We start from the raw sequence: 57,671 nt of genomic DNA on the forward strand, positions 1-57,671 counted from the left end.
TTATGGCCAAAATTACACAGGAACCGCTTCGTATCGCCTGGAAAAACCCAAAAAATAGAAGTTTGTTTTATGTTTACCACAATCCATTAGAAATAAAAAAGAAGAGGCCTTTTAAAAAGATCAAGGTGAATGAAAACAAAGCTTTAAAATAGCTTTGTTTTTCGATTGAACAATAATAGAAAGCTGTTCTAGGTAAGTGTTGACACGTTGAAACATACGTTAAAATTTAAAAAAAGTGTCTATTTATACTAAAAACCTCCGATTTTAGTATGAAAATAGGCGCTTTTTACTCTTTTATGGAATCTGCTAACCTATTTATTTCCATCAAATAAATAACCAGATGAAAATAGAAATGGAGGAGAAAAAAACTCATTTCTTCAGCTTAACTTTAAACAAACTTTGGCGAATTATTCTTTGTCGTCATCAGGAGAATTGGGAATTTTCCATTAAATACACAAGACAGTTAGAAAATTCTGGAGGACTGTTTTTGCTGAGATCTAAAGAAAAGCAATTGATTGACAAAGAGGTGCATATTTTCTGGTTTAAACGGGATCTTAGGCTGGAGGATAACGAAGGTTTTTATACGGCAGTAGCTTCTAAGAAGCCACTGATCCCCATCTATTTGTATGAAAAATCCATCTGGGAAAATCCGCATTACAGCACCAGGCATCTTTATTTTATAAAAGAATCGTTAAGGGAACTGGCTGCGCAATGCGCAAAATTTGGTTTAAAGCTTCAATGCATAGCAACAGAAGCTGTGCCTTTTTTCAAAAAGATTACGGGGCATTATAAAGTCGATGCCATTTATAGTACCCGGGAAACCGGGCTTGATATAACTTATAAGCGGGACCTTGCAGTGCAAAATTTTTTCCGAAGTAACCAAATCCCGTGGAACGAGTATCAAAACAACGGCGTACTTAGGGCCATAAACAACCGTGATGACTGGAAAAAAGCGTGGTATGCCTACATGCAATCCCCACTTTGCACGCTACCTGAAGGGATTACAATTGAAACTTCCGCAGAACTGATTGCTTTTATGGCAGATCAATTTATTGCGCTTGATTTGGAAACGCCAGAACATAATTTTCAAAAAGGGGGCAGGGCACATTTTGAACAATGGAGCAGCAGTTTTTTTGAATCGCGCCTTGAATATTACAACCAGTATATCTCAAAACCAGAACGTAGCCATTTTGGCTGTAGCAGGTTGTCCCCTTACATTTCCTGGGGCGTATGTTCTATTCGTGAAGTTTTTCAGTTAGCGGAATCCATGCGGGGTAAGTCAGCATTTAAAAGGGAACTGAGCGCTTTTACTTCCCGCTTGCGGTGGCAAAGCCATTTTATACAAAAGTTTGAAGCAGAACCGCGCATGGAATTTGAAGCGGTTAATAAGGGTTTTCTGGAGATGAGCCAACCTTTAAATGAGCGTTATATAGAAGCATGGAAAAGTGGAAAAACAGGCTATCCCCTCGTGGATGCCGCGCAGCGAAGTGTAGCTTCCTGCGGATATTTGAATTTCAGGATGCGGGCGATGGTAACCTCATTTCTTACCCATCATTTGTTTCAGCATTTTACCACGGGCAGCGCCTGGCTGGCACGCCAGTTTTTAGACTTTGAACCCGGTATTCATTACGGTCAGTTTCAAATGCAGGCCGGCTTGACGGGAACCAATACCGTGCGGGTCTACAATCCTACGAAAAACGCACAAGAGCATGATCCCGAAGCTATTTTCATTAAAAAATGGGTGCCAGAACTTCAGGAATTGCCCGTACAATTTGCCATTGAACCCTGGAAAATGACTGCGATGGAAGAGCAATTGTACAATTTTAAGCTTGGAATAGACTATCCAGAGCGTATTGTTTTGCTACAGGAAACACGCGCTTACGCCCTTGACAAATTATATTCACATAGAAAAAGCGACAAGGCCCAGTTGGAGCGCCTTCGCATTCTCAAAACACATACAATACGAAAACCTTCAGATAAAGACGATGCCAAACAAATCTAAAATTTCGCTGCTGTGGTTCAAGAACGACCTGCGCCTGCTTGATAATGAATCCCTTTGCAACTCCCTTGAAGCTTCAGAAAAAATACTGCCAGTTTATATTTTTGATCCCCGTCATTATAGGGAGACCGCTTATGATTTTCCCAAAGCTGGTTACAACAGGTTTGAATTCTTAAAGCAAACACTTACAGATCTCAGGGAAAACCTGAAAAAAGCGGATGCCAACTTGTTAATAAAAGTGGGTAAACCGGAAGAAATCATCCCTAAAATCATCGAAAAATACGGTATTTCAAGTGTTTTTGCCGAGCAGGAATATGCGCCGGAAGAAGAGGCTGTAGTACAGCAGGTGATTAAAAATTTACCCCAATCCTGTGAGTACAAAGCCATCTGGGGAAAAACCATGTATCATATCGATGACCTGCCGTATGCTATTGATGAGATTCCGTTAACAAGCAAAGCCTTCCGTATCAATACGGAAAAAAAAGCTTCGGTACGGGAAGTATTTGCGCAGCCAGAAAAGATTGAGGTATTCGATATTGAAGACTGGGGAGAACTACCGGAGGCATCTACATTTGATTTGGTTCCGGAGGAATCACAGGAAGCGGAAACATACCTAAAGGGAGGGGAAACCGAAGCTCTAAAACGGCTCGCTTATTATACGCATGAGAGTGAGCTGCTAACTTCCTATAAATGGACCCGAAACAGATCCCTTGGATTAGATTATAGCAGTAAATTTTCTCCGTATTTAGCACTTGGTGCCATCTCACCGCGTAAAATTCATAAAGAAGTGAAGCTTTATGAAAAGGAGATAAAGAAGAACATAAGTACGTGGTGGTTGATCTTTGAAGTGGTATGGAGGGATTATTTTACCTTTAAAGGGATGATGATGGGTGATGCGATCTTTAAAACCGAGGGTTTTAAAAATAAAGAGATCACGTTTGAAAACGATACCGAAAAATTTCAGCGCTGGTGTGATGGTACTACCGGCATTCCATTTATAGACGCTCACATGCGCCAGCTTAACCGAACCGGTTATATGAGCAACAGGGGGCGCGTAAACTGCGCAAGTTATATGGTGCACGATCTTAAGATCGACTGGACCTGGGGAGCGGCTTATTTTGAAAGTAAACTTATAGATTATGATGTAAGTTCCAACTGGATGAACTGGCATATGCAGGCCTACGAGATCTGGTACACAAACCCGGTGCATCAATCCTTGAAGTATAAAGCTATTGAATTTATTCAGAAATGGGTTTCTGAACTTGCTTCCGTAGAGGGTGCGCTAATCTACGCGCCCTGGCAAATGGGTAAGCAACCCACCGACTATCCCGCACCTATAGAAGTATATTCCAAGTGGTCGCGATCAATCAATAATATCCTTAAAGCCGCAGAAAAGGAATAGTTTTTGGTCTAATATAGATAGATATTACCTAAGTTTTTTCAAGATTATTATCTCTGCCATGGCTTCGGTTTGAACGAGTGTTTTGGCAATTTATGCCGTTATGTGTATAAGTTGTACATTCACGGTACATGGTTTAAATGACCATAATGATTTTGACTGTGGAATGCTTAAGGATAAACTTTCAATTTGACATCTATATATAGTTTTTTTAGAAAAAAGCAGGGCACTATAAAAGGGTATGTACTTAGAGCATTGGTGTTTTTTGCAGTATTCGCTTGCTCAGGTGTGTTGGGACAACCTTTGCAGTCAAAAGAACATTCAGAACAAACGTACCGGTTTGTACATTTAGGGGTTTCCAATGGTCTTTCTCCTGGCGTGGTCAATTCCTTTTACAAAGATAGTCAGGGTTTCATTTGGATTGGGACGCAAACAGGACTCAATAGATATGATGGTTATTCCATTGAGACCTTCAATGCAGATTTACCCTTTGCTTCTTCTAGCAATGCCAATGATTACAAAGCAATATTTGAAGGCCCACTGGGCAATATCTGGGTCAATACCCCGTCAGGGACTTTGATTTTTGATGCTGCAACGCAAACCTTTTCCACAGATATTTCCACGGTCTTAAAAGAGTTGAACATACCTAACAGGCAGGTACAGAACATCGTCAAGGATCGTAAGGGGAATTACTGGTTTGTGCAGGATCAGGGCCATATCTTAAAATACGTTCCGGGTCAAGAGGGAGGAACGGTGTATACTCTTAATTTAGATGAAAAATCAGCAGTAGAACAAGAGATTTCGGTATTTAAGGAAGATACTGATGGCAATTTCTGGATGCTTTACACCGATGGAACCTTACAAAAAATTGACGGAAACACCCTAAAAGTGCTCTTTATCAGTCATAAAATGACCGAGGTTTTCCCAAATGCTCTTGAGAATTATGATATGGTGGTTGATTATGAAGATAACCTTTGGATATATTTATATGGCAACCATGGTATTTTCTACTACGATAAGAAGCAGGACAACTTGCAAAATTTCACTGATACTTCATCAGTTGTAAAACTTACCAGTAGCTTAGTTTATGATATTGAAAAAAATGTAGATGGAAAAATCTGGGTGGGTACAGACCATGGCGGTATCAATATTATCGACCCTAAAGATCTATCCATTGAATATATAGAAAATCATGAAGAAGTAGAGAACAGCCTTTCGCACAATACAGTTACTTCCCTTTATAGCGACAGCGATGGGATTATGTGGATAGGAACCTTTAAAAATGGTATAGATTACTATCACCAAAACATTGTTCGGTTTCCCCTTTTTAAAAAACGTATTTCCCAGGAGAGTTTGCCGTTCAATGATGTCAATGTGTTTGAGGAGGACGATAAGGGCAACATCTATATAGGAACAAATGGCGGTGGGCTGCTTTATTTTAATCGGAAATCAGGAACCTACACACAATATGTACATGATCCTGAAAATCCCAGCAGTCTTTCCAGTAATGTAGTGGTGAGTTTACTGTACGACAGCAATGGAGATTTATGGGTGGGAACCTATCAGGGCGGACTGAACAAAAAAACAGCTACAGGTTTCAAAAACTATATTCATAAAGATACAGATTCAACAAGTATTGCCGATGACAATGTGTGGGAACTATTTGAAGATTCGCGTAAAAATTTATGGGTAGGCACACTGGGTGGTGGTTTAGACCTGCTCGACAGAGAAAAAGAAGTATTTAAGCACAATAATGAAAACGAAGGCGCATACCCGCTGCATGACACGTATGTCTCTGCGATTGAAGAAGACGCGTCTGGCAATATGTGGATAGGGGGTGTAGGTGGGATAGATGTGTTTAATCCTATAACCGGTGAACAATTTTTCTTTTCACACGATCCAGAAGATGCTGCCAGTTTGAGCAGCAATAACATTTTGTCCATCTATAAGGACAGTAGAAAAAACATATGGGTAGGTACGCATGAAGGACTGGATCTTTATGATAAAATAAACAATCGTTTTTACCATTATACCGTTGCCGATGGTCTGCCAGGCAAAAAAATCATTGCGGTTAGGGAAGATGATAAAGGTGATTTATGGATTACTTCTTCTTACGGTTTATCTCAATTTAATATAAGTTCAAAAAAATACGGTAGCGGGAGAATACCGCCAGCTTTTAGAAACTATAGTGAGCTGGATGGTTTGCAGGGTAATCTCTTTAATGAGAATGCAATTTTAAAAACAGAAGCCGGGGAAGTGATCATAGGTGGGATGCATGGCTTTAATCTTTTTAACCCACAACAATTTAAATACAATACCAAAAAGCCAAACGTGGTCTTTACATCCTTCAGTCTTTTTAATGAAGAGATCAAAGGAGGCCAGAAAATAAACGGTAGGGTACTGCTTGAAAAATCTATCCAGAAAACCGATAAAATCACCTTAAAATATAGCGAAAACGTGTTTTCTGTTGCATTTTCTGCACTGGATTTTTTCCAACCTTCAAAAAACAAGTACCGCTACAAATTGGTAGGTTTTGACACAAAGTGGCAAGAGACAAGCGCCAGCAAACGCCAGGTTACCTATACAAATCTTGATCCTGGGGAATATCATTTTCTGGTACGTGCTTCAAATAATGACCAGATATGGAACGACGAGGCAACCAGTTTAACAATTATTGTTTTACCTCCATTTTATGGGACGATCTATGCCTATTTGCTCTATATAATTGCCATCATCGCACTTTTATATTTTGCCCGAAAACGAATCATAGTGCACCAGCGAAAAAACTTTCGAGTAGAACAAATTCAGCGGGAAGCAGCACACCTTCATGAAATGGATGTGATGAAAATAAGATTTTTTACGAATATAAGCCACGAATTTAAAACACCTTTGTCCTTAATACTTGCACCCTTAGAAAAGCTGAAAAGCAGTGAAATTAGCTTTCAGGCTAAGGAGCAACTTGACATCATTAGTAAAAATGCGCAAAAACTTCTCACGCTTATCAATCAGCTATTGGATCTGGGAAACATTAAGAAAGAAACTTTATTAATTACTTCTACTAAAAATATTATTGAATTCATAGCAGAGGTCGTTAACTCTTTTGAGGGATTGGCTAGAAATGAGGGGATAACATTGAGTTTTAGCTCAAGTCAGGAAGTTTTTTATACCGCATTTGATTCAGACAAATTAGATAAGATTCTTTTTAACCTAATATCGAATGGAATAAAGTTTACAGCCAGGGGTGGGAATGTAGACGTTGCCCTGCGAATTGTTGATTCAGGAAACACCGCTTCCCATAAAAAACTTCTGGAGCTTAAGGTAAGTGATACGGGGATAGGTATTTCAAAAGAAGATCAGGATCAAATTTTTGAGCGCTTTTTTAAAGCCAGTCGGTCCGGAGAAATTCATGCGTCAGGCAGTGGCATAGGACTTTCTCTGGTTAAAGAATATGTGGAGCTTTTTAAAGGTAAGATCAGGGTAGAAAGTACACTGGGCGTAGGTTCAAGTTTTTATATGGAGATTCCATTAAAAGAATTAAATCCTGTAGGTACAGAAGTTCCTATAATTCATGGAAAAGCGTCTAAAAACACCAAAAAAAGCGCTAAAAATGGACTTCAGGAGGAGCTTTTCAATCTGGTTATAATTGATGACGATCAGGATTTTCTCAGTTATATGGCAAGAAGTCTTGCCAAGTTCTACAAAATATTTATAGCTCAAAATGCTGACGAAGGTTGGAAAAAGATATTATCAGTTCAACCTGACCTTATCCTTTGTGACTGGAACATGCCAGTTATGAACGGTACCGCCCTATGCAAAAAGGTACGGGGAGATGGCAGAACACAACATATACCGTTTGTAATGCTCACGGCTAACGCTCAGGAACATAATAAAGTGAAAGCCCTTCAAATAGGGGTAAGCGATTATGTTACAAAGCCCTTTAGCTTTGAAGAGCTGCATTCGCGTATGCAGAATCTCATAAAACAGCGTAAAGCCTTTCAAAAGGCATACAGCAAGAAAATAAAAATCCCCAAAACAGTTCATAAACTTCCGCTTGAAAGCGAGGATGAGAAATTTATGCGCAACGTTATTGCACAGATTGAAAAGAATGGTTTGAATGCTGAATTTTCGGTAAAGAAACTGGCAGGCCATCTTGGCGTCAGCCGTACATTTCTATATAATAAAACAGTCACGCTTTTTGAAAAGTCTCCTTTAGAACTTATAACAGATATCCGTTTGGAGCATGGTAAAAACCTTTTGGAAAATAGTCAGCTTACAATTTCAGAAATTGCTTTTAAGGTAGGTTTTAACAATCCAAAATACTTCACGAAAAACTTTAAGAAGAAATATCAGGTGCTCCCTTCTGAATTTAAAGCTGCTTTAGAACCTTAAAATTGATTGTTTTTCTAAAGTGAAAGTCTTCAATCAAATCCATTAGAGGAACATTTATCAGGTTTTTTGAATTTTTGACAGCATACAATTGTTAAACACTGGTATTTGAGGTGTTAGAGTTGGGTTTGTAAACATATTGTCCCTTCTAAAAACGATTTGATCCCTATCATCAGGGCCTGATTTCTATACTTTAGCACTCCATTTCAAAAAGCACTCAAACGTTTGAATTTTTGAATCAGCAATGGAATGCGTCCATAATTTTAGATTGATTAATAGAGTAAATCATTTTATTTAGAAATTCCACATTTTATATTAAACCAATACTTATGAAGAAAATAAACTTACCTAAAGCATCCTGCTCTCGGTATCTACTGAGTCTAATCTTTGGTATGATTGGTATTGCCAGCCTTTGGTCGCAAGAGACCCTCAGCGTATCTGGAACGGTAACCTCAGCAGATGACGGTATGCCTATTCCAGGAGTGAGTATAATTGTAAAAGGCTCTTCCCAGGGTACCACTACTGATTTTGATGGTAACTTCCAGATTGAAACAGCAACTGATGCCACGCTGGCTTTTAGTTATGTAGGATTTGATACACAGGAAGCGCCCGTAAATGGGCAAAGCACACTTAATGTAGCATTAAAAACAAATACTGCTGAACTTGATGAGGTGGTGGTTGTAGGATATGGTACACAACGCAAAGCCCTTGTTACCGGTGCGAATCTTCAGGTTGACGGCGATGCACTTCAAAATCAAAGCAGAACCAACCCACTTGAAGCATTACAGGGAAAAACACCAGGGGTTCAGATCACTTCTACTTCTGGACAGCCAGGGGCCGGTCTCAACGTAGTTATACGTGGTCTAGGATCTACCGGTGGAAATGCACCATTATATGTTGTAGATGGTGTATTAACAGGAGACATATCGTATTTAAACAATGCTGATATTGAATCTATTTCTGTACTTAAAGATGCTGCATCTGCCGCTATTTATGGTTCGCAGGCTTCAAATGGAGTTGTGCTGGTTACAACTAAAAGCGGTAAAAGGAACTCTTCACAAATCACATTTGATCAGTATTATGGTTTTCAAAGTGTACCCAGTAAAATTGATTTACTTGATGGTAGGGAATATGTTGTCATCATCAATGAAGCAGCTGTCAATTCTGGAAGAACACCTTTTTTCAATAATGAGGAAATTGATAATCTTCCTACGGAAACGGACTGGATGGATAAAATGTTTGTAGATAATGTGGTCACTCAAAACTATAGTCTTGGGTTTACCGGGGGTGGCGAAAATTCAACTTTTTCTTCTTCTTTGGCCTATACACAGCAAGGAGGTATCGTAGGGGGTGAGGATTTATCCAATTATGAGCGCTACAACGTTAGAATTAATTCTGAGCATGATATGTATGATGGCTTTGTAACCTTTGGCGAAAATTTAAGTTTCGCCTATGAGAAAAGTAATGGTGTTCGCGTGGGCAATCAGTACAATAACTCGCTTAGACCCGCTTTTGGAACTACGCCATTAATGCCATTTAGGGATGAAAATGGAGATTTCTTTAATACCGCAAATACTTCGACCCCTTACATCTCTGGACAATCAAACCCTTATGCAGAGATGGTTTATAATAATATGAATGAGAACGATAATCAGAAATTACTGGGTAACGTTTATGCAGAACTCAATTTTACAGATAATCTTAAATTTAGGACGAGTCTAGGTATTGATTATAACGCATCTAATAGTCATTCGTACGAGCCTATTTACCAGCTTTCTATATTTTCGTTTAGAAACAGGGACAGGGTGTACCAGTCACAGAGCAAAGGCTACTCTTTGATATGGGATAACTTGCTTACCTATAATTTTAACATAGCAAAAGATCATGAGTTTGAGGCTTTATTGGGAACATCATCATATAGCTATCAAGGTACATATCTTAATGCCACTAACGTTGACCTCACGTTTGATGAGCTTAAATACGGTTGGTTGGATAATGCCGTAAATTCTGAGGGCGGCGGACTTTTGAGCGCTGGCGGGGGGCCAAATTTTGTAAATAAGAGAATGTCTTATTTTGGACGTTTAAATTATAACTACAAAGACAAATATCTATTGAATACCACTTTTAGGGCAGATGGATCATCCAACTTTGATCAGAGTAATCGGTGGGGATATTTTCCATCCATATCAGGAGGTTGGGTCCTTTCTAAAGAAGATTTCCTAAGTGACTCTGATATATTCAATTTTCTTAAGTTGAGAGCAAGTTGGGGACAGGTTGGAAACCAGAACGCAGGGGCTTTTCAGTATTTAGCACCAATTACGTATTCCAACACCAACTATACTTATGGAAATGAAGAAGGCGTACTTGCGCCAGGTGCTTTTCCCAGCAGGTTGGCTAATCCTGGTTTGAAATGGGAAACCTCAGAACAAACAAATATAGGTCTTGATGCCCGTGTATTGAATAATACCTTAAATGTTGCATTAGATTTTTATGAGAAGGTTAATAAGGATTTTATTATAGTAGCACCAGTACCCTCTACAAGTGGTGCAGATGCACCTTTCTCAAACGGTGGTGATGTAACGAACCGTGGTGTAGAACTTGCGTTGACTTACGCCAATAACATAGGTGACTTTCAATACAATGTAGGTGTAAATGGAGCATATAATGATAACAAAGTAGGTAATATACCAACGCCTGACGGTATATTGCATGGAGAGATCAATCAGCTTTTTGACAATTCACCTGAATTTTATCGTGCCGAAAGTGGATTTCCTTTGGGCTATTTCTGGGGCTTGCAGACTAGTGGTCTCTTTCAAAATCAGGCTGAAGTGGATGCATACAATTTAAATGGAACCCTGGTGCAACCCAATGCCAGCCCAGGAGATGTGCGTTTTGTTGATCAGAACAATGATGGTACGATCAATGCTGATGATAAAATAAATATTGGTGACCCTAATCCAGATTTGACTTTTGGCTTCAATATTGGTTTTAATTATAAGGCACTGGACTTTATCCTTTCAGGAAATGGCGTAGCTGGGAATCAGATTGTTCAATCGTATAGAAACCAGTCTAATCAGTTTGCTAATTATACCACTGATATTCTTAATCGCTGGACGGGAGAAAATTCATCAAATTCAATTCCCAGGGTTACTTTAGATAATAGGAACCTATCAAATTTCTCTGATTTATATATTAAAAACGGAGATTTCCTTAGACTTAATAACCTAACTATAGGATATGATCTTGCAAAGGCCACAGATGATTTTGTGATTCAGAAATTACGTATCTATGCTTCTGCACTTAACCTTTACACTTTCACAAATTATGATGGGATGGATCCAGAAATAGGGTACGGTATTTCTACAGACACGTATTCTTTTTCATCCGGCGTTGATCTGGGATACTATCCGCGACCACGTACCTTTTTGCTTGGTCTTAATGTAATATTTTAAAAAAATGAAACCGATGAAATATATTAAACTTTATATGTTACTTGGCTTGAGCGCCTGTACGTTGCTCTCATGTTCAAAAGATTACCTGGATGCAGAACCTTTAACGCAGCTTACTGATTCTAATTTTTATCAGTCACCAGATGATGCATATGCTGCACTTGTGGGATGTTATGATGGTATGCAACGTGCCGTGGGCGGCATAGGTGGTTTAAGTTATCCTGTTGCCAGTATGGTTATGTCAGACAACTTTTATGGAGGTGGCGGTAGTGCAGATGGTTTTGGCTTTCAGGCAGTAGATGAATTTGATGTAACCCGTGCCCCGGCAGATCAGAATCTGTACGGAGGTTTGTGGGATGCCTATTACAAAGGTGTCTACAGGTGTAATGTGTTGATTCAAAAAATAGATCAGATTGATTGGTCAGAGAACCCGGCGTTGAGGGAACGATACTTATCAGAAGCACGTGTTATTCGTGGTTACTTATATTTTCAAATGGTGAAAATGTGGGGCAATATCCCATTACTTACAGAACCTTCACCAGACAATATTCCACAAGCTACTCCTGAAGAAGTTTATACGGTAATCGCTGAGGATCTTTCTTTTGCTGCTGAAAACCTACCCATGCAGGCCTATTCTGCAGTAGAACCTGGTAGAATTACCAAATGGGCGGCAAAATCATTGCTTGCACGTGTTTATTTATATTACACGGGTTATTATAATCAACCTGATCTTGTAGGAGTAGTAAGCAGGACAGAAGCCCTGGGACATGTAGAAGATGTGATCGCATCAAGTGGGCATGGTCTTCTTTCTGATTTTTCAACTTTATGGCCAGCTGCTTCGGTTAACAACTTTGCCGGTGAGAACAATGAAGAAATCGTTTTTTCTGTAAAACTTACCTATACAAGTGATTATAACGGAAATACAGATGGTAACTTATGGATGGTTATGTTAGGCATGCGTGAATATACCTACACTCCATATGGTAATGGCTGGGGGGTAACCGTGAATTCTGATATATACAACGCATTTAATACAAATGATACGCGAAGGGATGCTTCTATAATTGCCATAAATGAGCAGGAGGTGCCTTTTGATAAGTTGGCAAATCAACGAGAATATTCGGGATATTACACAAAGAAATATACTCCTATGGCAGATGACGCGGGCAACAGTCTGGCAGTAAAACTGGGAGGTGTGGATTTTCAGATTGGCCAATATCAGGATTTTTATGTAATTAGATACGCAGATGTATTGTTAATGGCAGCAGAATTGGGAAGCCCGAGCGCTCAGTCTTATTTTGATGAAGTAAGACAACGTGCGTATGGAGACAATTTTACCCAGATAGCCGTAACGCCAGCTTCAATTCAAAATGAAAGGCGATTAGAACTGGCTCTGGAGGGTGTGCGCTATTGGGATCTACTTCGCCAGGGAGTCGATGTAGCTGCAAATACCATCGCGACTTCCAGAACGCTTTTAAATGCGGGTGCAGAAGTTCAAAAGACAATTACCGCTGCAAATATTCAGAAGACACAGGGGTTACAACAAATACCGAACAATCAGATAACACTTTCTGATGGAGTATTGAAACAAAATCCAGGCTGGTAAAACTTTTTTTAAATTATAAAATACAACTATGAGAACTATTTTATTAAAACTATTAGTATTTGGCGCGGTCATACTTACTAGCTGTGATTCGCAGGATGATGAACTTCCACAGATCAATCTTCAAGCAGCAGATCTTAATTTTACAGTAATACAGGATCCTCAGCGGGATAATGATCTTAGCATGACCAGTAACGATAAATCCATGATACCCTATTGGAGTTATACTGACGCAAGCGGTAATGAATTAGGTCATTCCAATAAGTCTAACTTCAGCATAACCTTGCCTTTTGCCGGTTCCTATTTTGTAAATTATATTGTCTATACCCAGGGTGGAGCTGTGGAAGCGACGCCCGTAAAGGTGGATGTTTCTGAGAATGATGAGGAATTTTTTAGTGCAGAAGAATGGCAGATGCTCACCAATGGTGTAGAAGGTAAAACCTGGGTTCTGAATATGGTCAACCCCATAGGCTATGCTGGACTTGATTTTCCATACGGTCCAGAAAATGGTGATTACTGGAACTGGTATCCGGATTATGTAGGTAATGAATGGCTATTGGAGCAAAAGGATTGGGGCGAAATGACTTTTGACCTGGATGGAGGCTACAACGTATCTGTTATTCAAACAGCCTTAAATTCTTCTGAGCAAAAAACCACTTCAGGTTCTTTTGGTTACGCAATTGAAGATCATGCGATCAGTTTTAATGGTGGTGTAGAGCTTTTATATGGGGGTGATTATTATGCTGATGTAAGCAACTGGAAAAGTGTAAATGTGATAGAGTTGACAGAGAATTCTATGCGTTTAGCGGTAATTCGCGATCAAAGCAGATCTGGTGAGGGCCCGGCACAGATCGTTTTTCATTTTAAACCGAAAGATCAGTAATTAATCAGCATTTAAAGACCTGCGCAAATATTAAAATGTGCAGGTTTTTTATTAAATACCTTCACTATTTATGTTTCGTTTTTTTAGGCATAGTCTTACCTTAAGTATAATTTTTGCGGTATCTATTTCTTTTTCACAGACTAAAAAATCTGATTTTAGCCGTAGGACTAAAGATTTTAATGCAAACTGGCAATTTCATCTCAATGATGATTTGCAAAATCAGGATACGATAAGTGCAAACACGTCCTGGAATACCTTAAATCTACCCCATGACTGGAGTGTAGGACTTCCGTTTGAAGAAAATAGCCCTTCGGGAGCGGGTGGAGGTTCTTTAAGGGGCGGTCTGGGCTGGTATAAAAAAACGTTTCAGGTTCCCGCGGCAGATTCTTCGAAAATCACTAAAATTATATTTGACGGCGTGTATCACAACAGCAGCGTCTGGATCAACGGCAATTTTTTGGGAAAACGACCCAACGGTTATATTGGTTTTGAGTATGATTTAACTCCTTTTCTGAAGTATGGGGACACTAATAATGAAATCCTTATAAAAGTCGATAATGCGCAGCAGCCCAACTCCCGCTGGTATTCCGGAAGTGGTATTTACCGGAACGTTTGGCTTACCACGACTAATAAATTGCGCGTTCCGCAGTGGGGAACTTTCATCACCACGCCCCATATTTCAACGGATAGTGCTTCGGTTAAAATTGTTGTTCAGGTAGAAAATGGCTATAAAACGTCAAAAACGGCCCAAATTAGGACAAAAATTGTGTATAAACATACCAAAATAGCCTCTATTTCTTCGGAAAATACAACGATTTTAGCCCATAAATCTGACAGTTTAAGGCAGGAAATTAGTATTCCTGACCCAGAATTATGGTCAGTTGACAATCCCGCGATGTACACTGCGGTAACTGAAATTGTAGTGGATGGAAAAATCGTAGATCAATACAAAACACCTTTTGGTATCCGTAACTTCAAATTTGACCTTGACCGGGGTTTTATCCTGAATGGAAAACAGGTCAAAATCAAGGGTGTTTGTATGCACCACGATTTGGGTCCGCTGGGAGCTGCAGTTAATACAAGGGCAATTGAGCGCCAACTCGAGATTTTAAAGGATATGGGAGTGAATGGCATTCGTACCGCACATAACCCTCCCGCACCAGAATTATTAGAACTTTGCGATGCAATGGGATTTATCGTTATGGATGAATCCTTTGATATTTGGGAAAAGAACAAAACCGAATTTGATTATGCCAATAACTGGGGGAAATGGCATAAAACCGATCTAAAAGATCAGATTTTCCGGGATCGTAACCACCCCAGTGTGTTTATGTGGAGCATTGGCAATGAGATCCCAGAGCAGTGGAGCAATCGCGGTGCGGTAATTGGCAGGGAGCTGGCTGCAATCGTCAAAAGCCTAGATACCACACGTCTGGTTACTGCCGGTATGAACCCGCCCATTCATATAAAAGATAAAGAGGTGACCATCCAGTTTGAAGAAACCGCGGCAGAGCCCAATGCGCTCGCTGGTTCTGGGGCGCTGGATATCATAGGGTACAACTACGCGCACCAGACCTACGCACAGCATCAGAAAAATTTTCCCAATACGCCTTTTATAGCTACGGAAACGACCAGTTCCCTGGAAACTCGTGGATATTATGAATTCCCTTCAGATACCACAAAAATCTGGCCTGTACGCTGGGATATTCCATTTTCAGAAGGGAGTCCGGCAAATAGGATTTCGGCGTTTGATCAGGTACGCGCGCCGTGGGGATCGCTGCATGAAACAACCTGGAAAATCATTAAAAAATACGATTTCCTATCTGGTTTTTACATCTGGACCGGTTTTGATTATATAGGCGAGCCCACACCTTATACCTGGCCGTCGCGCAGCTCATACTTCGGGATTATAGACCTTGCAGGTTTTCCAAAGGATGTCTATTACATGTATAAAAGCGAGTGGGTAGAGGAAGATGTGCTTCATCTGTTGCCGCACTGGAACTGGGAAAAAGGGCAAACTGTTGATGTATGGGCATATTATAATCACGCTGATGAGGTTGAACTTTTCCTTAACGGAAAATCCATGGGAACGAAGAAAAAGCAAGGCGAAGACCTGCATGTGATGTGGCGCTTCCCATTTGAGGCTGGCACCCTGAAGGCGATTTCCAGAAAAGCCGGTAAAACAATAAAGGAAACTGAGGTTAAAACCGCGGGAAACTCAACAAAAATGGCACTCACAGCAGATCGTAATACGATCATTGCTGATGGTAAGGACCTTTCTTTTATCACCGTGACTATTACAGACGATGAAGGGATTTTATCACCAAGGGCAAATGATAACATTACCTTTTCAATAGAAGGGAACGGTGAAATCGTGGGGGTGGCCAGCGGCGACCCTACAAATCATCAGTCCTTTAAGGGAAAAGAACACCGCGCACTTAACGGAAAATGCCTGGTGATCCTACAATCTGCCAAAGATGCCGGCACAATAACCCTAACTGCTAAAGCTTCCGGTTTGAAAACCGCAACAATCAACATTATTTCAGAATAAAAACACCTAAAATGACCAAAAAACGCCAAAAAATGACCACTTTTCCGTTTCTATCGGAAATAAAAAAACTACCCGTACTTCTAGGCCTTCTGGCGGGAACGTCTGGCTTGTATGCGCAGATGCAAAATGCAAATATTCTCAACAGCGCCATAGATATAAGTGCAGATTTTGAAAATTACCAGAACACCTTTTATTTTGCTGATGAACTGGCTTCCTTTGATCCTAAAACCGGGAAGGGTACGGTAAAATATAAGCGGTATAACTATGAGACCGCGCAGGCTTTTGATAATATGCTCATGCGCCCCAATGAAGTGCAGGCCAATGAATTTCCTGCCACGGAATATGAAGCCGAACCCGAAATGCCTTTTGAGATCCAGTTTGTTTCTGATAGGTCCATCAGGATTAAAATGGCATCTGGCCCTCAATTTAATCAGCCAGAAGAATCGTTAATGCTGGTGGATGGTACAGCGCCAAATCATCCAGAACTATGGGAATCATCCACGATAGACGGAGGTTATAAATATACCAGCGCTCACGGTGCCGTGGAGATCCTGACCAAACCTTGGCACGTAAAAATTTACGATGAAAACGGAAAGTTGCTCACCAGCACCTTACACCTTACCGATACTAAAAATACGTACACGCCCGTAATGCCTTTTGCCTACGTGCGTCGTAGCAGTGATTATTCCCGCAGTATGGCACCTGTTTTTTCACTGGAGCCAGATGAAAAAATCTTTGGTTGTGGGGAGTCTTTTACCCAGTTTAATAAACGTGGTCAGAAGGTGGTGCTTTATACAGATGATGCCAATGGTGTGCAGAACGAGAGCATGTACAAACCTATCCCGTTCTATATGAGCAGCCGCGGTTATGGAGTTTTTATGCACACATCTTCTCCTATCAGTATTGATTTTGGAAAGTATTTTAGTGGTGCGAATAAAATGATGCTGGGTGATGATGTTGCAGACTTGTTCCTTTTTATAGGTGAGCCTAAAGATATCCTTGACGAGTATACAAACCTTACCGGAAAAACCCAGATGCCACCATTATGGTCTTTTGGTTTCTGGATGAGCCGCATCACGTATTTTTCTGAAAAGGAAGGGCGCGATGTTGCAGACAACTTACGTAAATATAAAATTCCCAGCGATGTCATTCACTTTGATACGGGTTGGTTTGATGTGGACTGGCGTAACAATTACGAATTTTCCGCAGATCGTTTTGATGATCCCGTAGACATGATGGCTGATATGAAAGATCAGGGTTTTCATGTTTCTCTGTGGCAATTACCTTATTTCACACCTAAAAACACCCTTTTTAAGGAGATAATTGACCAGAATCTGGCCGTTAAAGACCGAAAAGGAAATATTCCCTATGAAGATGCAGTACTTGATTTCTCAAACCCGGAAACGGTTACCTGGTATCAGGCAAAATTGAAACATTTGCTAGATCAGGGCGTAAGTGTTTTCAAGGTCGACTTTGGGGAAGCTGCCCCGGCAAATGGAATTTATCATTCTGGCCGCACAGGTTTTTACGAGCACAATTTATATCCTTTGCGTTATAACAAAGCAGTTGCGGAAATCACACAAAAAGAAAAGGGATATACCTTGATCTGGGCGCGCAGTACCTGGGCCGGTAGTCAGCGCTATCCCCTGCACTGGGGTGGTGATGCCGCAACAACTAACACAGCAATGTCTGCAACCCTACGAGCGGGACTTTCCCTTGGCTTGAGTGGTTTTAGCTTCTGGAGCCATGATGTGGGCGGTTTTGTCACAAAGTCGCCAGAAGACCTTTACCGCAGATGGACGCCCTTTGGGATGTTATCTTCGCACGTGAGAAGTCACGGGGAGCCACCTACAGAGCCCTGGGAATATAGTAAGGGCTTTTTAGAAGATTTCCGTAAAGCAGATAATATGCGTTATGAGCTTATGCCCTATATCTACGCACAGGCCAAGGAAAGTTCTGAAAAGGGACTTCCCATGATGCGCGCGCTATTTGTTGAATTTCCGGATGATGCAGGTTCCTGGCTTGTTGATAATGAGTATTTATTTGGTTCAAGTATGTTGGTCGCCCCATTATTTGAAGAGGAAACTGAACGGGATGTTTATCTTCCGGAAGGTACCTGGATTGATTACCAGAGCCATAAAGTTTACCAGGGCGGATGGCATAAAATCAAAGCTGGTGACATACCCATCATAGCTTTAGTTAAAAACGGTACCGTGATTCCACACATAAAATTGGCGCAATCCACTCAGGATATGGACTGGAGCAAAATTGACCTTAAGGTTTTTGCTGATCAAAACACGAATTCTGCCACGGGTAAAGTGTTTTTACCAGAAAGTGATGCGCTACAGTCTATTACATTGCGAAAAGAAGGGAAATCGTTTTCATTGAGAGATAATCCTTTAAAGGGAAAAACCGATTTTAAAATAGAATTACAGCAATAAAATCCCCATCTGGCCTCCCCGATAAGGGAGGAACCAGAACGTTGATAATATGAATGCAAAGGTCAATTTAGAGAATACTATGAAAAATTTTGGATTGGTTCTTGGATTTTTACTGCTGGTTTTAAACAGTTGTTCCGAAGGGAAAAAGACAGGGGCAAAAGCTGAAAAGCAGTCCCCTCGCTATACCGCAAATTGGGATTCCCTTGCGAAGTATGAAGAAACAGCGGAATGGTTTAAAGATGCGAAGTTCGGGATCTATGCCCACTGGGGCGTGCTTTCTGTACCTGCGTATGCAAATGACTGGTACCCGCGCAACATGCATATTGAAGGTAGTGATGAGAACAAACATCAGGTAGAGACCTACGGTCCACTGAGTGAATTTGGTTACCATGATTTTGTGCCACAGTTTAAGGCCGAAAATTTTGATGCCGATGCCTGGGCCACTTTATTTAAAGATTCTGGGGCAAAATTTGCCGGTATTGTAGCAGAACATCATGACGGCTGGAGCAACTGGGATAGTGAAATTAATCCTTGGAATGCTATGGATAAAGGTCCGCACCGCGATATTGTAGGGGAGTTGGAAAAAGCTATTCACGGGCAGGATATGAAATTTGTAACCACGTTTCACAAAGCCAGGAACTTACAGCAATTTCAGCAGGATTCAACAAAGTGGCTTGATGACACGTCTTATTTTCCATACAATCCAGAAATGGCAACTGCTTCTACAGATTCTACGTTGCGCATAATGTACGGTAATATTCCGAAAGAGCAATTTTACAAAAACTGGCTGGGCGAACTTCATGAGGTTATTCATAACTACGGTCCAGATCTTATCTATTTTGATAGCAAACTGGATAAATTACCTGATTCGATTAAAGCAGAGTTTGTCGCTGATTATTTCAACGATTCTAAAGCCCGAAACAAGCAGGTCGTTATTACACATAAGGAAGGCGAACTTCCAAAATCTGTAAGTGTAGAGGATTTTGAGAAGGGGAGAATGAACGACAAAACCGATGATTTTTGGTTGACTGATGAGACGATCTCCGTGGGGAGTTGGAGTTATGTAAATGGTCTACAGCTCAAAACTTCGGGTGAAATTATTAATCTCCTTGCTGATATTGTAAGTAAAAACGGTGCGTTGATGCTTAATATTTCACCGAAGGCAGATGGAACTATTCCGCAGGATCAACAAAAAGTCCTTAAGGAAATAGGAGTATGGCTAGAGAACAACGGTGAGGCTATTTATGGTACGCGTACCTGGAACATTTTTGGCGAAGGCCCTACAAAACAGGAAAAGTCAGGTATGTTTTTGGATAAAATCAGCTATACCGCGCAAGATATTAGGTATACCAGCAAAGGGAATACGGTTTATGCTATTGTGTTGGGCCAGCCAGAAGCTGGAACCGAAATGTTACTGAGGTCTTTTTCAGAAGAAAATTTAGATAATTCTTCCGCTAAGGTTTTGGGGGTTACCTGCCTGGATTCCCAGGACGATATCGCCTTTAAACAAACCAAAGACGGACTCCAACTTACAACGCCATCCAAAACGATTAATGATAAAGCCGTAGTTTTTAAAATTACATTACAGAAAGAAGAATGAATATGAACTCAATACTATACTTATGAATCTATTTAACGTACAGCGGTTTTTAATGGCAATGGTGCTATTCGTAGCAACTATATCCTGCGCTAATGATGATGTCGAAGTCGTGGCAGCGCAAAGTCTTGATTTTTCGATAACGCCTTCAGAGATCAGTTTCGACCCAAACGGTGGAAACACACTCATAAATATCAATACAGAGACTGACTGGGAACTCACAGTAGCAAATGACTGGCTGACAGTATCTTCTAATAAAGGATCCAAGGCCGAGAAAATTACCTTGAAAGCATTGATGAATAGCGATACAATCGCAAGAAATTCAGTACTAAGCTTAAAATCTGGCGATTCTTCACAAGATATTCAGGTGAATCAGGCAGCGGCAGTTCCGGCAGATGATAACACAATCACATACGCAATACCAGCAGATAGCACGGGAATGAGCAGTCTGCCGGCTGTAGAATTTGCCAGTCAGATGCATATAGGCTGGAATGTGGGAAATTCACTTGAAGCAGTGGGTGGTGAAACTGCCTGGGGCAACCCGATGATCACTGAACAATTAATTGATGCAGTACAGGCGGCCGGTTTTGATGCAGTGCGTATACCGGTATCCTGGAGCCAATTTTCAAACGAAGCTGAATTTACCATTCAAGATAGCTGGTTAGATCGCGTGCAGGAAGTTGTAGATTATGCACTGGCCAATGATATGTACGTTATTATGAATGAGCATTGGGATGGTGGATGGATGCAGCCAACAAGGGCTGATCAGGAATATGTAAATACACGTCTGGAAGCGATGTGGACACAAATCGCAACCCACTTTAGGGAGTATGGGGATCATTTGCTGTTTGCCGGTACCAATGAGGTTATGGTAGAAGGTGATTACAGTACGCCCACTGAAGACTATTATACCGTTCAAAACAGTTTTAACCAGACATTTGTTGACGCTGTGCGGGCTACAGGAGGTAAAAATGTATATAGATATCTAGTCGTTCAGGGTTTTAATACAAACATTGATCATACCGTAAATTACGCAGAAATCCCCGAAGATGTAGTTGCTGGGAAATTAATGATGGAAGTTCATTACTACGACCCTTTCAATTTTACTTTAAATCAGGATAGCACCATAACGCAGTGGGGAAATGATGCTGAAGATCCTACCAAAGTTGAAAGTTGGGCGAATGAATCCCATGTAGATAGCCAGTTTCAAAGGATGAAAACTACATTTATAGATGAAGGAGTAGCAGTCATCCTGGGCGAATATGGTGCAATTTCCCACACGGAAATAGAAGGGCATGATGCTTATCGCAACTATTACCTTCAATATGTTACACAAACGGCAAAAGCTAATGGACTCGTGCCCTTTTACTGGGATAATGGTTTTGCGGGGAACTATGGTTTTGCGCTTTTTAACCGCGCAGAAGGAACGATTATTGAGCCAGAACTCATTACAACCTTAATAAACGCCGCTCAATAAGGGGAAGATAATATCAACTCATAAGTTGTCGTAATTTTCGCTTATTCTAAGCTGGTTTTCAACCGAAATGAATCGTGTACAGTATAATTAATGTAGCTCTCGCTAAATTCAGATTTCAGGATCTGATTGTAGGGAGAGCTATTTTTTTGTAGTTCAATCACAAAGAACCATAGTTAAATATCGTGCATCATTTTAAGCATAATATATTAAAATATCAATGTCAGCACCGAGTAAGAAAAGGTTTTTTAGATTGATAATTCCAGATTGCTGTATTTGATGATTATATATGTGTTTGAAATTGAGGAGTGTTTAAAGTGTTGAGCATATTTTCAGTTTTGAAGTTTTGTACCAATTGATAAAGGAAATATATCCTCAATTTTTTGCTGAAAACAGCTGTTTTGAGCTATATTTTGGTGATTTATATCTTAAATCTAACGCATTTCGTTTTAAAATTTGTCCTTGCTATTTTGGTATTCGTATAGCAAATCGTGAAATTCAAAAGACATCCATTTTCAAGTTATATCCTGTGGCAGAGTAGTATCTTTGCACGATGCGTCCCAAAATCCTTTTTATTACGCCACCCTTTACGCAGTTAAATACCGCGTATCCTGCAACGGCCTATCTTAAAGGTTTTCTGGAAACGCATGAGGTTCCCGTAGTGCATGTTGATCTGAGTATTGAGCTGTTTACGTCGATTTTTACGGGAGCTTTTTTACGGGCAGTATTTGAAGAGGCCGCGGAGTTAGCGCAGGATCACTATCCTAAGGTCAGGGAACTGAAAGAGCATTATATCTCAAGGGTGGATACGGTCATTGGCTTTTTGCAAAAGCAGGACCTTAAAACTGCGCACCAACTCCTTAAACCCGGTTTTTTACCACAAGGGCACCGATTGATCAACGTCAATACCACGATCAAATGGGCTGCCGGTGAAGAAGGGATTCTGGATAAGGCAAAGCATTATGGTACCCTTTTTATTGAGGAACTGGGCGATTATATACACGCTAACGTAGATGAGTTTTTCGCATTTACCAAGTATGCCGAGCAACTGAGTGCTTCGGCGAGCAGTTTTGATCAGCTTGATGAGTTTTTAAGTTACCAGCCAACGCTTATCGAGGAACAAATGCTGGACCTTCTGGTGGCGCATATTGAAAAGGAGGAGCCTGATTTGGTTTGTTTTACGATTCCGTTTCCCGGAAATTTGTTTGCCGCCTTGCGCTGTTCACAATTTATAAAACAGCTGTTTCCGGAAATTAAAGTCGCCTTTGGCGGCGGCTATTGCAATACCGAATTGCGTTCCCTCAGCGATCCTCGTATTTTTGAATTTATCGATTTTATTTGCCTTGATGACGGGGAAGGTCCGCTTTTAAAACTGGTAGGCTATCTGGAAGGAAGTCTTGCTATGGCAGATTTAGAACGTACGTTTTTACTTGAAAATGAACAGGTGCTCTACAAGAATAAACTGCCCAATACGATTTACCACCACCGCACCTTACCGGCTCCTGATTATTCCGGTTTGCCCTTTGATAAGTACGTGTCTTTTCTGGATGTGGTAAACCCGATGCACCGTATGTGGACGGATGCCCGCTGGAATAAACTCACCATCTCGCACGGGTGTTACTGGAAACAATGTTCGTTTTGTGATGTGAGCCTGGATTATATCGGTACTTATCAAAACACAACCGCAAGCGCTTTAGTTGATAAAATCGAAAAAGTTATTAAGGATACCGGTATTACGGGTTTTCACTTTGTGGATGAAGCGGCACCTCCAAAAATGTTGCGGGCGCTTTCTCATGAATTGCTTACGCGAAACCTTAAAATCACATGGTGGACGAATATTCGGTTTGAAAAGACGTTTGATTTTGAATTGTGTCAGTTGATGGCGGAGTCTGGCTGTATTGCCGTAACCGGCGGACTGGAAGTGGCTTCAGACCGATTGCTGGCGAAGATGAAAAAAGGGGTGGATATCGCTCAGGTTACGCGGGTCACGCATAATTTTTCCCAAACTGGTATTATGGTGCACGCTTACCTGATGTATGGTTTTCCCACCCAGACCGAGCAGGAGACCATTGATGCGCTGGAGGTGGTACGCCAGCTTTTTGAACATAATTGTATTCAGTCTGCTTTTTGGCATCAGTTTACCACAACCGCCCACAGTCCTATTGGTAAAAATCCGGAGGCTTTTGGAATAGAAGTGACCGGGCCTGATTTTGAAGGTTTTGCACAAAACGATTTGTATCATAACGATCCGCAGGGTGCTGATCATCCTAAATATACACAGGGATTAAACAGCGCCTTGAATGCGTATTTAAACAACACCGGCTACGCTAAAAATCTACAAAATTGGTTTGACTTTCCCATCCCGGAAATCAGTATTTCCAGGGATCTTATCAAAAGGTATTTAGCTGAAAATAGGTCTAAAGAAACCACTCGAGTGCATTAAGGGGAAAGATCACCCAAATTATTAAATCCGAAATTTAAGTTTAGGAATGTAAGCGTTTCTCTGCATTAATGATCTGCGCTACCGCCTGTCTGTATTTTCCAGGGTTAGAGGCTTTTTTAATCGCTTTATAGGTTTTTTTGGGATCAGAGGTAGACTGTGCAAAGAACTCCCAAAACCCTAGCATTTTCATTTTTATGGGCGTTGGTCCGGAAAGGTACTCATCGTACTCCCGATAAATGCGGTCGTGAAATTCAGAGAAAATTGACCAGCGGTCCCCGGGGTATTCTTTAGTATTATTTTTGATCATGGCGGGTAAAAACGGATCGGCAATTAAACCACGCCCTATCATAAAATGATCAATCTGGGGAAAGCGTTTTTCGATCGCTTTAAATACCGAAACACTGGTGATGTCGCCGTTATAATACAATTTATGTTTGGTACTGCTGATGCATTTTTCAAAAGCATCCAGATCAACGGGACCTTTGTATAACTGTTTTCCTATACGGGCATGAATCGCGATATTTTTAAGCGGGTACTTATCTAAAACCGAAAAAGCATCCAGAATTTCACCTGCATGTTCATATCCCATTCTCATTTTCATAGAAACCACAATATCGGTCTCGTTATGCGCGCGTTGCAGCACGTCATTAATTTTTGCCGGATTACAGATCAGCCCAGATCCCATTCCAGATTTGGTAACCATGGGATATGGGCACCCTAAATTCCAGTTTAGTTCTTTATATCTCAGACTTCGCACATAATTCACTACAAACAAAAACTCATCAGGATCGTTAGTCATTACCTGGGGAATTACTTCAAGATCAAGGTTGTTTTCTGGCTGTAAATCGTTTTGATAGGACTGCTTGATTTTAAGCTTTCCGTTTAAACGAATATATGGCGAATAAAAAGTGTCAATACCTCCAAAATAGTGATGAAACGCATTCCTGAATCTGAAATCTGTAAAGCCTTGTAAAGGGGAAGAAAGTAGTGTAACGGCCATTATATGGTTTAGTGCGGCAAAGATAACACAATTGCGTTTGAGTTTTTTAAAGCGGAAGGTGTTGAAGAATTAGAATATTGAACCTTTCCATTCATTTATCTACTGGTTGAATGCTGTGATTATAAGGTTTATCATCAGGTAAAACGCCTACGATTAGATAGTATAAACGCTAAAAACCACCGAAAAATCGAATTTTTCGGTGGTTTTTTAGATGTATTTGGTGGTTTTTGGAACTTAAGCAATATCTTAAATTCTACCATCTCAAGAGCTTGGAATTTTAAGAATTATTTTCATTTGATCTTTTTACTTTAAAACAAAATCAGAAAGTAAACGAATTATTCCACATCAGTGGATTAATCACCGAACAAATTACCTAAGCTGCCTGAACCACCTTTTTTTGCTTTATTTCCCAGTAGCATTCCGGTAACGTCATCCATGACACTCCCATCCCCATTTCTATCCAGAAGTGATTCGATGATACTACCACCTCCACCGGAATGGCTCCCTAGAAGACCTCCCAGTAATTCAGACAATCCGCCAGGCTCATTTACATTATTTTCCTGCTTCTTCTTGCCCAGAAAACCAAGAACTATAGGAGCGGCAATTTTTAAAATTTGGGCAACCGTACCTGCATCCAGTCCTACTTTCTGCGCAATGGTCTGCTGAATGCCACTTTGTTGACCTCCCAATACATTTTTGAGAATTCCCTCTCCATCGTTTTTAACGTTTTGATCTACACCCTGACCTCCTAAAAGACTACCCAGATTATCAAGGATGCTACCGTCATGTTTGTTTGAAAGGGCCCCCAAAAGACTAGACGCGCCCTGTGGTGTTGCCGCGTTTTTATTCATGGCGCCCAGTAAGAGGGGTAGGGCCATTTGCAGTACGCTACTTGTTTTATCTTCGGAAGCGCCGGTTTCTTTACTGGTGCTGCTTATTAATTGTTTTGCGGTATCGTTATTTAAAAGATCAAGTAAACCTGACATAGCTATAGAATTTAAAGTTGCGTTTTAAAATTAGGGCATTAAACTCCGCCATCAACCACTATTAACAAAAAAACCGGATACAGGATCCAGTTTTTAATGTTTAATTTAGAAACTTATCCCAATAGGGATTTGATCTGATCTGCGAGTTCAACGCCTATACGATCCTGCGCCTCATTAGTCGCAGCACCTATATGTGGGGAAAGTGAAACCTTGGGATTCATGAGCACCTTAACGGCAGGTTTCGGTTCATTTTCAAAAACATCAAGACCGGCAAAGGCCAGTTTTTTATTTTCCAGAGCTTCTATAAGCGCCAGTTCATCAATGACACCACCGCGTGCGGCATTGACAAGGCCAGCACCGTCTTTCATCATTTCGATTTCTTTTTTACCAATCACGTATTCTTTTTGTGCAGGCACATGAAGGGTAATGAAATCTGCAGTTTTCAAGACCTCCTCTTTAGAAATGCTGGTCAGTTTGAAATTTACTTTTTGACCGTCATAAAAATCAAGGCCAACCTCGGCATTCTCCATATAAGGATCATGGTAAATGACTTTCATGCCTGCGCCCAGGGCAACTTTTGCAGTAGCCTGACCTATACGGCCAAATCCTAAAACCCCTAAGGTTTTACCGCGGAGTTCTACCCCTTTTGCATAGGCTTTTTTAAGATCCCCAAATTTTGAATCGCCATCTAAGGGCATGTTCCGGTTTGAATCATATAAAAATCGTACTCCATTGTACAAGTGGGCAAAAACCAATTCTGCCACAGAGGCAGAAGAAGATGCAGGTGTATTGATTACATGTACCCCTTTTTCCTTAGCATAGGAAACATCAATATTGTCCATACCTACACCGCCACGACCTATAAGTTTAAGGTCTGGGCAAGCGTCAATAAGGACTTTGCGTACTGTGGTGGCGCTGCGAACTAATAAGGCGTCAATTTTGTTTTCATTTATATAATTAGCGAGTTGCTCCTGGGCAACTTTTGTGGTGATTACTTCAAATCCTCCGTCTTGTAACGCATCTACGCCAGACTGGGAAATGCCGTCATTTGCTAATACTTTCATAGTTGTGATCTCTTTTATATTATTTATACTGGGAATTGGTTTTGCCAGGTTTATGCCGTGCGCTCCAGTTCGCTCATGACATCCACGAGTACGCCCACGCTGTTTAAACTTAATGCGTTGTACATAGAAGCACGATAACCTCCTACGCTTCGGTGCCCGTTAAGACCGCTTATGCCGGCTTCTTTCAGCATGGTGTCGAATTTTGTCTTGGCTTTTTCATTGGTAATATTAAACGTTGCGCTCATTGTAGAGCGGTCTTCTTTTGCAACATAACCTTCAAAGAGTGGGTTGAGGTCAATTTCAGAATAGATAAGGGTTGCCTTCTTGTCATTTTCCTCTTCAATAGCGCTTACGCCACCCAATTCTTTAAGCCAGCGCAGGGTCAATAAGGAAGTATATACTGCAAATACCGGTGGTGTATTGTACATACTGTCTTTTGCGATATGCTGAGCATAGTCCAGCATATTGGGTATAGGTCGTTTTACCTTACCAAGAATATCTTCTTTTATCACAACTAAAGTCGTCCCTGCCGGACCCATGTTTTTCTGTGCACCCGCATAAATGAGGTCAAACTTTGAATAATCAAGCGTACGTGAAAAAATATCACTGCTCATATCTGCAACCATGGGGCAGTCCAATGCTGGGAAATCTTTCATTTGTGTACCAAAAATAGTATTGTTAGTGGTACAGTGAAAATAATCCATGCCTTTAGGAACTTCATAGCCTTTAGGAATGTAATTATAGTTCTTGTCTTTTGAGGAAGCAACTTCTACGACTTCACCAAAAATCTTTGCTTCGGCCACGGCTTTATCGCTCCAAGTACCGGTGTTGAGATATGCTGCCTTATTCTCGAGTAAATTGTATGCTGCCATTACGAATTGCATACTGGCGCCACCTTGTAGAAACAATGCTTTATATCCTTTACCTTTAAGTCCCAGAAGTTCTATGGAATGTTCACGGGCCTCTTCCATTACCGCGACGAAATCCTTGCTACGGTGCGAAATTTCCAGAACAGATAAATCGAGGTTGTTGAAGTTGAGAACGGCATCTGAGGCTTGCTTGAGTACCTCCTGTGGCAGGATACTGGGCCCTGCGCTAAAATTGTGTTTTTTCATTGGAGAATATATAGTGTAAAAGAAATAGTTTTAAGGCTAAAGTTTAAACAATCTTGTTGGACATTGGATAGCTTTTGAGCGTGATTTCTGTAATGTTATATAGAATTTTCACTATGCAAAGATGTCCAAAAAGTAATGGAAAACCACCGATAATTCAATAAAAAAGGAATAAATAAGCCTAAATTTTTAATAAAAATGCAATAGTATCTACACCATCCGCATAATCCCAAAGTTTGGGTTGCTGTGCCTGACCAAATGGAATTTCATTTTCTGTAAATCCTGATGAAACGATGCATTGAATCTGATCAGCCTGTCCTTGAAGTATTTCTTTCAGGTTTTCGGGATTTTCATATTTTTCATAAAATACAACTGCGATAGGGGAAGAGAAATTTTTGTCCTCTTTCAATATCATAAAGTTATTGTCCAGAAGTGGCTCAAGCCCCATGAGATAAACCGCTTTATTGTAATCGTAATTATTGACATATTTATCGTGATTGATGACTTCCTTATGTTCAAACATCGCGTTAAAAAAGAGATCTATATCATAACCTTCCGGAAGGTAAATCTTAGAAACACTTCGGCATCCCATGCCGTAAAATGAAAAAATATCATTTGCAAGGCCCTTTAATTCTTCCCTGGATTCCTGACCGGTGAGCACGGCGATACCATTTCGGTTTTTGCGTATAATGTGTGGCTTTTCTTTAAAATAATATTCAAAATAGCGTGCGGTATTATTACTTCCCGTGGCAATTACAGCGTCAAAAGAAGGTAATTTTTCTTCTGTAAATTTGATTTTATCTTCAAATAAGGGTTCTATGGCTATAAGTACTTTGGCCAGATAGGGCAGGAGCAACTTGTCATTACTGGATAATTTTGCAATTACCTTATGCCCGCAAATCAAAATGCTCAGAAAATCATGAAAACCTACAAGGGGAAGGTTGCCGGCCATTACAACAGCTACATTTTTTGAGGAAGGTTCCTTGTCACCGTCATACTTTTCAAGCCACTGATGAAGGGCGTTTTCGGTAAGGTTTTCTGCCCAGCCCTTTAGGGCAAGATGCACCATTGTTTTAGTGAACCATGCATTATGAATATGAGCCTTTTCTATACATTCTTTAAAATCTGTGTACCATTGCTTGTCCAGGATTGATTCTTTTTCAGTAGAATCTGTGTTTTCCTGAAAGTTCTTTAGGAAAGTCCCAAGTTTTGAGAATGCTGTAATTCTTTGGTTTAAATGCATAAATGGTTTGGTAAGGTTAAGGCCAAGCCTTAATTTTGTGTGTAAATTTACGCAATTAGAAAAAGAATATACCATGGCGATCATAATAACAGATGAATGTATTAACTGCGGTGCCTGTGAGCCAGAATGCCCGAATACGGCTATTTATGAAGGAGCAGATGACTGGAGGTACTCAGATGGTACAGACCTTAAAGGAAAGGTAGTCCTGCCTAGCGGAAAAGAGGTGGATGCCGAAGAAACTCAGGAACCCATAAGCGACGAGATTTATTATATTTCCCCAGATAAATGTACCGAATGTAAAGGATTTCACGAAGAGCCCCAGTGTGCGGCTGTTTGTCCGGTAGACTGTTGTGTGCCCGATGATGACCACGTAGAATCTGAAGAGACCTTACTGGCAAAACAGGCGTTTATGCACCACGAATAAAAATTACCATAAAGCATAAAAAAACCGGCAATTTGCCGGTTTTTTTATGCTCTGAAGTGTTTTACTCAAAAATTGAAAGAAAGCCTTGAATAGTAATAGGCCCCGCTAAAACCCATTTGTACTGAATCCCAGTAACCACCGGCCTCGGTCCAGTCATCTTGCTGATCTGGATATACATTGAAAAGGTTAGTACTTCCTACCTGCAACTTTAGATGATCTGAAAGCTCGAAGCCAAAAACCAAATCTGTAACCACCTTTGGGCTGTAATGGTCTGTAGCTCCCTCTAACAATGCAGCGTCGTCAGCATAACCCAAATCTGCCGGACTTTCCAATGCCTGAAAATCGAGCAGGTTTATTTCGCTAAAACGCGTAAAAGACAAACCTGTATTGAACCAGGACCGCTCATAATTTAAATTTAATGCCATCTTGCTATCTGGTGCAGAAGCAAGTAAAAACGCCTGATCACGTGGTCCAAAAAAGGTCTGCTCATCCAGATCGCCATTATTAATGTCAGTAATTTCCATATCATTGAAATTGCCGGTAAAGGTCGCGCTAATAAGGTTTTTATCAAATTGTGTCTTGTAACTCAATACCACATCCAGACCTTTAGTACGTGTATCTGCGCCATTTGCAAAAAACTGGGCGGCTTCAACACCTGGGATGGTTGCGGCATCAAAATTTCCGGTAAGGACAATCCTGTCTTTTACGCTTATGTAATACCCATCAATAGTTGCAGAAAAAGAGTTTATGGTTGTTGTAAACCCCAAGGCCGCGTTCAAAGCGGTTTCTTCTTTTAAAGGTCCGATGCCAAAGGAAGCGGTGACCGGACTATTGTTAGGGGATAAAAGGGATTCCAGGGCTTCACCACCTATAAAATTCGTAAACCGAAGATTGTAATAAATCTGAGCCAGTGACGGAGCTCTAAACCCGGAACTTAAAGAACCACGTAGGTTGAAGTTATCGCTCAGTTTTAAACGCGAAGATAATTTTCCGTTAATGGTACTGCCAAAATCACTGTAGTTTTCAAAACGGGCTGCCGCGCTTAAAAGGAATTTTTCGGTTAGATCAAATTCTGTATCGGCATAAAGGGAAACATTAGATCTGCTACGGTCTACTGCATTTGCCGGGCCATATCCGGGAAAACCCTGAGAACCCCCGGGTCTAGGATCTCCAGATACAACATCGATGGGCTGGGTTTGAGTAGCGGGATCAATAATTAACCTTCCCGAGGTATCGTAAGTTCCATAAGAGCCTTCCTCACCAGCAAATATGGTAAAGTTTTCGGTACGGTATTCTGCACCAAAGGCGATGTTCATACCGGCAAGTATAGTATCATAGAACTTAGAAAAATCGAGATTGATCGTATTTTGGTCTAAGGTATGTCCGCCAGCATCAAAATCGGTAGGGGAGAGTTCTTCAAGACTGGCGTTGACCGTTCCCTTTATATAGTAATGAAAAAGATTTTTTCCGTAGGTGTTACTGAGGTCTATATTCCAGCCCGCATCAGATTTTGTGCGCACACCCACCGCTACGGAATTGTCTGTAATGATAGAAGTGATGCGTGGTGTAAACCCATTGGGATAAATGGAAGTTACGACCCGTGCGCCGTCGTTTCTGGTAAAGGCATACGCATCTGTATCGCGGTAGTTGCGACCTCCAAAAGCATAAATTTCTGTTTTGTCTGAAACAGGATACGCTACATTGGCAAATAAATTCAATCCCTCTATAGCGGCTTCACCAAATCCTTTCCTGAATTCAAAACCGGGACGTAGCGTTTTATTTTTATTGATATATTCCGTAGTGAAATTGGCATAACCACCATTTTCTCCCAGTGCGACACCATAATTTACACCCACTTTCACAGAACCTCCATCAAAAGATTTGTCTTTGCCTATAGCGTTGCCATCGCGGTCTGTATCCAGTCTGTAGCCGTCTGTATTCCACAGGCCATAAGGATCTGTACCAAAATCCCCTTTGGCATCCGTATTGTAAAAGCCATAACTAACAGAACCTCCCACAGCGCCAGTGTTGTCATTTAAAACGATGTTGATAACACCGGCAATAGCATCAGACCCGTACTGGGCAGAAGCACCATCGCGCAGAACTTCAATGCGTTTTATTGCGGTTACGGGGATGGCGTTGAGATCTGTCCCCGTATTTCCACGTCCCCTTGTCCCAAAAATATTTATTAAAGATGATTGGTGCCGACGTTTACCATTGATTAAAACCAAGGTTTGATCTGGTCCCAACCCACGCAAAGAGGCGGGATCCACATGGTCTGCCCCATCAGAGCCTGATTGTTTATTGGCATTAAACGAAGGTGCAGCATATTGTAATAGTTGGTTTACCTCTAATTGTCCACTTTGCGTGCTGACTTCTGATACATCGATAATATCTATGGCAACCGGTGTATCTGTCGAAGTCCGTTTTGGGTTTCTGGAACCTACAATTTGCACTTCATTTAATTGTAGACCGCTGGTCATGGTAACATCGATCTGACTTTCCCCATCTACCGGGATTTCCTGTTCTTCAAAACCTATATAGGAAAAAACGAGTGTCGAACCATCATTAACTTCTATGGAATAGTTACCATCAAAATCTGTTGTAGTTCCCTTGATGGTCCCTTTTTGAAGGATGTTTACACCGGGAAGCGCCGTGCCATCTGTATCCCTGATAGTCCCTGTAATGGTATTTTGCGCCCACGTTAAGGAGCAGAGCAAACTAAAGAGTAGTGTTAATTTCATATAATTGCGTTTTTAGAGTTCGTTAGCTAAAAGTATTCAATGAAAATGGATTTTTGTTAAAGAAAATGGCTTTAATTCACATTTTATTTGATTAAAATTAAAAGAATTCTATTGATGATGTTATATCATTATTTCATTAAGAAAACGAGAATTTGGTAACATTATATAATAGATAATTCAGGCCCTCCTTTATATAACCTTTTTTTCCGCGGAATGCTTGAGAACATGCTAATTATTGTTATCTACTAACCCCTTAAATTCTATAGAAGCTTCCTATATTTACGCCTCCAAAAAATAAAGTAATGAAAGCAGGGATTGTAGGATTGCCAAATGTGGGTAAATCAACTCTTTTTAATTGTTTGTCAAATGCAAAGGCGCAGAGTGCGAACTTTCCTTTTTGTACCATTGAGCCTAATGTGGGCGTGGTTAACGTACCTGATCCAAGAATTTCCAAGTTAGAGGAATTGGTCAAGCCAGAGCGCGTTCAACCAGCTACTGTGGATATTGTTGATATTGCCGGTCTGGTAAAAGGAGCAAGCAAAGGGGAGGGATTAGGAAATCAGTTCCTGGCAAATATTAGGGAAACCGATGCCATCCTTCATGTTTTGCGCTGTTTTGATGATGAGAATATAGTGCACGTGGATAATAGCGTAAATCCGGTTAGGGACAAAGAAACTATAGATATAGAACTTCAGTTGAAAGATCTGGAGACTGTGGAAAAGAAGCTTGAAAAGGTAAAAAAAGCATCCCGAACAGGTAATAAGGAAGCACAAAAAGAAGAGGCTGTTCTAAGTAAAATAAAAACATCTCTAGAACAAGGTATTTCCATACGTGCAGTTGAATTTTCTGACGACGATTATGCTGACTATGTAAAGCCATTACAGTTTATTACAGATAAACCCGTAATGTATGTTTGCAATGTGGACGAAGGATCTGCTAAAAGCGGCAACGCCTATGTAGAAAAAGTGCGAGAAGCCGTGAAAGATGAGAATGCCGAAGTTCTTGTACTTGCTGTAGGTACCGAAGCCGACATCAATGAGCTTGATGATTTTGAAGAGCGCCAAATGTTTTTGCAGGATATAGGCCTTGATGAGCCAGGTTCTGCAAAACTGATACGGGCGGCGTACAAATTATTAAAACAACAAACTTATTTTACGGCTGGCGTCAAAGAAGTACGTGCATGGACGATCAATGTAGGTTCTACTGCGCCACAGGCTGCCGGGGTTATTCATACAGATTTTGAAAAGGGATTTATCCGTGCAGAAGTTATTGGTTATGAGGATTTCGTAAAATTTGGCAGTGAGGCTAAAGTAAAGGAAGCCGGAAAAATGGGCGTAGAAGGCAAAAACTATGTTGTAAAAGATGGTGACGTAATGCACTTCCTTTTTAACGTATAGTATTGCTTATAACCTTTATTATAGTGGAGGTCAGTTAGTAAGCAATAACATAAAAAAACGGCTCTTTTTCATTGAAAAAGAGCCGTTTTTTTATAAAACCGAACGTATATCTGAACAATTTTCTATTTAGTACACTATTTAGGACAATCCTAAAACCTGTAGCGAATTTTGATTACGACTTAGTTCATGAATAACATTTGATCATCTAAATGCCAATGCTTTATTTCTGTTTAAAATAGATTAAAAAAAATAATCCATATACGTTTAATATTGGATATTCCATTCCGGAATAGATAAACTAAAAAGCCCCTACATTAAATGTAGGGGCTTTTACCTTAGATAAAAATATAAGGGATTATATTTTTGTTATTTAATTAATTTAAAAGTCACTCTTCGTACCAATTGTCTAGCAGCAGCAGATGCTTTATCTACTGTAGAATCTTCACCACTTCCAGTCACGGTCAGTCTACTTGCATCAACTCCAGAAGCCACTAAAATCTCCTGTACTTTCTGTGCACGTTTCTGAGAAAGCATCTGGTTGTAATCAGGATTTCCAATTTCGTCTGCAAAACCGATCAATTCAGCTTTAGCATCTGTATTTTCATTCATGTATTTCGTTAGGTAGTTAATAGCCTCATAGCTATAAACTTCTGGCTGGGTACTGTTGAACTGGAAGTAAACATTCACGTAACCATCGCCTATGAGTTTTTCTATAATATCATTTCCACTACTTGTAGAGGTAGCCTCCATTTTAGTGAAACGTGCATCTATAGCAGACTCTAATTCATCAGGAATACCATTTTGGTTCTTATCAACTGCAACACCTTTAGTATCCACGGTGACACCAGAAATAGTGTTAGGTTCCCTGTCTAAATAATTAGGTACACCATCGCGGTCATCATCCTGAAGGTCTGTTTCTAATTTAGCTAAGCGACTGTTGATAGAATCCAGATCGTTAGCCATATTCTTTTCTCTTGAATACCAGTCTGCATGTACATCATTTCCACCTAAATAAATGGAAAGACCTATAGTTGCATTAACATAAAAACCGTCAAAGTCTGCAGCGCGCTGACGTCCTGTACCATCAAAGGTTTGATCTTGTCGAATATGACCTATAACAGAAAGGTCAGCATTAAGGGCAACACGTTCTGCTAATTTTATTTGTGGTGTAATACCTGCAATAAAATTAAGCATTTGATCATTGTCATCAATTTCTACAGGTTCCTGTACAGAAAGGGTACTATAACCCATACCACCGTGAAACAAGAGACCTAAAGTATTTGTCCATTCCCGAAATCCCAGGATATTACCTGCATTGGCAACACCTTGAAGCGAGATACGGTATAACCTTGACTTAAAAGGAAGGCTATTTTCATCATCAGAAAAATTATCAAAACCCGCATCAAGTTTAAGACCGGCCCTGTCATTGATCATATATCTTACACCGGCATCCGCATGAAAGAAATCTGGTGTACTGGTATAATAGCCTGGAGCAAATGGACGGGATGGTTTATTTACACCGGCATTAATATCTATAGACCATTTGTTGTATTCATCGTAAGAGGATGTGGTATTTTGATCCTCATTCAGCGATGTGGTTTCCTGATCAGCCATATCTTGAGCATTGGAAACTCCTGCCATTGCGAGAACAGCGAATACCCCTAGTAAAGTCTTCTTCATAATAAGTTGTTAACGGTTATTTATAACAAATGTAAAGTTTGTTTGTTAGATTATAGCACATCAGTGAGGAATTTACAAAATTTTAAGACAGATTTCAGACAAATTTGAGTCGGTATTTTCTGTTTAAGACCAATTTTTTAACGATTAAAAGGTATTTGTTATGTCTTTTTTGAAAATTGAAGCTGCTTTTCCTCAAAAATGTTAATTTAAATTGTTTCTGCTTTTATTTCCAGTAGTTGGATCTGATTTAAAAGTCTTTCTTTTACAAGATTCATCATTCTTTTGTTAAGGGCTGATGAATTGGTTATATAAGTATTGTATTCCTCAAGGGTAAATTGCCCAATAATGATTCCTTTGAGACTGTTCCTAAACTTGATATCTCTTAGGATTGCATTTTCTATGTATTTAAGGCGTTTTTCAATAGTAAGCGTAAAAAACACATTCTTATGTTTTGCAATATAGTTTCCAAAAACAGCAAGTAGCAAATCGTTCTGTAATTTGGCCAATGGTCTCAACGTTTCGTTCTGAAAGTGTTCCTCACTACTCATTTGAGCATTTACTTTAGCCGTGGGTATTACGGGTCTTAATGCTAGTAGATCTTTGTCGCGTGTTGACATCATGAATTATTTTCTTAAATATAAGGTTTTGCAATCCATTGCAGGTAAAGGGATCGTTAATTTTAAGATGCTTCTTAAAGCGCGTTAAAGTGCTATTAAAGGAAAGTCTATTTCCACACTGGCTTTATAACTTTAAATAAATCTACAGATTATGATAAAATCCACGAATCCATATAACCAGAAGGAAGTTTTCAGTATTAAAGAGTTTAGTGCAAATGAAGTTGAAGACGCGATAGATCGTGCTGATGCTTTTTTTCAATCCTGGAAAAAAACCACGTTTGCAGAGCGTAAAGAAAAAATGCTCGCAGCGGCAAAAGAATTGAAGCAAAACAAAAAAGAGTACGCTGAAACCATGACTCAGGAAATGGGAAAACCCATTAAACAGGCCATTGCGGAGATTGAAAAATGCGCATGGGTATGTGAGTATTATGCAGAAAATGCCGAAAAACAGCTAAGTCCTAAAAATATTGAGACTGATGCAGAAAAAAGTTATGTGAGCTACGAACCTTTAGGGGTTGTACTCGCGGTCATGCCTTGGAACTACCCTTACTGGCAAGTGTTCAGGTTTGCTGCTCCCGCACTCATGGCAGGAAATATTGGCCTGCTGAAACATGCAAGTAATGTGACACATTGTGGTGAAAAAATTCAGCAGATTTTTGAACGTGCAGGTTTTCCAAAAGATTGTTTTCAACATATGCCATTGGGAAGTGATAAAATAGAAAGCGTAATTAGAAACAAAAAAGTCAAAGCCGTTACCCTTACCGGAAGTAAGTCTGCGGGAAGTTCTGTGGCAAGCATTGCCGGGGAAGAAATTAAAAAATCCGTGCTGGAACTGGGCGGTAGTAACGCGCTGGTGGTCTTTGCGGACTGTAATCTAGAGGAAACCGTAAAAACCTGTGTGCAGGCAAGGTTTCAAAATACGGGGCAGAGCTGTATCGCCGGTAAGCGACTTATAGTAGAGGAAAGCGTTGCAGATCGTTTTACAGAGAAGTTTGTAAAGGCGGTTAAGGAATTGAAAAGTGGTGACCCCATGGATGAGGAAACTTTTATAGGTACAATGGCTCGCGAGGATCTTGCCAAAGATCTTGAAAAACAACTTAAGGATTCTGTTGAAAATGGAGCAAAAATCCTAACGGGTGGAAAACGTGATAAGGCGTATTTTGAACCTACCGTAGTTGATAAAGTAACTACAGATATGAGTTTGTTTGAAGAAGAAACCTTCGGACCCGTCATAGGGATTACTACTTTTAAAAATGACGAAGAAGCCGTGAATATGGTTAACCAATCTGATTTTGGTCTGGGTGTCTCCATTTTTACGGAAGATAGGGATAAGGCTGAGCAGTTGGTGCCACTTTTTGAGGATGGGGCCGTTTTTGTCAATGAACTTGTAAAAAGTGACCCTCGTTTGCCTTTTGGCGGAACAAAGATTTCGGGTTATGGCCGCGAACTTTCAGAAGATGGTATTAAAGAGTTTGTTAATAGGAAAACGGTTTATTTTAATTCGTATTAATTTGTTTGTAAATATCTCATTTCCGATAATTTTTAACCCAAAAAACCCCGATTTTAGTCGAAAATCGGGGTTTTTTGAATCTATATGCTTTGTCGTTAATGGCGTTTTTTCGTGAAATTAGGTCTGGTTTTTAATACGTTGCCTATTATTCGGTAGCGCTATAAAACTTAAATAAGTTCAATTAATAATCGCTCTGGGGAAATTCAAAAATCTTACCGTCAATTTGTGGATTTAGATTGATGTTCTTGATCTTTATCAGCATATCGCCCTGTTTTATGGTAAAAGGAAATGAAAAACCCTGTACTTTTTGATAATCGCTCAATTCACTAGTTAGATAGTCACCATTAGGCTTCATTTCTATGATTTTAACTGGATTGAAATTTTGTGTATTAAAATAATAAAAACTTACGTTTTCTACTTTTCGGCCTTCAACGGTCATGGGCTCTTTGATTATTTTTATTTTAAAGGTCTGCACACTATCAACAGTTTCAATTCCTTCATATTCTAATTGATAATAGTTTTGTTCATAATTGATGACCGGGGATGGAAAATCATTTAGACTGAGTTTTATGTTGTCTGTGAGTGCCTGGCTTCCCAGCAATGGTATCATGGTCGTAAGGTCTGTTGTCCAGTAGGTTTGACCGTCAAAAGCCATCTGGGCAAAACGTTTTCCGGCAAAATCGATCATAATGGCCTGCTTTCCAGATTTTGTATTGTAGAGTGTCAAGGGGAGTAAAATATCAGCTTGCTGAAGAGTCGCGTCCATTTTTGTTGCCCTTAAGGTATCCCAACCGTTTCTGCCTCCGCTTTGTTCAATGTATTTTTCCACGATGTCATTTGCCGCCTGTGCTTTTGCATCGGTAAATGAAAATAAAAGTGTGATCAATAAAAGGGACAGGTATTTCATATTTTAAAATTTACTCTTTATTAGCCAAAAGTATACCGCAATTTTAGTCAAAAATTTTGAATGGGCCGCAGTACATCCATGTCTAACGCTAAGTAGTTTTTTTAGTACATTAAAAAAATATTGATGTAGATTTCAGAGACGCTGGCCAACCTTACAATAAATCGCGAGAAGCTTTTTGCTTTAAAGTTAAGACTGGGCACGTTTAGGAGCATTGCCTTATATTTACATAAACGCCACGTTATGCAATTCGGAAAAGTTGAAAATCCGTCACAGATAGATTTTAGTTTGCCAGAGGATCACCCAGATACCATAAAACTACTAAAAACCTTCAAAAAACCGGAAAAACCCACCGTTTTTGTGGGTTGTGCAAAGTGGAACAAGCAGGATCTCAAGAACTTTTACCCCCGCGGTATAAAGGATGAATTAGAATACTATTCGTCCCAGTTTAACTCCATAGAATTGAATGCTTCTTTTTATAGGCTTTTTCCAAAAGATCAATTTGAAACCTGGTACAGCAAAACCCCGAAAGACTTCAAATTTTTCCCCAAGATTACCCGTACCATTAGTCACTCGAAGCGCTTAAAGGACAGTAAACCGCTTATTGAAGAGTATGTTGATCATGTTGTCATGCTCAAAGAAAAGTTGGGCACTGTTTTTTTGCAGATGCATGACAACTTTCAGCCAAAAAACTGGGACCGTGTAACGGAATTTGTGTCTAATTGGCCCAAGGATCACCCTCTTGCGTTAGAATTTAGGCATACAGACTGGTTCAACGATACCGAAAATGCAGAACGACTTTATAGTTTATTGCAAGATAATGGTATGTCAAATGTGCTCGTAGATACTGCCGGTCGGCGGGATATCATGCACATGCGACTTACAAACCAAGAAGCTTTTATACGCTACGTGGGCGCAAACCATCCTAGTGATTACGATAGGTTAGATGCATGGGTAGAACGTATTGAAAAATGGGTAAAACTTGGTTTGCCGCAGGTGGATTTCTTTATTCATCAGAACAATGAGAAAGAATCACCTTTGCTTGCAGAATATTTCATTGAAAAAATCAATAAAACATTAGGTCTCCAAATTTCAGTTCCTAAGGGATTGCACGGCACCGATAATTTAAAATTAGATTTATGAGCAGAATAATATTAGTTTGTGGAGTTTCTGGCTCCGGCAAGACCACGATAGGCAAGCTTGTTGCGGAGCGAACGGGAATTCCTTTTTATGATGCAGACGCTTTTCATCCAGAGTCAAATATCAAGAAAATGGCAGCTGGTCATCCGCTCAACGATGCTGATAGGCAGCCCTGGCTAGAAGCTATGGCAGAAGCTATGTCAAAATGGGAAAACGATAGCGGGGCCGTACTGGGCTGCTCTGCGCTTAAGGAAAAATACAGACAAACCCTTGAAAAAGGCGCTGGCAAGAAAATAATTTGGATTATGCTGGAAGGCGATTTTGAGCTTATAAAAGATCGCATGAGCAATCGTAAAAATCATTTTTTTGATGCAGATATGCTACAATCTCAATATGACGCTTATGAACGTCCAGACTATGGCTATTTCTTTGATGTAAAATACACTCCGGAAGAAATTGTAGATTCTATAGTGAAAGTCCTAAAAGACAATAACGAACTGGAGTAATGAATTTTGGATAGCTTTTGGTGTTTGCTAAAATACAGTCTTTTTATTATCTCCAATTCTTTAATTAAGTAATTGGGCTATCTGCGCCAACGACCGTTCTTGTATTTATGGGGTCAAATTTCCTTTTGGAATGTATAGCGAGAATATAAGGTGTCAAAGCAATCCCAATATGTCTTTTTTTGGTAATTTTCCGCTAAAAGCATCCGTGGAGCATTTATATAGTGTCAGGAGTAGATTCGTTTGCTTATGTCAATAATAGCGGTTCAAGATTGGTCAAACTATAGCTGGGGCCTTACTGAAAGGCAAACCTTTAAATCCTCGTCTAGTGTAACCACCATTATTGCATTTAAAGGCCTGTGTTATTGTCTTATTCTTTGGTTTTTCCTTTGATGTTTTTTTCTTCTGCAGTATCCTGCACCATACGGAATGGAAAATCTTTCTCGCCGCCGTATAACTTTATCTCCTGAATATCTGCTGGCATGTAATAGCCGTTATCTTCCAGGGCTTCCTTAACCGAACGTACCACATTACCTTTAGTGATAAGTGCCATTCTTCTGAAATCTTTTGTATCTACCCAGAAAAACACTTTTAAGTTTACGGTACTGGTCGCGAGTTCATCTTCTATCACAAAATTTTCATGCTCTTCGTCCTCTATAACATCTGGCTGGTTGTGAAGGGCGTCCATCACTGTTTGCTTTGCGCCCTCGATATTGTCTTCATAGGCGATCCCTATGATAAAGCTCCATCTAAAAAAGCCATCTTCGGTATAATTGGTGACGGGCTGGGTGAGCACATCACTATTAGGGATATAAACATCCTTTCCATCAAAGGTTTTCAATTTTGTATATCGAAATTCCAGCGCTTTTACCTTTCCAAAATTACTTCCCACTTCCACGGTGTCATCCACATCAAAAGGCCGGTTGAAGGAGAGAATAATCCCTGCTATAAAATTCTCACCAATATCCTTAAAAGCAAATCCCAGCACTACGGCACTCGCTCCGGCAGCTGTTAAAATACCTGCTGCAATACCTTGAAGGCCAGCGGCATTTAGGGCGATCATAATAGAGATTATAATAAATACAACCTTAATGGTCTTGCCCAGAAAGCGGCTCATCAATGGGTCATTTGTTCGCATGGAAAGGCGTTTGCGCACAAAATTACCTATGACCGCACCTAAGAGTACGCCCAGTATAATGATGCCTATCCCTATGGCGATACCTGGGAGTTGGTCTATAAATTTCGCTGAAAAATTGGTAAAGGATTCCGAAATACTTTCGGGATTAGCGGTAGTATTGGTTTGCATTAAAGTTGGTTTTTTATTGCACGATGTCAGCCTGTACGGGGCACATCATTGATTATTTTTAATAGGGCAAATAACGGATTTTTTGTGAAACCAGAATTCCTTTAACGTATTCCTACCTATAATTTAATACTGTTCCAAATATTCTTCTGCTATTTCCTTTAGAGTTTTTAGAACAGTAGTTGTCAATCATTCTGGTCCCGATAATCCTCTATTTGTGAGGCTACATTTTTTAATTGCCTTTTGGACGGTGGCTCGGGTAACTGTTCGTTTTTGCCCTTAGGCTCAAAAGAAAGTTCTGCATAAGAAGGATAATGGTCAGAATTGATATCTGCTCCCATAGCCATTTTTCTTATCCTGAATTCAGGGGAAATAAAAATATGATCCAATGGCCACTTCATAAGTGCGGATTTCGCGCTAAAAGTATTGTAAAAACCCCTGCCTATACGGGGGTCGAGTAGTGTGCTCGAAGCTTTAAAAAGAGCCGTGGTATTAGACCAGGCAACATCATTAAAATCGCCCATTACAATTACGGGCAGTTTGTTTTGCCTGCTTTTGTGGGATATAATCATCATTTCTGCATCGCGGTCTGACGATTTAGGATTATGCTGGGGCATGGGCGGTGTGGGGTGTATCGCATAGATCTGGATGGTATCACCGGTTTTGAGGATTAATTTGGTGTGAATTGAAGGTATTTCTTTATCAATAATATAATGTACGGTAGGGTCAATAAGTGGCATTTTCGAATATAATGCCATACCGTACGTATTGTCTAACGGGATTTCTTTACGGTAGCTATAGTTTTTACTCGTATAGGGACGTAGATCATTTAACCATTTCGCGTTCGCTTCACAAAGGAGCAAAATATCAGGATCTTTACTTTTCAATTCATCTATGAGAGGTTGTCTCTCCTTATTACTCTGTAATACATTTGAGGTAAAAAGACTCAGGTGCTTTTGAGCATCTTCATGTTCCGCATTTAAAACTTCATAGGGATAAAGCGACGTGTAGGGAACTATCTTATTGATCTGATAAACGAAGCACGCAAGCATAATACTTACGAAGAGGTAATCGTGTTTCCATCGAATGTCAAACCGGAAAAAGTAAAATGCAATTACGATGAAGGTAAATGCGGTAAGCTGTGTATGGGGGAAATCAAATATTCGTATCCACCAGTAATCTGCTGCAATAAGTGGTATTAAAGTTAATAAAATAGCTAAAATACCTAATGCAAATAGACCTCTTTTTAATGTCATCCATCTAATTTTTCGGGGATGAATATACGATGATTCTATAAATTAAGAAAACAAGATAAAAAGTCGCCTGGTTACGTGGGATAATGAAGGTTTTTTAATTCATTTTAAATGACCTGTCATCGAGATCTGAACTGGATACTTCCTCAAAAATTTCGAGTTTAAAATAAGGTACGGCAGCGATAATATGGTCAAAAATATCAGCTTGTATGTGTTCATAAATTTCCCAGCGTTTGTCTTTGCTGAAGCAAAAAATCTCTATGGGAATACCCTGAGAAGTAGGGGCTAGGTGGCGCACCATTAGAAAAAGATCTTTGTTGATCGCGGGGTTTTCATGTAAAAAAGCATCAATATAACGCCTAAATATGCCCAAATTTGTCTGATTTCTTCCGTTTATAAGAAGGCTTCGGTCTGCATTCCGAAGTCGGTTAGTACGTTCAAGATCCTGTTCGCGATGTTCAATGTAAGGAGCTATAAGCTGAATTTTCTTTAACTCTTCGATGTCCTCGGTTGTTAAAAAGCGTACAGAACGTTGCTTGATAAAAATTGCCCGCTTAATACGTCTCCCATCACTATCCTGCATTCCACGCCAGTTTTGAAAAGAATCTGCAATCAGACTGTAGGTGGGGATGGTGGTATAGGTGTTATCAAAATTCTGCACCCGTACCGTTGCAAGGTTAATTTCGGTAACAGTACCATCTGCGCCAAATTTGCTAAACGTGATCCAGTCACCTATACGCACGATATCATTGACCGAAACCTGAATGGAGGCCACAAAGCCCATTATGGTATCCTTAAAAATAAGCAACAGTACAGCAGAGGTTGTACCCAGCTGCAGCGCTAATTTACCAGCTTCCTTATCAAAAATTTCGAGAATTATAAAAAATGCGGACAGAGACCATAAGAAAAGCATGGTAACCTGAACATAACTCTGTAAGGGTTTATCGTGATACTTTTCCTTGGTTTCAAAAAAGCTACGGGATGTACGCAATACGCTACGTAATATTTTGAGTATTAAAATTATTACATAGACATTTATTGCTTTATTGACCCATAGCAATACCATGGGATGGTTGCCATGTAACATGATGGCAAGTACATATTTTAAGATGTTTATAGGTATAATATGACCTACATACCTTGGAAAATTGGTAAGGATAAGGTAGTCATCAAAAGTACTCTTGGTCTTATTGGTAAAGGCTTTGAAGAACTCGATCAGCAACCTACGTAAAATCCTGTCAAGCAGTATAAGGCCAGCAGTTAACAGGAATACGTTGATAAAAATACTTAGTATACCGGCATAGTAGGGATCAAGACCGTAGTCTATGAGCGAGTTGCCAAAATCTTGAAAATACTGGTGTAGTCTTTGATGCATTGCCAGTTGTGCTTTTTTGACGGCAAAGATACTATAATAAAAATCGAGGAACTATAGAAGAGTGAGAGAGGAGTTCAAAATTATAAGTATATAAAACCTTATCATGTAGCTTAGTTTGGTTTCTTAAAAAATAGCTTAGCAAAACCCAATAAAAAAGGCTGCCAGTGGCAGCCTTTAGAAACATTAAATCTTTTAAGATCTAATTTTATTGAACAATAAAGAACCCACCTATGGTTAAAACTTCATCCATAGTTAATGGCTCATCAAAGGCAGCAGTAACTGCATCAGCACCACCAAAATCGCTAAATAATCCAGCGAGATCAACACCACCTTGTTCGGTGTTTTCTTCACCGGCATAAATAGGGGCAAATGCATCTGGCAATGTATTGTTATTTTGTACAATCCATCCTTTTTCCATACGCATTCTTCTCACTTTTGAAGCATGACGTGCTTCTACAGAATGAATTTGCAGCGCATAATCAAGCAATGTGTTATCTACCGCTAGTGCTCCAGCTTGTCCTTTGTAAGCACGCACACCAGTATCTTCAAAACCTTGTGCTAATGCCATAAATTGAGCATAAGCAGTTTCCTGATCTGCACCATTTTCCATAAAAGGATCTAAACTCAATCCACCTGGACCACCTGTAAAGTCAAATGTTGGCTTTGCAATCGCATCAGCTCCTAAAGCATTTACAAGAAACTCTACGTGTGCATCTTCATGTTTGGAAATGGTCTCAAAGACCGTCATATCAGCATCAGAAATGACGCCGCTATTAAGGCCTTTCTGATAAAATTCCTGCTCAAGATATTCTAGGGTTAATGCAAAATTTAATACGTCTGTAGGACTAGCTTGAAAAGCTGCTGCTGCCATGGCGCTTGTAGCTGCCCTAGCTTTAGAGCTTGTTGCTGCCAGACCGAAAGGAATGGAGGCAAGGGCAACATTTTTACCCACACTTTTCATTTGTTGAAAAGAATCTCTTCTTGAACTGGTTTTGGTTAAGGCCTCTCTATTTGAAAGGCTTTCTAAAAGCTTTATAAAATTCATAATATTGTCTTTTTTAAAATTAATGAGTTAGCTAATCGTTACGCTGTAGGCAAATTGTTTGCCGTGAATGGGGTAACTATAAATTCAAGATCAACCACTGCTGCAATCACATCTGCAGGGAGGGTAGCTTTGTCATATGCAACGCCTGAGCCTCCTAAATCCACAAGAACATCAGCGCTTGCAAAATTAGAGGTGTTTGGGCTCACAAGATCTCTAAAAGCCGAAGCATGACGTGCTTCTACAGATACAATCTTACCCGCCAAAGTTAAATAAGTAACACCAGCAGCATCGCTAACATCAATTAATTTACCGGCACCATTGTAAGCAGAAACTCCGGTATCTTCTAACGCAACAGCCGTCGCTAAAACAGAATCCCTACTTGAAAAATCAACAGCATTAGGTCCTGATGAGAAATCAAATTCTAAATCTGGTAATACCTGATCTGCTTCAACTGCCGCAGAAATTGCCGTTTTAAAGAAATCCCTATGGATTACTTCATGATTAGTAGTATCTAAAATAATTTGCTTTTCTTCACTATCATCAGGAAGTCCTTGATAATAAGATCCATTAAGTACTTCTAAATAAAAAGCAGCTTCTAGCTGTTCTAACGCAAAAGCGTAATTAAGTATTCCAACATTTCCGGAACCTAAATCAAATACTGCCGGCTCTTCTGGAACTTCTGGATCTTCTGGATCATCAGGATTCTGATTTACGATTCCCATATCATCGTCATCGCTACATGAGAGTAATAAACCTCCACCCACGATAGCCATTCCACTTAATTTTAAAAACTTTCGTCTGTCGCGTCCAGTTAATGGCTCTAGTGCGTCATCCTTTTTAATTTCATTGCTTTTCATCGAAATTGTATTTTTAGTTATTATTCATTCTGAATCTCAACATAATCTACGAGGAAAAGGGCAGCCTAGTTTTAAAATGATAAACCTTTAACAGATATTTATGACTTTTTACCGATTAAAAGAAGATTATATCTTAAAATTTAACATTTAAAGAATTTCTAACTGCCTAGAAGTTAGATTTTCAGATTAATAAATTTTTCAAAATTGTTAATACACTGTAGGTACTTTAACGATATATTTTCAGAAAATTAAAAATAAGGAATATGGAGTTCTAAGGAAACAACTATTAAGTTCTATTGAATAGCATTTTAAAATTCAATTTTTCCCCTTTAGTATATTTGAAATTTCAAAATTTCAAAAACTATATTTAATGCTTAGTGAGCATTTACTAAGTGCAAATAGAAGATTCTTTAGTGCGCTTATTCCACTGCGCAGGGAAAGTCAAAGTTAATGATCTCGTACTGGTAATTTTTTTTATAATTAAAATGCCACCATTCGGTACGTATGGTTTCAAAACCATAAAGAAGCATACCTTTTTGCAATAACGCTCTGTTTTTAAGAATTTGATCTGGAAAGTCCGTATGGTCAATATGCGCCTCTATGCCAAAAAAATCGTGATCTGTACCCATATCCACTGGCTCCCCCTCTAGTGTAATAAGTGAAATATCTACTGCAGCGCCCCTATTATGAATGGAGCCGCTTGTGTAAGGATTTGCCACGTATTGTGGATTAGGATATGCTTTCCACATTTTTTTCTGGGCAGAAACGGGACGGTAACAATCGTAGAGGAGAATTTTATACCCAAGTTCGCAGAAATAATGGTTTGCCTCTTTAAGCGCGTCAGCTACTTCGGGTCTCAAATAACAAGCTGCACAATCATAGAAAGCTTCTTTAAGAAAATTATTTTCCCCGGCGTATCGTATATCATACGCAAAACCGTCCTGCAGGGTGTCTAGCTGTACGAGATCTACCTTTTGTGCTGGCAGCATTGCCGTAAAAAGAAGGAGAAAAACAATTAAAAATGTTCTATTCATGCTTAAATATAGCCAATAATTAACACCTAAAGGTAATTTCTACAATGCTGAAACTAGTCTGGATAACATTATTTAAGGTGGGGTTCAATATATTTTGCATCCATCCAGAAAGTCCCGCAAGGAACTACGGAACAAATCAGAACAATCACCAGTGTTTTAAATGACCACCGCAACTGCCTGCTAACGATTACCGCAACGATGACATATGCGATAAACAGCACCCCATGAGCCATACCCAACCATTGATTGGGAACTGGGTTATCGTAAAAATACTTCAAAGGCATGGTAATGAGAAGCAAGCCCAGAAAAGAAATTCCTTCAAGAATACCGAGTATTTTAAAAAATCGAAGCATAGGCTTTATACTAAACTAAATATTGCAGCGCCATAAACGGCAAACCTCACAAAACGCATCAAACCAAATAAAAGATAATTTTTAAACGGAAATTTTATCATACCTGCCGCCAGGCTGCTAATGGCAAACGGAAGTGGCAGGATAGCACCCACAATGATTAAAAAACCTCCCCATTTACGTGCATTTTTAAGGTGTTTTGCCATTTTTACCTCTAGATACTCATGTACCGCTTGAATGCGCGTAGATGCCCTGCCGGCGAAATAAGAGATAATACCACCCGTGTAAGAAAGCACCGCAAGCAAGCTCAGATATAAGATTGGATTTGGCATTTTATCGCTCCATGCTATAAATATTTCTGGCGGAATAAGTCCCAGAATGGTTTCCGAAATAAAAAAAACCGCGAGTACCCAGAATGTTGGGAAGGTATCCGTCATTTTGACCAGAAGGCTGTTGAGATCAATTACAAAATAATGAATCGCAAAGATGACTGCAATAAACAGAAGGATAGGGGGGAGCGCTTTTTTAAGACTAGTGCCTAAAAAGCTGTAAAAACCGGTATACTTATAATATTGATGAAGCAGTTGAAGCCTGGACTTACGTTCCCCACCTTTATGTTGTGACATGATCTAAAATTTGGTGCAAAATTACGCCTTAAGCATTGGAAGACCAACGCAAAATGAACCAATTATGAACTGTATTTTAGTTTTAATAAAACTTTAATTGTCACCTTTCCGCTACGCTGAATATTAATATTAAATTTAAGCTATGGATAAATTAAAAAACAAAGTAGCCTTCATTACTGGAGGTACAAAAGGAATAGGAAGAGGAATCGCAGAATCCCTTTTAAAATTAAATATGAACGTGGCAATCACGAGCCGCACCCAGAGTGCAGCTCAGGAAGCTGCTGATGAACTTAATAATGCAAACAGCGGTGAAGGCAACGTAATAGGCATAGAGGCTGACGTACGTGACTACGACAGCCAAAAAGAAGCGGTTGCAAAAATACTTGATAAGTGGGGTCAAATTGACGTACTTGTTGCCAATGCCGGCTTAGGTCATTTTGGAAATATTTCAGAACTTACGGTTGATCAATGGGATGAAACTATAAGTACAAACCTTACGGGTGTTTTTTATAGTGTAAAAGCTACCCTCGAAGCTTTACAGAATTCAGAGGGTTATATCTTTACTATATCAAGCCTTGCGGGTACAAATTTCTTTGCTGGCGGTAGTGCCTACAATGCGAGTAAATTTGGACTTACCGGTTTTAGTCAGGCTTTAATGCTTGATGTGCGTGATAAGGGAGTGAAGGTGACCACGATCATGCCAGGTTCTGTAGCAACGCACTTTGGAGGTCATGAGCCTTCTAGTGATGATGACTGGAAAATACAAAGTGAAGATATGGGGCAGATCGTTTCAGACCTGTTACAGATGCATCCCAGGACGTTGCCAAGTAAGGTTGAGGTCAGACCCTCTAAACCACCAAAAAAGTAAAGAAATTCAACTATTTAAGCATAAAAAAAGCACCTTTAAGGTGCTTTTTTTATGCTTTATAACAAGTAAACCCAGGAATCAATTTTCGTCTGCGTAGTCTTGAAGCGCCTCTACATAAGAACGAATGTCCAAACGATTGGATTTATTTTCAGGTTCTGCAATAAGGTTGAGCAGATAAAGAAAACTTTCATTGGGTTCTGATGGCTCCCGGGGCTCAAGATCTTCTTCATGGCCTTCAATAGGTTCTTCTTCGGGAATATCTATGGCAAATGTCTGGTATTCTTCAATATGTTCAAAAGTAAGACGTACAACTTTTGCTATGAGGGGCCTTTCTTCTTCCACAGCATAGGGACGCAGGCTTTTAAGATCATTTACGGCCGTATTTGTGATGATGCCGTTATTCTCAACGTCATCTATAAGCTTGTTAAGTAGCTTTACTGCTTTGGGATTCTTCAATGCTATAAGTTTGGTTAGATGACAAAGGTAAAAGATTAGGTCTTTTCCTGCACTACAAGGCTTTACTTTTTTCCAGGTGCATCTATAAATAATCCTAAACATATGGTTGTGAACTTAATAGGAATCCAACAAATATTAAGACGTTAATTTTTTTAAGAAGCCTTTAAATACCTTATTTTTGCAAAATTCATTATCAAAAATTACTACACTTGGGCGAACGATCTAGAGAGCGGAAAAAAAACGAAGGAAAAGAACTTTATTCATATCAATTAAAAGATTTAGACAGGATTTTTGCCTGTATAGAAGAATCTACAGATGATTTTAACCTGTTGTACCAGTTGCCCACGGGTGGTGGTAAAACGGTTATATTTTCTGAAATAGTGCGTCGTTATATTGCTGAAAAGAATAAGAAGGTAATTATTCTCACGCACCGTATCGAACTTTCTTCACAGACCTCAAAAATGCTTACCAGTTTTGATGTGCCTAATATGGTAATCAATAGTAAGGTGAAGACCCTGGAGGGCAACGAGAATTATATGTGCTACGTAGCCATGGTGGAAACGTTGAACAACCGTTTGCAGGATAAGCAGATGAAATTTAACGATGTGGGGCTTGTGATTATTGATGAAGCGCACTACAATTCATTCCGTAAGCTTTTCAGCCATTTTAAAAAGACCTTCATACTTGGTGTGACCGCAACACCGCTAAGTTCTAATGTGAAGCTTCCCATGAAGGATAATTATAAAAAACTTATCATGGGCGAGAGTATTTCTTCGCTTATCGATAAGGGCTTTCTTTCACAGGCGAATGTGCACACGTATGATGTAGGTCTTAAAACACTTCAGGTAGGTATCAATGGGGATTATACCGTAAAATCTTCAGAGATCTTATATACAAACCATAGCATGCAGCAAAAACTGCTCATGGCTTATGAAGAGAAGGCAAAAGATACCAAGACGTTGATCTTCAACAATGGTATAAATACGTCTCACTATGTATACGAGACTTTCAAGGAGGCGGGTTATGATGTGATGCACCTTGATAATACCCATAGCAACAAAGAGCGCAAGGAAATTTTGAAATGGTTCAAGAAAACCCCGGGTGCGATCCTTACCTCAGTAAGTATCTTAACTACTGGTTTTGATGAGCCTACTGTTGAAACTATTATTCTTAACCGTGCGACACGATCCCTCACGCTTTATTTCCAAATGATAGGTAGGGGCTCACGGGTTTTACCTAATAAAAAAGAATTTCAGGTAATTGATTTAGGTAATAATGTGGCGCGTTTTGGCCTTTGGGACGGTCCCATGGACTGGAATGATATTTTTATGTATCCCGAATTTTACCTTGAAAACCTTGTAAGTGATGAGGATATTGAGCGGGAATTTATTTATGAAATGCCACCCGAATTGCGCGAACAGTTCAGCAATAGTAAAGAGATAGATTTTGATATCAAGGCAGAATATGAAAAGGTTTTTGCCGAAGGTAAAAAGTCAAAACTGGCCCTTGAACGCTCCATAGCACAACATGCCAAGATCGTATTTGAAAATACGGAGGATGTTTTTGATGCGCGTATTCTTGCCCGGGAACTTAAAGATGAAATCAGTTTCCGTATACGCCAGTATTCGTACTGTATCATGAAAAATACCCAGAATTACAAAGACTGGTTAGAAGAGGATTACATGCGCAAGCTTCGACTCAAGTTGAGCCAAATGTACACAAGCGTTACGCCTGTTGAATAAATAAGCATCTTGTTTATAAAAGCTTAGGGATTGCTGCCTTAAAAAGGGCGAGATTTTGAATGCTATGTTATGAAGGATTTTTATAAGTAGCGGTGCGCTTCGTCAATATTAAATTATACAGATTTAAATTAAATTAAATGAAATATAGCTTCACAACATGTGCGCTGATTGCGTCACTATTTCTGGCTACAGTACATACCAGCATCGCACAGGAAACCGAAGGTAAATTGGGCGGATGGTACGCTTATGTGTTCAATACAAAATTTGGTGATTCGCAGTTTGGTGCCATGGGGGACTTTCAATACCGTTTACATGGTTTGGGCAATGATTTTCAGCAACTTATTTTAAGGGGAGGACTTACGTATAGACCTAAAGATTCTGGGATTACATTGCTGGCTGGTTATTCTTATTTTAGTTCGGGTGTTCTGGGAGATGTTGAATCAACGTTTTCTGAGCATCGCCCATACCAGGATGCACTTCTATCACAGCAGGTGTGGGGCAACGTATTTGTGGTTCATCGTTTTCGGTTAGAGGAGCGTTTTGTGGAAGACCAGGATTTTAGGACACGTTTTCGCTATATGGTTTCCGCCCGTCTTCCTTTAAATCAAAAGACACTCACAAAAGACGCCTTCTTTCTGGTTGCTTTGAATGAAGTTTTTATAAATGGCCAGAAAGATATAGGAAATGATAGAAATGTCACGTTATTTGACCGCAACTGGTTGGCCGGTGGTATAGGTTATGCATTTACGGATAAGTTGCGGCTTGAGGCAACTTATATGCGAGAGAGTACTGAAAGCCGAAACAAAGGACAGCTATGGTTTACGCTTTTCCATACCCTTTAAAAATAACTCTAGTTGACAAGCTTATTGTAACAAATAACATCCTGTAGAATTTTAAGTAGTGATGTACTAGGTCTAATCGATCTATTCTCTTAAGGTAGAATGAGGTGAATAAAAAAACGGCCCGCTTTATTAGCGGGCCGTTTTTTTATTGTAATGAAGTCAGGGATTCTTAACCTAAATACGTTTTAAGAACTTTACTTCTTGAGGTATGACGCAATCTGCGAATTCCTTTTTCACGAATTTGACGTACACGTTCGCGACTTAGGTCGAACATTTCACCAATTTCCTGTAAGGTGTGTGGTTGCTCACCGCCAAGGCCGTAATTCAATTTAATGACATCAGATTCACGTGGAGACAAAGTTTCAAGCGCACGCTCTATCTCTGTACCTAATGATTCTTGCATCAAATCTGCATCTGGATTAGGTGATTCACCAGAACGTAAAACATCATAAAGATTTGAATCATTTTCTCCTTCCTTGAAGGGAGCATCCATGGAGAGGTTACGACCGCTATTTTTCATAGCAAGTTTAACCTTGGAGATTGTCATGTCAAGCTCTTTTGCAATTTCATCTGCAGAAGGTGGTCGTTCAAGACTTTGCTCCAGGTAGGAGAATGCTTTGTTGATCTTACTTATCGTGCCTATTTTGTTAAGCGGCAGACGTACGGTTCTAGAATGTTCTGAAATGGCCTGTAATATGGATTGCCTAATCCACCATACGGCGTATGAAATAAATTTAAAACCTCTGGTTTCGTCAAAACGTTTTGCAGCCTTTACAAGTCCTACATTACCTTCATTGATAAGGTCTGGTAGTTTTAAACCCTGGTTTTGATACTGTTTTGCAACAGATACAACAAAACGCAAATTAGCCTTAGTCAATCGTTCCAGGGCAATTTGATCGCCTTCCCGAATGCGTTGTGCCAACTCTACCTCTTCATCAGCGGTAATCATGTCTAATTTACTGACATCCTGTAAATAGGTATTTAATGACTTCGATTCCCTATTGGTTACCTGCTTCGTGATCTTGAGCTGTCTCATATATAGTCTTTAGTTTTTTTTTACCTGGTAGTATAACACCAATAATCGACAAAAACAATAATTTCCTCTGAAAATTACTTTATTTAGTATTTTTTTATGAAAAATAAATATTTCGCCTGTTTATCTAATGTATTTATCAATTAGCGCCTGCAAATATACGTAGGAATGTGTTAACATCATATTTTAACCCTTAATTAGTCGGAAAGTTTGATATTTCTTTACATGGCTCTTTGGCTAATGCTCTACTTCATCCTAGAATATTAAAGACTATCAGCCATCCCGTTTTTAGGTTATTTGAACTAATGGAGATTTTGAAATATGCGTATTCCGTTGAATGCTATAGAGGTAAGTGCTGATATTGCGGTTGGCATTTCTTTTTGCAATAATTACAAGAGATCTATGAGTAGAATAAAAGAAATTAGAGCATTACACCTCATGGACTATTTTTCATAAATTTTATGTCAAAAAGATTTTAGAACTAAATAAAATATCTAATTTTTACCTACCAAACGAATCCTAACTTTTAATCTTTCTACTTGACGATGTATATAATACTGATTGCTGTTTTCATACTGGGTTATGTCTGTATTGCGCTAGAGCATAACTTAAAAATAGATAAGGCAGCTGCCGCAATCCTTACTGGTGTTGTCTGCTGGGTCTTGTTGATTATTGGTAATGAGACTTTACTTCCGGCTCAGGAGGCCGCCGGTGGAGAAGGAGGGATCCTTTCATTTTTAGATGAGAGCTTACTGGAGCATGTAGGTGAAATTTCAGAAATCCTCTTCTTTTTGCTTGCTGCAATGACTATAGTAGAACTTATGGATGCCCATCGTGGTTTTGAAGTGGTTACAGATAAGATTACAACCACAAGCCGTGTTAAACTGTTATGGATCATCTGTAGCATTACCTTTTTCTTTTCCGCAGCACTGGATAACCTGACTACTGCTATCGTTATGGCGGCTCTTCTAAGGAAACTATTGAAAGAGCGCGAAGATCAATGGTTTTTTGGAGGGATGGTAATTCTTGCGGCAAACGCGGGCGGCGCCTGGTCTCCCATAGGGGATGTTACGACTATTATGTTGTGGATAGGTGGGCAAATCACCGCCCTTAATATAATAACTGTAGTCGTTTTACCAAGTTTATTCTGTTTGCTCGTTCCCTTAATTGTTCTAACTTTTAAAATGAAAGGCTCAATAGATCGTCCTGAAGAGCCTCTATCTTTGAACGAGCAACATGTGGATGTGAATACTTTTGAACAGCGTGTTGTTTTTTGGTTAGGGGTAAGCGGACTTTTATTCGTCCCTGTTTTCAAGGGACTTACACATTTACCGCCCTTTATGGGAATGCTTTTTAGTTTAGGTGTTCTTTGGGTTGTTACCGAACTGATGCACAAAAACAAAGAACAGCATAAAAAGCGTGCGCTTTCTGTTACAGGGGTAATCCGTAAGGTTGATTCGCCCAGTATACTCTTTTTCCTAGGTATTTTACTTGCTGTAGCGAGTTTACAGACCGCGGGTATTCTTTCTGATCTTGCTCAAGTGCTCGACGATACTTTTCAAAATATCTACCTGGTCAATATATTTATCGGTTTGTTATCTTCTATAGTTGATAATGTGCCGCTAGTCGCAGGAGCTATGGGAATGTATTCTCTAGAAACGTATCCTCAGGATTCTACTTTCTGGGAATTGCTGGCCTATTGTGCCGGTACGGGCGGAAGTGTACTTATCATAGGTTCTGCCGCTGGGGTAGCTATTATGGGATTGCTGAAAATCGAATTTATGTGGTACGTCAAAAATATCAGCTGGATCGCCCTTATAGGTTATTTTGCTGGGGTAGGGGTACTTTATTTAATAGGTTAACAAGTAATATACATGCTCAAAAACATATAAAAACCGGCAAATTTGCCGGTTTTTCTTCTTATATAATATGAAAAAAGCCCGAAAACATGACGTTTTCGAGCTTTTCAGATCACAAATTGTGTCTCTTATTTTATATCGAGTACTTCAAGATCAAAAATTAGATCCTGACCTGCAAGTGGATGGTTTGCATCGATTATAATAGAATCTTTTTTGACTTGTGCCACACGCAACTGGCGTTCTGTACCATCAGGGTTTTTAGCAACAAGACCCATTCCTTTTTCAGGGGTTATTTCAGAAGGTAATTCGCTTTTCGGAATTTCCTGAAATAGATCCTGTCGTACTTCACCATAAGCTTCGCTATGTGGAATGGTGACCGTCTTTTTTTCTTTGACTTTCATATCGATCAGTCCCTTTTCAAAACCGGGGATCAATTGTCCCTGACCTAATTTTACTTCTAAAGGATCACGATCTACGGAACTGTCAAATACCTGACCATTCTCTAGCTTACCAGTATAATGTACTTGTACAGTATCTTCAGCTTTTACTTGACTCATATCTTTTCGTTTTCTTATTGTTTCTAAAATTACTTGGGGGAACTTACTAAACGTGTAGGGCAATACAATCAAATAAACGTTAAAATCGCCCAAAAAAGCCTTAAAATGGGCGTTTTTAGGCAAAATCAGGCGTTTTAGGACTATTTATCGCAACTATTGCCGCTATTGCGGAAATCTCCCGGCGTTTCCCGAAGATCAATGCATTTTTTACTGCTCTTTATTTTATTGTTGGTAAAGCTTAGGTTCCTATTGCCCTGCCGTATCTGAATTCCGTCCATAGCGCCGGCATTGATCTCATTGTCTTCAATCGTGATATTATTGGTTCCCACCAGGCGAATTCCTGTTTCAAAGGTGTTTTTAGTAAGATTGATTCCGTTGGAATTGCCTATGCTTATAGCGTCATTACCCATAAATACGTTGGATTCAAGATTTAATTCTCCATCTTTTAGACCATAAAAATTCAGGTTGAATATATGCAATGGATTTTTCTGTGAACGGAACTCATTATTAATCAAAACAGAATTATCAATAGTGGTTACATGAATGTAAAGCCCGTTACTGTCTGGCAGTTCGCTAAAAAAAGTATTGTTGTATATGCTCGTGTTTCGTAAATCGTAAATGCGCAGTCCGGTTGTGAAATTGGTAAATTTGTTATTATGGATTTTATGGCCACTGCCTCGCACGCTGATGGCCTGTTTAAAATTCTTTACTACATTGTCGTACACTTCGTTCTCAAAAACGCGTTCACCATCTTCTCCCAGAGTCATTCCCACACCACCCATACCCGGATTGATGATTGTATTTTTTCTAATTATAATATGATCTGAATAGCCAAAATTAATAGAGGATTCCATCGTATTTTTTTCAATTAAAACGTCCCTACCCGTGGCGACCACAAAGCCTTGCCATCTACTGTTTTTTTCAATATTGTTTCTAATGACTATTCCTTCGGCTTTTTCATAATGAATGAGTTTACCGGTTTTTTTGCTTCGTTCCTTATAAGGTTCAACATCAATTGCCGCTTTAGGGCTTGTACCTTTTGAAGTTGGGGTGTCCTGGCCCGCATTGAGGAACGTGTTTTTTTCTACCAGAATATCTTGACCGCCCGTAATGGCAAGGTTATTTCGGCGGTTATTGTCAAAAGTACAGTTAGTGATAATGATATTTCTCGTTTTGTCATGATCTGCCGCGTAGGTAAAGTTGTGTTCGCGTACGACCATACCATCACCATTTCCCTCTTTTATCGTAACTCCGTTGATCACGCCATTCTCAAGGCCTATCAAGTCTAACACGTGTCCCCACTCGTCGCTGCTTTTGCCAGAGTATTTGTGCGTGTTACGTTCTCCATAAAGATTGCCGCCGGTTATGGTTATATTGTCGTGGGTTCCATTACTGAGAAGCGCGTACCGCTTGCTATTATTTGGCTGAACACGTAAATGCGTATCGGCACGCATAACAAGGTTAAAATTGGCTGGCATAGTGATCGCTTCCTTCCAGGAATCAAAACGTTTCCTGCCATGCGTGACGCTCACTACGTCAAAATATGCATCTAAAGCACCTATTTTAAAGGTATCTGCCTGCTTTGCTACCGCATCTTGAAATGCAGCTTCCAACTGTATTCGGTTTTTAAGGGCAACAGCGTCTGTAACTTCCCCTTCCACAATATGCCAGGCTTTGGGGTCCAGAGTATAGCTTTCGGTTTTTTGAGGAGGTGTATCTATTGGTGTTGCGCAGATAGAAGAAGCGGATAAAACGATCAGAAAAAAAAGCCAATGGAATCTTGTAAATTTGTTATTTATGGAATTGATCATAGCACTTTAATGGGATTTTTCCGGGGAGGAAGTTTTGTGTATTTCGTATCTTTAGGTCCGGCAAAGGAACAGCATTTTAGGATCTATTATTCACATTCCGGCAAAGCCGAA

42 protein-coding genes (1 of these 42 only partly in view) are annotated in these 57,671 nt (G+C 39.8%); 21 read left to right on the forward strand and 21 right to left on the reverse strand.

The features are described 5' to 3' along the window. The 12 genes from P162_RS12935 to P162_RS12990 all read left to right on the forward strand — a co-directional run. Positions 1 to 58: the end of a calcineurin-like phosphoesterase C-terminal domain-containing protein gene (locus P162_RS12935; protein ID WP_031427899.1), read on the forward strand. It extends 1,520 nt beyond the left edge of the window; 58 of the gene's 1,578 nt are visible here — the last part of the coding sequence; the start codon falls outside the window, past its left edge; it ends in the stop codon at positions 56 to 58. Positions 59 to 340: 282 nt separating this feature from the next. After that, a complete protein-coding gene (locus P162_RS12940) occupies positions 341 to 2,002 on the forward strand; it encodes a cryptochrome/deoxyribodipyrimidine photo-lyase family protein (RefSeq protein ID WP_051907886.1) in 1,662 nt (553 codons plus the stop codon). Next, the gene (locus P162_RS12945; protein WP_031427901.1) at positions 1,986 to 3,401 is read left to right on the forward strand and encodes a DASH family cryptochrome; all 1,416 of its coding nucleotides are present in this window, start codon (positions 1,986 to 1,988) and stop codon (positions 3,399 to 3,401) included. The genes P162_RS12940 and P162_RS12945 overlap by 17 nt, the downstream gene beginning before the upstream one ends. Positions 3,402 to 3,587: 186 nt before the next feature. Then, entirely contained in the window at positions 3,588 to 7,787 is a 4,200-nt protein-coding gene (locus tag P162_RS12950; protein ID WP_081868427.1) for a two-component regulator propeller domain-containing protein, read from the forward strand. A gap of 326 nt (positions 7,788 to 8,113) precedes the next feature. Then, positions 8,114 to 11,236, forward strand: coding sequence for a SusC/RagA family TonB-linked outer membrane protein (locus P162_RS12955; RefSeq protein WP_031427904.1), 3,123 nt, complete (start codon positions 8,114 to 8,116; stop codon positions 11,234 to 11,236). Positions 11,237 to 11,249: 13 nt separating this feature from the next. Beyond that, positions 11,250 to 12,839 (forward strand): RagB/SusD family nutrient uptake outer membrane protein, encoded by a 1,590-nt coding sequence (locus P162_RS12960; RefSeq protein ID WP_031427906.1) that lies wholly within the window; start codon positions 11,250 to 11,252, stop codon positions 12,837 to 12,839. Positions 12,840 to 12,867: 28 nt separating this feature from the next. Further along, positions 12,868 to 13,719, forward strand: coding sequence for a hypothetical protein (locus P162_RS12965; RefSeq protein WP_031427907.1), 852 nt, complete (start codon positions 12,868 to 12,870; stop codon positions 13,717 to 13,719). Between the two features lie 70 nt (positions 13,720 to 13,789). Further along, positions 13,790 to 16,270 (forward strand): beta-galactosidase GalB, encoded by a 2,481-nt coding sequence (gene galB / locus P162_RS12970; RefSeq protein ID WP_031427909.1) that lies wholly within the window; start codon positions 13,790 to 13,792, stop codon positions 16,268 to 16,270. Positions 16,271 to 16,389: 119 nt separating this feature from the next. Next, positions 16,390 to 18,711, forward strand: coding sequence for an alpha-xylosidase (locus P162_RS12975; protein ID WP_241077811.1), 2,322 nt, complete (start codon positions 16,390 to 16,392; stop codon positions 18,709 to 18,711). A 49-nt stretch (positions 18,712 to 18,760) separates the two neighbouring features. After that, positions 18,761 to 20,311 carry an alpha-L-fucosidase gene (locus P162_RS12980; RefSeq protein ID WP_241077775.1) on the forward strand — a complete coding sequence of 517 codons (1,551 nt, stop codon included), beginning with the start codon at positions 18,761 to 18,763 and terminating at the stop codon, positions 20,309 to 20,311. Between the two features lie 22 nt (positions 20,312 to 20,333). After that, positions 20,334 to 21,785, forward strand: coding sequence for a cellulase family glycosylhydrolase (locus tag P162_RS12985; RefSeq protein ID WP_035917050.1), 1,452 nt, complete (start codon positions 20,334 to 20,336; stop codon positions 21,783 to 21,785). Positions 21,786 to 22,335: 550 nt separating this feature from the next. Beyond that, positions 22,336 to 24,225: a B12-binding domain-containing radical SAM protein gene (locus P162_RS12990; protein ID WP_035917052.1), complete on the forward strand. Its 1,890-nt coding sequence runs from the start codon at positions 22,336 to 22,338 to the stop codon at positions 24,223 to 24,225. Positions 24,226 to 24,265: 40 nt separating this feature from the next. Here the strand turns inward: P162_RS12990 and P162_RS12995 are convergent, their stop codons facing one another. The 5 genes from P162_RS12995 to P162_RS13015 all read right to left on the reverse strand — a co-directional run bounded on the left by P162_RS12995 (position 24,266) and on the right by P162_RS13015 (position 29,630). Further along, positions 24,266 to 25,225, reverse strand: coding sequence for a tRNA dihydrouridine synthase (locus P162_RS12995; RefSeq protein WP_031427918.1), 960 nt, complete (start codon positions 25,223 to 25,225; stop codon positions 24,266 to 24,268). A 353-nt stretch (positions 25,226 to 25,578) separates the two neighbouring features. Then, positions 25,579 to 26,211 (reverse strand): DUF937 domain-containing protein, encoded by a 633-nt coding sequence (locus P162_RS13000; RefSeq protein ID WP_031427920.1) that lies wholly within the window; start codon positions 26,209 to 26,211, stop codon positions 25,579 to 25,581. Positions 26,212 to 26,324: 113 nt separating this feature from the next. Beyond that, a complete protein-coding gene (locus tag P162_RS13005; protein WP_031427921.1) occupies positions 26,325 to 27,275 on the reverse strand; it encodes a D-2-hydroxyacid dehydrogenase in 951 nt (316 codons plus the stop codon). Between the two features lie 50 nt (positions 27,276 to 27,325). Continuing rightward, positions 27,326 to 28,390, reverse strand: a complete 1,065-nt coding sequence (serC, locus tag P162_RS13010) for a 3-phosphoserine/phosphohydroxythreonine transaminase (RefSeq protein WP_031427923.1) — start codon at positions 28,388 to 28,390, stop codon at positions 27,326 to 27,328. Between the two features lie 178 nt (positions 28,391 to 28,568). Continuing rightward, positions 28,569 to 29,630 (reverse strand): acyl-CoA reductase, encoded by a 1,062-nt coding sequence (locus tag P162_RS13015; protein WP_031427925.1) that lies wholly within the window; start codon positions 29,628 to 29,630, stop codon positions 28,569 to 28,571. A gap of 73 nt (positions 29,631 to 29,703) precedes the next feature. On the opposite strand from P162_RS13015, the gene P162_RS13020 reads away from it, so the two are divergent. Then, the gene (locus P162_RS13020) at positions 29,704 to 30,054 is read left to right on the forward strand and encodes a 4Fe-4S dicluster domain-containing protein (protein WP_031427927.1); all 351 of its coding nucleotides are present in this window, start codon (positions 29,704 to 29,706) and stop codon (positions 30,052 to 30,054) included. A gap of 65 nt (positions 30,055 to 30,119) precedes the next feature. On the opposite strand, the gene P162_RS13025 is transcribed toward P162_RS13020, so the two are convergent. Next, positions 30,120 to 32,798 (reverse strand): TonB-dependent receptor, encoded by a 2,679-nt coding sequence (locus tag P162_RS13025; protein WP_031427928.1) that lies wholly within the window; start codon positions 32,796 to 32,798, stop codon positions 30,120 to 30,122. A 302-nt stretch (positions 32,799 to 33,100) separates the two neighbouring features. On the opposite strand from P162_RS13025, the gene ychF reads away from it, so the two are divergent. Continuing rightward, positions 33,101 to 34,195: a redox-regulated ATPase YchF gene (ychF, locus tag P162_RS13030; protein WP_031427929.1), complete on the forward strand. Its 1,095-nt coding sequence runs from the start codon at positions 33,101 to 33,103 to the stop codon at positions 34,193 to 34,195. Between the two features lie 366 nt (positions 34,196 to 34,561). Here the strand turns inward: ychF and P162_RS13035 are convergent, their stop codons facing one another. Together P162_RS13035 and P162_RS13040 are read right to left on the reverse strand one after the other, a co-directional pair. Next, complete coding sequence (locus tag P162_RS13035) at positions 34,562 to 35,875, reverse strand: OmpA family protein (protein ID WP_031427931.1); 1,314 nt, start codon at positions 35,873 to 35,875, stop codon at positions 34,562 to 34,564. 206 nt (positions 35,876 to 36,081) lie between these two features. Beyond that, a complete protein-coding gene (locus P162_RS13040) occupies positions 36,082 to 36,492 on the reverse strand; it encodes a hypothetical protein (protein WP_031427933.1) in 411 nt (136 codons plus the stop codon). A gap of 151 nt (positions 36,493 to 36,643) precedes the next feature. On the opposite strand from P162_RS13040, the gene P162_RS13045 reads away from it, so the two are divergent. Further along, complete coding sequence (locus tag P162_RS13045; protein WP_031427935.1) at positions 36,644 to 38,002, forward strand: NAD-dependent succinate-semialdehyde dehydrogenase; 1,359 nt, start codon at positions 36,644 to 36,646, stop codon at positions 38,000 to 38,002. Positions 38,003 to 38,183: 181 nt separating this feature from the next. On the opposite strand, the gene P162_RS13050 is transcribed toward P162_RS13045, so the two are convergent. Next, positions 38,184 to 38,909 carry a hypothetical protein gene (locus tag P162_RS13050; protein WP_031427937.1) on the reverse strand — a complete coding sequence of 242 codons (726 nt, stop codon included), beginning with the start codon at positions 38,907 to 38,909 and terminating at the stop codon, positions 38,184 to 38,186. A 240-nt stretch (positions 38,910 to 39,149) separates the two neighbouring features. Here P162_RS13050 and P162_RS13055 point away from each other — a divergent pair, with 240 nt between their 5' ends. Both P162_RS13055 and P162_RS13060 read left to right on the forward strand, forming a co-directional pair. Beyond that, the gene (locus tag P162_RS13055; protein ID WP_031427938.1) at positions 39,150 to 40,049 is read left to right on the forward strand and encodes a DUF72 domain-containing protein; all 900 of its coding nucleotides are present in this window, start codon (positions 39,150 to 39,152) and stop codon (positions 40,047 to 40,049) included. Then, on the forward strand, positions 40,046 to 40,552 hold the full coding sequence (locus tag P162_RS13060) for a gluconokinase (protein ID WP_031427940.1): 507 nt from the start codon (positions 40,046 to 40,048) through the stop codon (positions 40,550 to 40,552). The genes P162_RS13055 and P162_RS13060 overlap by 4 nt, the downstream gene beginning before the upstream one ends. 367 nt (positions 40,553 to 40,919) lie before the next feature. Here the strand turns inward: P162_RS13060 and P162_RS13065 are convergent, their stop codons facing one another. The 8 genes from P162_RS13065 to P162_RS13100 all read right to left on the reverse strand — a co-directional run bounded on the left by P162_RS13065 (position 40,920) and on the right by P162_RS13100 (position 48,392). After that, positions 40,920 to 41,855, reverse strand: a complete 936-nt coding sequence (locus tag P162_RS13065; protein ID WP_031427941.1) for a mechanosensitive ion channel family protein — start codon at positions 41,853 to 41,855, stop codon at positions 40,920 to 40,922. A gap of 182 nt (positions 41,856 to 42,037) precedes the next feature. Continuing rightward, positions 42,038 to 43,108 carry an endonuclease/exonuclease/phosphatase family protein gene (locus P162_RS13070; protein ID WP_031427944.1) on the reverse strand — a complete coding sequence of 357 codons (1,071 nt, stop codon included), beginning with the start codon at positions 43,106 to 43,108 and terminating at the stop codon, positions 42,038 to 42,040. Positions 43,109 to 43,202: 94 nt separating this feature from the next. Continuing rightward, on the reverse strand, positions 43,203 to 44,480 hold the full coding sequence (locus tag P162_RS13075; protein ID WP_031427946.1) for a mechanosensitive ion channel family protein: 1,278 nt from the start codon (positions 44,478 to 44,480) through the stop codon (positions 43,203 to 43,205). Positions 44,481 to 44,685: 205 nt separating this feature from the next. Further along, positions 44,686 to 45,525: a ferritin-like domain-containing protein gene (locus tag P162_RS13080; protein WP_031427947.1), complete on the reverse strand. Its 840-nt coding sequence runs from the start codon at positions 45,523 to 45,525 to the stop codon at positions 44,686 to 44,688. Positions 45,526 to 45,563: 38 nt separating this feature from the next. Then, positions 45,564 to 46,382, reverse strand: coding sequence for a ferritin-like domain-containing protein (locus P162_RS13085; RefSeq protein ID WP_031427949.1), 819 nt, complete (start codon positions 46,380 to 46,382; stop codon positions 45,564 to 45,566). Positions 46,383 to 46,801: 419 nt separating this feature from the next. Beyond that, positions 46,802 to 47,416 carry a M15 family metallopeptidase gene (locus tag P162_RS13090; protein WP_031427951.1) on the reverse strand — a complete coding sequence of 205 codons (615 nt, stop codon included), beginning with the start codon at positions 47,414 to 47,416 and terminating at the stop codon, positions 46,802 to 46,804. Positions 47,417 to 47,484: 68 nt separating this feature from the next. Further along, entirely contained in the window at positions 47,485 to 47,769 is a 285-nt protein-coding gene (locus tag P162_RS13095; protein ID WP_031427953.1) for a DUF3817 domain-containing protein, read from the reverse strand. A 5-nt stretch (positions 47,770 to 47,774) separates the two neighbouring features. After that, the gene (locus tag P162_RS13100; protein WP_031427955.1) at positions 47,775 to 48,392 is read right to left on the reverse strand and encodes a YqaA family protein; all 618 of its coding nucleotides are present in this window, start codon (positions 48,390 to 48,392) and stop codon (positions 47,775 to 47,777) included. A 142-nt stretch (positions 48,393 to 48,534) separates the two neighbouring features. Here P162_RS13100 and P162_RS13105 point away from each other — a divergent pair, with 142 nt between their 5' ends. Then, positions 48,535 to 49,260: an SDR family oxidoreductase gene (locus P162_RS13105; RefSeq protein ID WP_031427963.1), complete on the forward strand. Its 726-nt coding sequence runs from the start codon at positions 48,535 to 48,537 to the stop codon at positions 49,258 to 49,260. Between the two features lie 78 nt (positions 49,261 to 49,338). On the opposite strand, the gene P162_RS13110 is transcribed toward P162_RS13105, so the two are convergent. After that, on the reverse strand, positions 49,339 to 49,716 hold the full coding sequence (locus P162_RS13110) for a hypothetical protein (RefSeq protein WP_031427965.1): 378 nt from the start codon (positions 49,714 to 49,716) through the stop codon (positions 49,339 to 49,341). Between the two features lie 209 nt (positions 49,717 to 49,925). On the opposite strand from P162_RS13110, the gene P162_RS13115 reads away from it, so the two are divergent. After that, complete coding sequence (locus P162_RS13115; RefSeq protein ID WP_031427968.1) at positions 49,926 to 51,458, forward strand: DEAD/DEAH box helicase; 1,533 nt, start codon at positions 49,926 to 49,928, stop codon at positions 51,456 to 51,458. Between the two features lie 137 nt (positions 51,459 to 51,595). After that, a complete protein-coding gene (locus tag P162_RS13120) occupies positions 51,596 to 52,300 on the forward strand; it encodes a DUF2490 domain-containing protein (protein ID WP_031427969.1) in 705 nt (234 codons plus the stop codon). 169 nt (positions 52,301 to 52,469) lie between these two features. On the opposite strand, the gene P162_RS13125 is transcribed toward P162_RS13120, so the two are convergent. After that, positions 52,470 to 53,336, reverse strand: a complete 867-nt coding sequence (locus P162_RS13125) for an RNA polymerase sigma factor RpoD/SigA (protein WP_031427971.1) — start codon at positions 53,334 to 53,336, stop codon at positions 52,470 to 52,472. 542 nt (positions 53,337 to 53,878) lie between these two features. Here P162_RS13125 and nhaD point away from each other — a divergent pair. Continuing rightward, positions 53,879 to 55,195, forward strand: coding sequence for a sodium:proton antiporter NhaD (gene nhaD / locus P162_RS13130; RefSeq protein WP_031427972.1), 1,317 nt, complete (start codon positions 53,879 to 53,881; stop codon positions 55,193 to 55,195). A 125-nt stretch (positions 55,196 to 55,320) separates the two neighbouring features. Here the strand turns inward: nhaD and P162_RS13135 are convergent, their stop codons facing one another. After that, positions 55,321 to 55,749, reverse strand: coding sequence for a peptidylprolyl isomerase (locus P162_RS13135; protein WP_031427974.1), 429 nt, complete (start codon positions 55,747 to 55,749; stop codon positions 55,321 to 55,323). 140 nt (positions 55,750 to 55,889) lie between these two features. Continuing rightward, positions 55,890 to 57,560: a right-handed parallel beta-helix repeat-containing protein gene (locus tag P162_RS13140; RefSeq protein ID WP_031427975.1), complete on the reverse strand. Its 1,671-nt coding sequence runs from the start codon at positions 57,558 to 57,560 to the stop codon at positions 55,890 to 55,892. Between the last annotated feature and the right edge of the window lie 111 nt (positions 57,561 to 57,671).

The sequence above is a fragment of the Flavimarina sp. Hel_I_48 genome (assembly GCF_000733945.1).
Taxonomy (GTDB): domain Bacteria; phylum Bacteroidota; class Bacteroidia; order Flavobacteriales; family Flavobacteriaceae; genus Leeuwenhoekiella.

What these genes read in the sequence shown, in the direction of transcription:
- P162_RS12940 (WP_051907886.1), top strand. Translation starts at nt 341, where the DNA reads ATGAAAATAGAAATGGAGGAGAAAAAAACTCATTTCTTCAGCTTAACT.
- P162_RS12945 (WP_031427901.1), top strand. Translation starts at nt 1,986, where the DNA reads ATGCCAAACAAATCTAAAATTTCGCTGCTGTGGTTCAAGAACGACCTG.
- P162_RS12955 (WP_031427904.1), top strand. Translation starts at nt 8,114, where the DNA reads ATGAAGAAAATAAACTTACCTAAAGCATCCTGCTCTCGGTATCTACTG.
- P162_RS12960 (WP_031427906.1), top strand. Translation starts at nt 11,250, where the DNA reads ATGAAATATATTAAACTTTATATGTTACTTGGCTTGAGCGCCTGTACG.
- P162_RS12965 (WP_031427907.1), top strand. Translation starts at nt 12,868, where the DNA reads ATGAGAACTATTTTATTAAAACTATTAGTATTTGGCGCGGTCATACTT.
- galB (WP_031427909.1), top strand. Translation starts at nt 13,790, where the DNA reads ATGTTTCGTTTTTTTAGGCATAGTCTTACCTTAAGTATAATTTTTGCG.
- P162_RS12975 (WP_241077811.1), top strand. Translation starts at nt 16,390, where the DNA reads ATGCAAAATGCAAATATTCTCAACAGCGCCATAGATATAAGTGCAGAT.
- P162_RS12980 (WP_241077775.1), top strand. Translation starts at nt 18,761, where the DNA reads ATGAATGCAAAGGTCAATTTAGAGAATACTATGAAAAATTTTGGATTG.
- P162_RS12985 (WP_035917050.1), top strand. Translation starts at nt 20,334, where the DNA reads ATGAATCTATTTAACGTACAGCGGTTTTTAATGGCAATGGTGCTATTC.
- P162_RS12990 (WP_035917052.1), top strand. Translation starts at nt 22,336, where the DNA reads ATGCGTCCCAAAATCCTTTTTATTACGCCACCCTTTACGCAGTTAAAT.
- P162_RS12995 (WP_031427918.1), bottom strand. Translation starts at nt 25,225, where the DNA reads ATGGCCGTTACACTACTTTCTTCCCCTTTACAAGGCTTTACAGATTTC.
- P162_RS13000 (WP_031427920.1), bottom strand. Translation starts at nt 26,211, where the DNA reads ATGTCAGGTTTACTTGATCTTTTAAATAACGATACCGCAAAACAATTA.
- P162_RS13005 (WP_031427921.1), bottom strand. Translation starts at nt 27,275, where the DNA reads ATGAAAGTATTAGCAAATGACGGCATTTCCCAGTCTGGCGTAGATGCG.
- serC (WP_031427923.1), bottom strand. Translation starts at nt 28,390, where the DNA reads ATGAAAAAACACAATTTTAGCGCAGGGCCCAGTATCCTGCCACAGGAG.
- P162_RS13015 (WP_031427925.1), bottom strand. Translation starts at nt 29,630, where the DNA reads ATGCATTTAAACCAAAGAATTACAGCATTCTCAAAACTTGGGACTTTC.
- P162_RS13020 (WP_031427927.1), top strand. Translation starts at nt 29,704, where the DNA reads ATGGCGATCATAATAACAGATGAATGTATTAACTGCGGTGCCTGTGAG.
- P162_RS13025 (WP_031427928.1), bottom strand. Translation starts at nt 32,798, where the DNA reads ATGAAATTAACACTACTCTTTAGTTTGCTCTGCTCCTTAACGTGGGCG.
- ychF (WP_031427929.1), top strand. Translation starts at nt 33,101, where the DNA reads ATGAAAGCAGGGATTGTAGGATTGCCAAATGTGGGTAAATCAACTCTT.
- P162_RS13035 (WP_031427931.1), bottom strand. Translation starts at nt 35,875, where the DNA reads ATGAAGAAGACTTTACTAGGGGTATTCGCTGTTCTCGCAATGGCAGGA.
- P162_RS13040 (WP_031427933.1), bottom strand. Translation starts at nt 36,492, where the DNA reads ATGTCAACACGCGACAAAGATCTACTAGCATTAAGACCCGTAATACCC.
- P162_RS13045 (WP_031427935.1), top strand. Translation starts at nt 36,644, where the DNA reads ATGATAAAATCCACGAATCCATATAACCAGAAGGAAGTTTTCAGTATT.
- P162_RS13050 (WP_031427937.1), bottom strand. Translation starts at nt 38,909, where the DNA reads ATGAAATACCTGTCCCTTTTATTGATCACACTTTTATTTTCATTTACC.
- P162_RS13055 (WP_031427938.1), top strand. Translation starts at nt 39,150, where the DNA reads ATGCAATTCGGAAAAGTTGAAAATCCGTCACAGATAGATTTTAGTTTG.
- P162_RS13060 (WP_031427940.1), top strand. Translation starts at nt 40,046, where the DNA reads ATGAGCAGAATAATATTAGTTTGTGGAGTTTCTGGCTCCGGCAAGACC.
- P162_RS13065 (WP_031427941.1), bottom strand. Translation starts at nt 41,855, where the DNA reads ATGCAAACCAATACTACCGCTAATCCCGAAAGTATTTCGGAATCCTTT.
- P162_RS13070 (WP_031427944.1), bottom strand. Translation starts at nt 43,108, where the DNA reads ATGACATTAAAAAGAGGTCTATTTGCATTAGGTATTTTAGCTATTTTA.
- P162_RS13075 (WP_031427946.1), bottom strand. Translation starts at nt 44,480, where the DNA reads ATGCATCAAAGACTACACCAGTATTTTCAAGATTTTGGCAACTCGCTC.
- P162_RS13080 (WP_031427947.1), bottom strand. Translation starts at nt 45,525, where the DNA reads ATGAATTTTATAAAGCTTTTAGAAAGCCTTTCAAATAGAGAGGCCTTA.
- P162_RS13085 (WP_031427949.1), bottom strand. Translation starts at nt 46,382, where the DNA reads ATGAAAAGCAATGAAATTAAAAAGGATGACGCACTAGAGCCATTAACT.
- P162_RS13090 (WP_031427951.1), bottom strand. Translation starts at nt 47,416, where the DNA reads ATGAATAGAACATTTTTAATTGTTTTTCTCCTTCTTTTTACGGCAATG.
- P162_RS13095 (WP_031427953.1), bottom strand. Translation starts at nt 47,769, where the DNA reads ATGCTTCGATTTTTTAAAATACTCGGTATTCTTGAAGGAATTTCTTTT.
- P162_RS13100 (WP_031427955.1), bottom strand. Translation starts at nt 48,392, where the DNA reads ATGTCACAACATAAAGGTGGGGAACGTAAGTCCAGGCTTCAACTGCTT.
- P162_RS13105 (WP_031427963.1), top strand. Translation starts at nt 48,535, where the DNA reads ATGGATAAATTAAAAAACAAAGTAGCCTTCATTACTGGAGGTACAAAA.
- P162_RS13120 (WP_031427969.1), top strand. Translation starts at nt 51,596, where the DNA reads ATGAAATATAGCTTCACAACATGTGCGCTGATTGCGTCACTATTTCTG.
- P162_RS13125 (WP_031427971.1), bottom strand. Translation starts at nt 53,336, where the DNA reads ATGAGACAGCTCAAGATCACGAAGCAGGTAACCAATAGGGAATCGAAG.
- nhaD (WP_031427972.1), top strand. Translation starts at nt 53,879, where the DNA reads ATGTATATAATACTGATTGCTGTTTTCATACTGGGTTATGTCTGTATT.
- P162_RS13135 (WP_031427974.1), bottom strand. Translation starts at nt 55,749, where the DNA reads ATGAGTCAAGTAAAAGCTGAAGATACTGTACAAGTACATTATACTGGT.
- P162_RS13140 (WP_031427975.1), bottom strand. Translation starts at nt 57,560, where the DNA reads ATGATCAATTCCATAAATAACAAATTTACAAGATTCCATTGGCTTTTT.